Genomic DNA, 57671 nt, shown 5'->3' with positions numbered 1-57671 from the left:
AGTCGACCTCGGCAGCAGCGCTATCGTGCATCAATATTTAGCCGCTCGCCAAGCCGATCGCGACAACACACTCAACAACATCGAATTTTTAGTGCGTGGCTTTTCCAATCAATATTGGCCGTTAGTTGCCGGACGCAATATCGGTTTGCGTTTATTGTCTTGGCTACCGCCGTTAAAACGCCCCGTAGTGCAAACCGCCATGGGCTGGCGTTAACTCATTTTAAGGTAAGGATTGACCATGTTTTCAACTAAAACTTATGATGTTGCCATCGTCGGCGGTGGTATGGTTGGGCTTGCAACCGCAATCGGTTTGGCCAATGCCGACCTTAATGTGGTGGTTATCGATGCTGGCACAACCCAAGCGGTCAGTGGCGAGCCTAAATTACGCGTTAGTGCGATTAACAAAGCCAGTCAGCAATTACTTGAAAACCTCGGCGCGTGGCAATACCTCGACGACAGCCGTGTTAGCCCTTACCAAAAAATGTCGGTGTGGGACAAAGACGGCCTAGGCAAAATTGAGTTCGACGCTCACAGCATCAGCGAAGCCTATTTAGGCTCGATCATAGAAAACGATGCCATCAGTTATGCCCTTGCCAAACGTGCCAGCGAAATAAGCAACATTACCTATATTGAAAACCAACGTCTTGAGCGCGTAGCCTTTGGCGAGCGCGAAGCTTGGCTAACCCTAGCCAATGGCGACAATGTCAGTGCCGCCGTAGTGGTTGCCGCCGACGGCGCCAACTCTTGGGTGCGCCAACAATGCAGTATTCCGCTAACATTTTGGGACTACGGCCACCATGCTATTGTCGCGACTGTGCGCACCGAACTCGCTCACGACGCCACCGCCAGACAAGCCTTTTTACCCGGTGGTCCATTAGCTATGTTGCCATTGTATGACGACAATTTATGTTCCATCGTCTGGTCGGTATCGCCCGACCAAGCCGAACAATTGTTAGCATTAGACGAAATCGAATTTGGCAAAGCGTTAACTGCCGCGCTAGATGGCCGTTTAGGCATGTGCCAGGTGATCAGCGAGCGTCAATCATTTCCGCTACGGATGCGCTATGCGCGCCACTTTGCCCGCCATCGATTAGTACTGGCAGGTGATGCAGCTCACACTATTCATCCGTTAGCTGGCCAAGGGGTTAACTTAGGCTTTTTAGACGCCGCCAGTATCATCGAAACCTTTACCGAACTGCATGAGCAAGGTAAAGATTTAGGCGAATATAGCCACTTACGAGCCCTTGAACGTTGGCGTAAAGCAGAGGCTATGGAGATGATTGCCACCATGGAAGGCTTTAAAAGACTGTTTGCCGGCAGCAATCCGCTTAAAAAAGCCATGCGCGACATAGGCCTAACCCTAGTTGATAATGTCGCTGGGCTGAAAACAGTGTTCATCAAACAGGCTATGGGTAACAAAATGACATTACCTAAACTTTGTCGTGAGCCAATTTCATCATAGCTAATATAGAAACTTGTTTAATATCAGTCTACACAGTTAAGTTAGCGTTTTTATTGTAAAAGATTATGTAAAAAAATTACAACAATAGATTAGCTAAACTAATGCGACCGGACTCGGATTAGAAAAATTTTTTGTATACAAATTAGGTCTGCGGAGTATAATTTTGTTCGCATTTTATCAAATACCTACATTAGATTAAGACCTAATTAAAGGCCCAAAAAAAGGGATAATAATGGCTAGCAAGACTGTACTTTTTAACAAGCATTTAGAATCTAAAGCCAAAATGGTTGATTTCCACGGTTGGGAAATGCCGATTAACTACGGCTCTCAAATCGAAGAACATCACGCAGTACGTCAAGATGCAGGCATGTTCGACGTGTCGCACATGACCGTAGTTGACGTTACCGGCAGCGATGCTTGTGCCTTCTTACGTAAGTTACTTGCTAACGATGTCGCCAAACTTACCGTACCTGGTAAAGCCCTTTACGGCGGAATGCTAGACGAAAATGCTGGCATCATCGACGACCTTATTACCTACTACTTAACCGACACCCATTACCGCGTGGTGGTTAACTCCGCTACTCGCGACAAAGACCTCGCCTGGATCAACAAACAAGCCGCAGCATTTGATGTTGTTGTGACTGAACGTCCAGAGCTTGCGATGATTGCTGTGCAAGGTCCTAATGCTAAAGCCAAAGCGGCTACAGTATTTAGCACCGAGCAAAATGCTGCCGTTGAAGGCATGAAGCCATTCTTTGGTGTGCAATCAGACAGCTTATTTATTGCTACAACCGGTTACACCGGCGAAGCGGGCTACGAAATTATTGTTCCAGAAGCCGAAGCCGAAGCCTTATGGCAAGCACTACTAGATGCAGGCGTTAAGCCATGTGGTTTAGGTGCACGTGACACATTACGCTTAGAAGCGGGCATGAACCTATACGGTCAAGACATGGACGAGTCAATTAATCCATTAGCCGCTAATATGGGCTGGACTGTAGCGTGGGAGCCAAGCGAACGTGACTTTATTGGCCGTGATGCACTTACCGCCATTAAAGCGGCTGGCACAGACAAATTAGTCGGCTTAGTCATGGAAGAAAAGGGCGTATTACGCCACGATATGGCAGTATTTTTTACCGACGCAAACGGTGTTGAGCATCAAGGTGTGATCACTAGCGGTTCGTTTTCGCCAACATTAGGCTATTCTATTGCCATGGCCCGTGTGCCTAATGGTATTGGTGCTGTAGCTGAAGTTGAAATGCGTAAAAAGCGTGTTAACGTAAAAGTCATCGCTCCAAGTTTTGTACGTAACGGTAAGCAAGCTTTCTAACGACTCAATAAAATGAGTTGTGCTTTACCTAAAAAGAATTTATTTGTTAAGTATTAGAACATCAGATTAAGGAACAACGATAATGAGCACTATTCCAGCAGACTTGAAATATGCATCTTCACACGAATGGATCCGTAAAGAATCAGACGGTAGCTACACAGTAGGTATCACTGAGCATGCTCAAGAGCTATTAGGCGACATGGTATTCGTAGAATTGCCAGAAGTTGGCGACACAGTCACAGCCGGTGAAGACTGCGCAGTGGCTGAATCAGTTAAAGCGGCATCAGACATCTATGCACCTATTTCTGGTGAAGTGATTGCCGTAAACGAATCTTTAGAAGATTCGCCAGAGCGTGTTAACAGCGACGCATTTGGTGACGGTTGGTTCTTCCGTGTTATGCCTTCTGACGAATCAGAAGTGGATGCATTATTAGATGCAGACGGTTACCAAGAAGTGATTGACCAAGAATAAGCGCCAATGACGCAGGAAGCTCCCTCGGGAGCTTCTTTGTTATGTGCAGCTAAAAAAAATGACGAGCGCGCAACATAATAAACCCTAAACAGGTTATTCACGTATTACCCATTTTCACCCTAATCCAGTTCTGTGCCCTACCGCCATAACTGGTCGATTTGGAACAAGGTTTAACATGACCAAGCAAACCCTGACACAACTAGAACAACACGAGTTATTTTTAACACGCCACATTGGCCCAAGTGCTGAGCAGCAACAAGAAATGCTCAACTTCATTGGTGCAGAGTCGTTAGAAGACTTAACCGCGCAAACCGTTCCTGGCAAAATCCGTTTACCACAAGACCTCACCATCGGTGACTCGTGTGGCGAAGCCGAAGGTATCGCCTATATCCGCAACATAGCAGACAAAAACAAAGTCTTTAAAAGCTATATCGGTATGGGTTACTACGGCGTGCAAGTGCCAAATGTTATTTTGCGTAACGTGTTCGAAAATCCAGGTTGGTACACTGCTTATACTCCATATCAGCCAGAAATCGCCCAGGGCCGTTTAGAAGCAATCTTAAACTTCCAACAAGTGTCAATGGACCTAACCGGTCTTGACCTTGCATCAGCCTCATTGCTGGACGAAGCAACCGCAGCGGCAGAAGCCATGGCACTCGCCAAGCGCGTATCTAAAGCCAAAAAAGCCAACATCTTCTTTGTTGCCGACGACGTATTCCCACAAACACTCGACGTAGTGAAAACCCGCGCTGAATGTTTTGGTTTTGAAGTCGTTGTCGGCCCAGCAAGTGAAGCGGTAAATTACGAGTTATTTGGTGCCTTGTTCCAGTACACCAACCGTATTGGCCAAATTACCGATTACACTGAGCTATTTGCTACGCTTCGCGACAACAAAGTTATTGTTACAGTAGCAGCCGACATCATGTCGTTAATGTTACTTAAATCACCGGGCGCCATGGGCGCAGATGTGGTATTTGGTAGCGCGCAACGTTTTGGCGTACCAATGGGATACGGCGGACCACACGCAGCATTCTTTGTTGCCCGTGACGAACACAAGCGTTCAATGCCAGGCCGTATCATTGGTGTGTCAAAAGACACCCGCGGCAACAGCGCATTACGTATGGCCATGCAAACGCGCGAGCAACATATTCGCCGCGAAAAAGCCAACTCAAACATTTGTACCGCGCAAATTTTATTAGCCAACATGGCGTCGTTTTATGCAGTATTCCACGGCCCACAAGGCTTAAAAACCATCGCATCACGCATTAACCGTTTAGCCGACATTTTAGCGGCAGGCTTAACAGCAAAAGGCTTAACCTTAGCTAACACCACTTGGTTCGACACCATCAGTGTTAAAGGTGCCGACGTTGCCGCCATTAATGCCCGCGCCATAGCTGCGCAAGTTAACTTACGTATAGATGCAGACGGCGTGTTTGGTATCAGCTTAGATGAAACCACTATCCGTACAGACATCGCAGACTTATTTGACGTTATCCTAGGCGCAGGCCACGGTTTAGATGTTGCAGCACTCGATGCCGACATCGTTGCTAATGGCAGCCAGTCAATTCCAGACGCGCTAGTACGTCAAGATGCAGTATTAACCCATCCAACGTTTAATCGCTACCAAAGCGAAACCGAGATGATGCGTTACATCAAGCGTCTCGAAAACAAAGATTTAGCCTTAAACCACTCAATGATCTCGTTAGGTTCATGCACCATGAAACTCAACGCAGCAGTGGAAATGCTACCAGTAAGCTGGCCAGAATTTGCTAACATGCACCCATTCTGCCCGCTAGATCAGGCACAAGGTTACACCCAGTTAATTAACGAACTGTCTGAGTTTTTAGTTAAAATCACCGGTTACGATTCTGTGTGTATTCAGCCAAACTCTGGTGCACAAGGCGAGTACGCTGGCTTATTAGCGATTAAGAAATACCACGAGTCTCGCGGCGACGCGCACCGTAACATTTGCTTAATCCCACAATCAGCTCACGGCACCAACCCAGCATCGGCACAACTTGCTGGTATGAAGGTAGTGGTTACTGCTTGCGACAAGCAAGGTAACGTTGATTTAGAAGACTTACGCACTAAAGCAGCAGAACTTGCAGACAGCCTATCGTGCATCATGATCACGTACCCATCGACTCACGGTGTGTACGAAGAATCAATCCGCGAAGTATGCGAAATCGTCCATCAATATGGCGGTCAAGTGTACTTAGACGGCGCGAACATGAACGCACAGGTTGGCTTAACATCACCAGGCTTTATCGGCGCAGACGTATCGCACCTTAACTTACACAAAACCTTTGCTATCCCGCACGGCGGCGGTGGTCCTGGTATGGGCCCAATTGGTGTTAAAGCGCACCTTGCGCCATTTGTAGCAGGCCATACAGTGATTAAGCCAGGCCGCGAAAGCGACCATAACGGCGCCGTATCTGCCGCACCTTATGGTAGCGCCAGCATTTTGCCAATCAGCTGGATGTACATTAAGTTGTTGGGCACTAAAGGGGTTAAGCAATCAACCCAAACTGCGCTATTAAACGCTAACTACATCATGAAAAAGCTACTGCCTCATTACCCAGTATTATTTACTGGCCGTAACGACCGTGTTGCCCATGAATGTATTATCGATTTACGCCCATTAAAAGAAACCTCAGGCGTGACCGAAATGGATATCGCTAAGCGTCTAAACGACTATGGTTTCCATTCACCAACCATGAGCTTCCCGGTAGCGGGTACGTTGATGATTGAGCCTACTGAATCTGAGTCTAAGGTTGAGTTAGATCGTTTCATCGAAGCGATGATTTCTATTCGCGGTGAAATTACCAAGGTAGAAGCAGGCGAGTGGCCAGTGGATAATAACCCACTGCATAATGCACCTCACACCCTAGCGGATATTATGGACCCAGAGTTTGATTCACGTCCGTACAGTCGTGAAATTGCCGTGTTCCCAACGGCTGCGGTTAAGGCGAATAAGTTTTGGCCAACCGTAAATCGTATCGATGATGTTTATGGGGATCGCAACCTTATGTGTGCGTGCGTCCCATTATCTGACTACGAGTAAATAGCTACTTAACCTCAGTAATACTGCATCAGCCGCTACTTTTCGCTACTCATTGACAACAGTCAACTCCGTGGCGAAAAGCAGCGGCTTTTTTGTCTTACTTTCGGCAGTAACGCTATTTAGGCTTCAGCTAAGAGTTTTCGCATAGATCGAAATAAGGAGTTTGACACCAGTCAACTCCGCGGCGAAAACCTCAAACTTCATTGTCTTATCATCGCCAGCGACGCAATTATGGAATAGTTAGCTTCATTTGAAGTTTTAGAATTTAAAAGCGACCGAAAGGTCGCTTTTTTGTTTGTGTCATTCCAGTAAATTCCGAACAAACGTCTCTCCGGCAATGCTTTTAAGCCGGAATCCAGGTGTTTTCTTTTTTCTTCATCTTACATCTTAGCTATGGCAGTGGCCTGCGGCCACTAACGTCGTGGCCGCAGGCCACACCAGACCAAGAGGAAATCAACGGCTGTTCCCTCTTGACTCTTTTTAAAAGAATTAGCCCAGCCGCCCCGCAACATTTTCCTTAATGATTTAAACAACAGATGCGAAAAGGTCGCCATGGGGATTGATCCAGCTTTTAACTTCGTTTGTAGTCTGCTTCGGCCCATCTTACAATAAAGAGTGAAAATGCTAACGCTTCCGATGGGAATCTGATGTGCATGGATTTACGAATGTCGTGATGGCATGGTCAATGATGTTCCCGACATCATAATGACATTTCCCATATCCATATGGGGCAGATACCAAAGAACGACCTGTACCGCGAAAGCTAGCCTGCCATCCATGGCTCACGCATTCACTTGCAAAGAGTCTTCAACGGCCTCAAGTAAAATGGAGCCTGCAGATATAATATCTAAAGCATTAAAAAGCGGACCGGTTGGTTCGCTTTTTTATTTCCGTCATTCCAGTCATGTGTAAATACTCGTCATTCCGATTATGTTTATATTTACGTCATTCCAGTAATGCTTATATTTACGTCTTTCCGGCAATGCTTTTGAGCCGGAATCCAGGTGTTGGCCTATGTATTTAGTGTCATACAGTTTATTTAACTATAGTTAACAGCTACTACGATACTTGAGATAAACACTAAAACCTATAAATGGAAAAGCATTAAAACCTATAAATGGTATGACATTAAAACCTATAAATGATACAACAGTAAAACCTATAAACCAAAAGCGTTAAAACCTATAAAAGGCATGGCGACAAACCTTGGTTTAATAAACATCTTGTGTAGTTATTAGGAACTCAAATGAATGATGTGTCACAAAAATTAGCGGATTCTCTCGCGCAATTAAAGACGCTCCAAGAGTCTGGTTTCGTTGCGATACAATCGAATCAATTAAGCCGGGTGCATCGTGAGCGTTTAGTTAAGTATGGCTTTATTCGGGAAGTCATCCGAGGTTGGTATATTCCAGCAATGCCTGATGAAAAACCAGGTGACAGCACGTCTTGGTATACTTCTTTTTGGGACTTCTGCGGAGCCTATTTGTCAGCGCGATTCGATCAATCTTGGTGCTTATCACCTGAGCAGTCGATAAATCTACATATTGGTGACAGGACCGTTTGTCAGCAGCTACTTGTGCGTTCTCCAAAGGGAAATAATAAGCCTACCGCCTTCTTGCATAACACTTCTATTTTTGATGTCAGACTAAATTTACCTGATGTAAAACATATTGAAAGTCTTGATGGGCTTAATGTATATAGTTTACCCGCAGCGTTAGTGTATTGTTCTGCGAGCCAGTTTGTTAATGCACCTGTTCAAATGCGCACGGCCTTATCAATGGTGACTGATGCATCTGATGTGTTATCCATTTTGCTGGCGGGTAATCACAGTGTTATTGCAGGCAGGTTAGTGGGGGCTTTTAGAAACATTGGCCGCGATCTTATTGCAAGCAACATACTTAAAGGCATGCGCGCCGCCGACTTAGTCGTGCAAGAAGAAGACCCCTTTAAAGAAAAGGTGCAGATAAGCTTCGGTCGCCGTGATGTCTCGCCTTATGTTAATCGAATACGACTGATGTGGGCACAGATGCGCGATGACGTTATAGCCCATTTTCCTCAGCCAAGTCATCAGACAATGACTATCGACAATTACATGGCCGAAGTGGAAGATAAATATGTCACAGACGCCTATCACTCATTATCCATCGAAGGCTATCGTGTCACTCATGAGCTTATAGAACTTGTTCGGTTTGGCCATTGGCAGACTGAAGACTCTGTCGATAGTAAAAAACACCTAGATGCAATGGCCGCTAAAGGTTACTGGGATGCATTTCAAGAAGTGAAAAAAGCCGTTCGGGTGGTGTTAGAGGGCAATAATTCGGGTGATGTGTTAGAGCACTCACACAGTGATTGGTATTTGGCTTTATTCAGCCCAAGCGTTGCAGCAGGTATTGTTAAGCAATCGGACCTAGCGGGTTATCGAACGGGGCCAGTTTATATTCGTCAGTCTATGCATACGCCTCCTAGCCGAGATGCTGTTAGGGATATGATGCCGACATTGTTTGAATTATTGGCTGCAGAAGATAATGCGGCAGTAAGGGTTGTGTTAGGGCACTTTATCTTTGTGTATATTCATCCATATTTTGATGGTAACGGTAGAATGGGGCGGTTTGTTATGAACTTGATGATGGCCTCGGGTAGTTACCCCTGGACGGTTGTGCCGGTCGAACGACGCACTGAATATATGCAGGCATTGGAAGAAGCCAGCATCAAACAGAATGTTGTGCCTTTCACTCAGTTTCTGGCTTCACTAATGTAAAAGTGAAGGGGTAACAATGGCAGGCATTGTTAATGTCTAATCGCTAAGTACTTTAGACTCGGAATAGAAAGTTAAGTTGAATTTTTATGGAGAAGGATAAAATGATATTAGGGAATGATGTTGGTAACACGTTTATGGCAGTTTTTTTAAGGTTTAGGGACCAGTTTTTAATTAGTAAAAAAGGCTTTCATCTAGGCTTGTTGCTTTTGCTTTCTGCGCCGACTTACGCCGATGACCTTCTTGAAAGAACAAATAGTAATTTGGATTATTTAAGGCAACAGGTGATTAATCAACCCGAAAAAGGACTTATTGACATTCCTGCTTCTGAACGAGTTATTGGTGAGTTGAGCCAAGTTTTGGATGGCTATGAGCTTGAGCTACATGACCAAATATTACTTCGTACTGTCCGTGCTTTAAGTTTAAAAAACATCAATATACTGAGGTTAAATTCGCTACAAAAAGTCGATCTTGCTCAAGCTGAATTAGCGATAGCTGATATCGATTTTGTTAGCAAGAAGAGCGACTCGGCAGATTTGCTTTATGCTGCTGGTCATATTTCGATGCATTTACTTGATTATCCGGTTCAAGCATATCAGTACTGGCAGCAATGTGCAGAATCGGGACATGCCGGTTGCATGAATATTTTAGCAGCCCATCGATTTACCGGAGAAAATGGCTTAGCAGTGGATGTCGAACAGTCTATTTATTGGCATCAACAAGTGTATAAAACGGGTACAGAATATATTTGTGCTGGGGTATTTTCAGCTATTGCGCTAGGAGAACTCGCCCATTTTTATTCAGATCTAGATACTGGAGGTAATTGGACACAATGGCTTGAGAAAAGAAACTTGTTACTTGATGATCTAAATAACAAAGGCCACGATGAAAATATTTGCCAGTTAGGTGTTCACTACGCGAGAGACTTCGTATTGCAACATCGCTTATCTGAAGACAATATCGCAACACTCGATTTAGCTATTAAGTTAATGGCCGAGGATAGCGAAAAGCAAGTGTTGGAGGTTATTAAGCAGGGCAAAGAACTATCAACCGTTATTCCTTATTTATCATCGATAGAATATCCTGAAGAGCAATGCTCGTTAACTCTGAGTTTACTTTTATATGCTAAGTATGACGGTCAGCAAAAAGCTGTCCAAGATTTGACTGACTATATGACAAGTTTAAGCATGGAATACTGTGCTTGGGAGTTTGCATTAATAGAAAGGATGCAAACTTCAGGCCGTTGGCATTGATTGTTATAAGTTTTTGGGGGGGAATTACTCGGTCAGACTCAGCCCTCACTTATTACTGAAGTCTCACTGGCTAGCAGGAATTAAGACGCTAAAGTCGTTAACCAAGGAGCCGCAAGCATGCTATTAAATTCGTGGGGATCCCTCAGACTTTGCCCCCATTTATTCCGACTTGCGGCAACTAACGTCGTTTGTGGTCTGCATCGGCCAAATCCAGTGATAGAAAGAGATCCACCATTCATTGAGCTTTCAATGGCAGAGAACAGACTTTGTCGGCGAGTTTTATGCACTTTTTGCGTTAACGGTGGGGGGGCAAGTGAGAGGCATTTTGATAAAACGTGTTTTGCATTCATGGCATTTACTCGTGGTAATTTTTGTTTGGCGATAAATTTGATCACCAAATGCCATGAATGTTCCTCCGTTATTAACCTATCTCATTATTTTTATTCATTCTTTTGTGGGGATTCGTCAGTTCCTGACCCCACTTATTCTATTGTTAACCCTAGTTGAGGTTAATAAATATATCTTTCGATTATACGTAGTTGATCTTCACTTAAGTCATTTAGATTATCAATAAAAATAATACCCTGCTCATCAATGTGCTGAATATATAAGCTTATCCATTCAGTGTCTTCTGGATCAAATCCATATTTTAATAGCCAAATTTCAATTTCATTGTTTGTTCCATATCTTATAAAGTTCTTTAAAATTTTGGCTCTAAAATCTTCGGTTTCTTGATAATAAATGGTTAGGGCAGCACACAAAGGATCTGATAAAGATAAACTGATAACTTTATCTAAATAATCATACGTATCATATACTAATAGGTCATAATCAAATGTATTAACTGATGCGCCTCTTCCAAATAAGCTAATTGCTCTAGCGCCTTTATTTGGAAGACTTTCAGCTCTTGCAGAGTATTCAATTTTTATATCATCAAGCGCTTCATTATATTCATTTTGCGAAACGACTTTTTCTTTTAACTTCTTAAGTAAGGCGCGCCTTTCATCTCTTCTAGTTAAGTATGAATGCCTTAAAGATAGTGTCTCGCTAAAAGCTTTTCCTTGAATTCTCCAAAGTAATAAAGGAATAGATGCACTTAAAATCGTTTGCTCTTGTTTTGTTAAAGAGTCTCTCTTTAAATGAGTGATGTATATTTTCTTTAATTTATCTTTTAATTTTCTTCTATCTGATGACTTTATTTCATAATATTGGTGACCACCTATTGCTTTATCACCATGAATCAATTTGTCTAAAATAAATCGAATGTCTGACTTAATATTTGAGTTCTTTAGGCGCTCTACTTGTGATTCTGTTAAATGAAGATCATCGTTAAATGTATTAGTCTTAATCGCGGTTATCAAGTCAGAGTAATCTTCAGGTATATCTTTTGAATCATCATCGAGCTTTGAAGTAGGCTCTAGTTCAATAGTTGATACAATTCGAATTTTAAAAGTATTTACATTTTCTTTATTTATTATCGTATAGCCGAAATCGAATTGATTAGGCGTTTGCGTTGTTCGTCCTGCCCTCCCAATCAAATTTTTTAAGGTTAACTTATTCATATTATGAAAGTTGTCAATCCAAACGCAATCAAATGGCATATTGATACCTTGATTTAGGGTAGCAGTTGCAAAACAAATCCTCGCATAACCATCTCTTACAAATTGTTCTATCAATAACCTTGCCTTTAAAGGCATTGAACCGTGATGAACGACTATACCTCTCTCCATTAAAGACAAAAAAGATGACTGTTTACCAAACTGTCTTTCAGAGGCTCCAATATATTGTGTCAATTCTTCTACTATTTTTATCGCAGATGGTTGTTTCAAAATAGGGCATAATGAAATATATTTACCAAAACCTTCAATATGTCCACCATTTAAAATTTTGCTTTTTGAAATGTAGATTAAAACTGCTCCATCATTTTTAAGGGTACTTTCTACAATATCTATTTCACATTTCACATGGGCTGATTCATTAAATGGCGAGAAATATTCGAAAACACCGTTTTCATCTCTTGATAAGTAGACTTTACCAACGTTATTTTGTTTGAAACTATTTGAACTGGAGTTTTTGAAAAATCTATGTTTAGTTAACTGGGCCTCGGGATTAGATACAAATGGGTGAGCAAATACCTTCTTGGCATTTGGGAATGATTTTTCAGTTCTCCTAACAAATGCATCAAATGATATGCCTCTTATGGGTTCTTCTGATAATTGTGCCTCATCAAATAGGAAAAGCCCTATTTCAAATTCATCAGAATATTTAAAAAGTTCAACACCTCTCTCTGGTGTAATAATAAATACCCGTCGTGCAGTATGGTGTTGATTAATATTTTCAATGAATTGTAGAACCAATACCTCTTTGCCAACAAGTTCTACTACTAATGAATAAAATTCAGCAATCAATGCTCTTGAAGGTACAATGATAACAATGTCATGTAGTTCTTCTTTTATTAAATCTCTAAAAAGATGAGACTTACCAGTACTTGTTGGTGCTGAAAATGAATAGAATTTTTTTGTTGAAATAGATTTGTATGCACTGGCCTGCATAGGAGTAAAAGGCTTACCAAATTGATCTTCTATAGTATCTCCTAAATTTTTATACACTGATTCTATAAAGGATTTAGGTTTAGTAATTTTATAAAATAGTCCCATAACGCTAAGGGTTTTAGCCTCATACTCGCTAAAAACATCAGGATAATGAATTTTTATTAAACTTAATTTTTCTAACGTAGCCATATTTATAGGCCCTGACTCATGAAACTCTCTAATTGCATTTTCAAGAACTTCTCGAATTCCTATTCCTTGGATTATATTTTTAAGCACTAACTTTTACTCCAATTAAATATACTGCTTCATAGGTCAGTAATGTCTTCATATGAACGGAAGTCAGAGCATTATCCATTATTACAGCAACATCTTCGGTAGTGATAGAAAATGCAGCACTATATGCTTTTTTTCCTGCTGCGGCATTTTGTATTGCAGCCTCAGTAACAAATCTCCTAATATCTGGGAGTTCCTGAATATCTTTTTTATCATGAATAAACTCATTTATTTGTTTAAGTGCGCGGCCATGAGCATTTTTTACACCACTGTATTTTGCTTCACCAAAGGCAACTAAAGCTTCTGGTGATTCTGTATGAAAATCAAAACCTGGATTTCCCGATATTTTTTCCTTAATAAGTTCTGCTAAAGGTAGGCGGATATGAGACAAATGTTTTTTGAGGGCTGTTTGTGCAACATCAGAAACCATATATTCACCAAAGTCTTCTGATATATCGGTTTCAACGTTGTTAAGTATTTCATTAGTTACTTTATCAACTGTCCGTTTGGATCGAGCTTCATAACCCATACGATCAATTACATCCAATGGTTGCAACCAACTAGTATCCAATGCCACGGTTAGCATTTCCTTAACTCGCAATTCTAGGTCAGTAATATCAATGGCAATTGAAAATATTTTTCCTGTTGCAGCATGTGCATAATCAGACATGTTTGTTTCAGTATAAGAGATAAGATTCATAACCATACCTTTATAATATGCTTACAATTACCAATTAAATTACTTATGTAATTTGGATAAATATTTTTTTGATAATAAATCATTTCCCCACCTCGCTCTTACTCAAACACCTCAGCGCCACTTGATAAACTATCGCATCGACCTGCTGTTGGCTGAGTGATTGAGTTTGTTGTTTGGGTATTGTGCCAACTAAAAACTTATGGCTAATAATAGGAAACGGTGGCTTTGTTTGGTTTGTCACAAACCAGCCGGGGAATACTAATACTGGGCTGGAGAACACTTGCTGGCCGGTAGCTTTGGTGAGCCACTGGCTGACCCACGTTGCTTGTCGAGTTGCTTGTTCTATTGGCTTGGTTTCAGTCCACGATGGGAAGCATAAGCGGCCATCTTTATAAAATAGTTGGTAGTCTTTACCTTGGGTTGCGCTAGTCGATTTACTGTCGCGTTTGCGCTTGTGGCGGCCTTTGGTTTCGATGGCGAATACGCCATTTTTGCCTATGGCTAAATGGTCGATGTTAAAGCCGTCGGCTTGGATGTCGTGAAACACTTGGTAGCCCAAAGCTTGTAAGCCGATTAGCTCATTGGCAGTGGCAATTTCTGCGGTGTGGCCTAGGCGTAATTTGGTGAGTTTGGAAAAGTTTTTCCACGTTTTGTAGCCGCAATAAGATAATCCGATAATAGAGATTATGGCAAATATCCAAGGGAATTTGCCGACGGTAATGTGTGCTTGAACGCTGTTAATGGCAAATGGCAGACACACAACCAATACGCCCATTAGCATACTGGCAATCAAATTGATTTGAAGGTCCTGTATTTCTTGTTGTAAACCAAAAGCGGGAATTCGTTGAAGTTGTTCGCGATCGACGGGTAATTTAACTGTTCTGTCGCGGTGTTTGAGCAATACAAACATCACCCCAAGGGTGACAAACATACTAGAAAGAAGAATGCCTACTGATAATAAACTGGAGGATAAACTTGTCATTGTCGTCCTTGCACGTGGTGTGACCTAAGTAATTGGTCGCAATTCTAAATCCATGAATCTGCTGGATTAATATACTCCGAGTTTAATAAAAATGTAAGCACTTCTTAATGCTGTCAAATAATCTATTTTTGAGGGTACTTGTTAAAGAATAAATAGAAACACCTTCACCTATTAGGTATGGGCATCAATTTCATTTATTGCAAAGTAAAATATTGGAGTATTGTAATAAAGCGACCTTATGGGTCGCTTATAACTGACTTTTGAAAGTAATCGTCGATTTATTCAGAGGGCGAATCTACGCTTTCAAGAATGAGTGACTTTAGGCGCTTATTCATTTCAGCTAGAGCTTCTAGATGCTCGCCTCGTACTTTAGGACTAATTTCAAGTGTTTGTTCCTGAGCTGATATGCTGGCATTAAAGGACGCAATGTTGCTTTCTAACTGTTTCTGTTTGTAGAGGAGTTCTTGTGAAGATAATTTACGTTGCTCTAATGCTTTTGTTATTTCAACTAATCCGGCCATAAATGAGCATTGTGAATGATATCTTTGAATGTCCACTAAAGCATTCTCTAAAGAGTAAAATTTTTCATCATCATCCTCTTCAAGGATTTTTTGGTTAATTACCGCCCGTGATTTCGTTCTACTTACATCCATCGCTCTTACAATCGCAGTGCTCATTGCATTTGCATAGATTTCCTCATTGGCTATTGATTGAATACCTGTGACAGCGGTCGCTCCGGCGGCTAATTCAGCAGCTGTTTGGGCATGGCTTATAACGGCAGCAGTCCCAGTCAATAGCATAGATAAACTGCCCATACTCACATTCCACGCATTACCATTACTGATAATCGTTGCCTGATGTTGAGTGCATTTATTATCAGAACTGAGTATAGCTTGAGCAATAAAGGCTTTACGTTGTTCTTTGTTAGCATTGAGGTTGATTATGTCTTGAGTGGTTAATTTAATTTCTCCTTCTGGATTAAAATACGGAATAGGTTGTGCTTCCGTACCATAATCATTATCGGCGATAAGTTGATCTGGAAGGTAAGTTTTTGCGAGCGTGCCACATCCTTGTATCAGAGTAACTATTATAATAAACAGTAGCTTATTCATACTATATCCTTATATTGCAACACTGTGGTGGTTGTTTTTTGTACATTTCAATATTGAATTTAGTCTATATATGTGAATTACAGTAATCAGCGATTAGTATTAAAATTTTCTAAACGGTATTAATACTGTCACTTAAGATTGTTAACGATGCGTAGATAAGTGGGGGAAGTGGGGCCAGTAGATAAGTGTGGTCAGAGTCTGAGGTATCCCCCACGAATTTAATTTCATGCTTGCGGATCCTTGATTAACGATTTTAGCGTCTTAATTCCAGCTAGCCAGTGGGACTCCAGCACTTGACCTGAAAGAGCAAATGAAAGGGCATGATGCTATGTACTGTGGCTTTGTATAAACGATAGCGCGGTGGCTATGGTTTCATCCCTGATTTTGATTGCTTCACTATTTTGTCTTACTGGCTGCATTACTTGCGTGTTCAGACAGCAACCGATTTTGTTTACTGCTATCAATCAATATTTACTGTTTATGTGATAATCAGTGAAAAAATGTCATTGTAGAATAATGACTTGTATTAATTTGTATCCTAAATGATGGTGGCAAATGTATGGCTGAATGTGTTGTGTTAATCGGTTAGCTTTATCTGCTGGGGAAAGCTGGCGTGTGTTGTGGCAGAATAAAACCTGTTAGTGCCTGTTATTTTAGTGCCTGTCTTTTAAATGCCTGCTTACTTAATGCTCGGGAACTCGTGGAGCCTATGAATAAAGAATATCAAGTACGAATAGATCGGGTGCTTCAGTATATTGAGGCTAATTTGACCGACAGCATTTCGCTAACTGAAGTGGCGAAAGTGAGCTATTTTTCCCCTTATCATTTTCATCGTATTTTTTCTGCCATTATGGGCGAGACAGTAAATGATTACATTGGTCGGCGTAAGCTTGAAAGGGCTGCCAATATGTTGATTTTCAATACGGAATTGTCAATAACGCAGGTGGCGTTAGACTGTGGTTTTTCATCCAGTGCTAATTTTTCTAAGGCGGTAAAACTCTATTTTGGTTTTAGTCCGTCTGAAATTAGAAACCCAGACAAAATAAAAGATAGCAAGATTGGAAAAATATACCGCAAGTATGGAAAAGTGTTTTGCCCCGCAGATTTGTATCCTAGTCGCATTACCAATGAGGTGATGAATAACGCCAATATGAAGGATATAAATATGAACGTGGAAGTAAAAGACTTTGTTAGCCAACGGGTGTGTATGTTGAGTTCGGCGCGAGGTTATCAACCTGAGTCGATTTTTGCCACTTGGGACAAGCTTATAGAGTGGGCGGCTAACAATGGCATTAAACACGATGAGCAACAACGTTTTGCGTTTGCCTATGACAACCCAACAGTGACGCCAGTAGATAAGTGCCGTTACGATGCTGCGATAGTGATTGCTAATAGCTTAGACGTTAATCCACCGTTTACGACAACTCAAATCCCCGAAGGCAAGTATGCAGTGGTGTATTTTAAAGGCGCACCTGAAGAGGCTATTCAAGCTCAGCTGAGTTTGTATTCTGATTGGTTGCCAAATAGCGGTTTTGAGCCTGATAATTTTCCGATGTTAGAGCATTATCTGAATGACGCCAGAGTAGATGGTTATGTTGAGATGGAAATTAGAGTTAAAGTTAAGGCTATGTTGTTTAAGAAGTAGTGGCAAAGTGGCGCTAAGGCTAACGTTGTCAAACACAATAGCAAGAACATTGATGATTATTGCTATTGTGTATTTGAAATACTGCAGCAAAGAGCAAAAGGTCGTCACCGCTACCATTTTACCTGAGTGTGAAACATAAAAAGGCCTGCTTATTGTAAGCAGGCCTTTTGGGTTTAGTTTTCGCTGTTAGTCATGTTCACTTCAAAAACATCGCTTAAGCTAGTCACTATTTGGGTAAGTTACTTTTTACTTTCTACACAAGCAGTTTATAAAATCAGTCTTAGAACTGGTTCATTGTGTTGTCTTTACCAGACGCTTTAAGCGCTTGGTCACCAGAGAAGTACTCTTTATGTGCATCACCCATATCTGAACCAGCCATGTTTTGATGTTTAACACAGGCGATACCTTGACGGATTTCCTTACGTTGAACATTGGCAACATAACCCAACATGCCTTGGTCACCGAAGTATTCTTTAGCCAAGTTATCGGTAGATAATGCTGCTGTATGGTAAGTCGGTAGTGTAATAAGGTGATGGAAAATACCTGCTTCACGGGCCGAGTCAGATTGGAATGTACGAATTTTTTCATCAGCTTGGATAGCAAGCTCAGTGCCATCGTAATCAACACTCATTAATTGAGGGCGGTCGTAAGCTGAAACGTCTTGTCCTGCTTTTTGCATCGCATCAAATACTTGCTGACGGAAGTTAAGCGTCCAGTTAAACGATGGCGAGTTGTTATACACAAGCTTGGCATTAGGAACAACTTTACGGATTTCGTTAACCATGCCACCGATTTGAGATACATGCGGCTTTTCAGTTTCAATCCACAATAAATCAGCGCCATTTTGCAATGAGGTAATACAATCAAGTACACAACGTTCTTCACCCGTACCGGCACGGAACTTAAATAAGCCATTTGGTAGACGAGCCGGTTTCACCAGTTTGCCACCTTGCTGGAATACCACATCACCATTTTCAAGTTTTGCAGCATCAACCGCTTCAACTTCAAGGAAGCTATTGTATAGGTCGCCTAGATCGCCAGCTTCTTTAGTGACAGCAATTTTTTGAGTTAAGCCTGCACCTAATGAATCGGTACGCGCAACAATTACGCCGTCATCGATACCGAGTTCTAAAAATGCATAACGAACCGCATTAATTTTTGCTAAAAATTCAACATGTGGCACGGTGACTTTACCGTCTTGGTGGCCACACTGTTTTACATCTGACACTTGGTTTTCTAATTGAATACAACAAGCACCGGCTTCAATCATCTGTTTTGCCATTAAGTAAGTGGCTTCTTCGTTACCAAAACCGGCATCAATGTCGGCAATAATAGGTACAACGTGGGTTTCGAAGTTTTCAATTTTGTGTTGAATCGCAGCTTTATCTGACTCTTTGGCACTATCTAATTCGCGGAAAAGACCACCTAGTTCACGAGCATCAGCTTGACGTAGAAAGGTGTATAACTCTTTAATCAACGCAGCAACAGAGGTTTTTTCATGCATAGATTGGTCAGGTAATGGACCAAACTCACTACGCAGTGCAGCTACCATCCAACCTGAAAGATATAGGTAACGACGCTTGGTGGTTAAAAGGTGTTTTTTAATCGAAATCATTTTTTGTTGGGCGATAAAACCATGCCAGCAACCTAAAGACTGAGTGTACTGCGATGAGTCCTTGTCGTAGTTGTCCATGTCTTCACGCATGATCTTGGCAGTGTACTTTGCGATGTCTAACCCAGTCTTAAAACGATTTTGTAGGCGCATACGAGCGACTGACTCTGGATTGATGGCATTCCATGCACTACCTTCCGAATTAATCAAGGTGGCAGCTTCATCGATATTATTTTTGTAGTGAGTCATGTGTTTATTCCTTAACAAATAGATTAGCGGCAATTGATTACGTTGAAAATAATAGCTAGACTTGGTTAAATAAACCTAATTTATACTTACTATCTTCGGTATTCACCATATGAATGTATCTCGTATCGACTTGAACCTCCTTGTTTATTTAGATGTTTTACTACGTGAAAGAAATGTTACTAAAGCGGCAGACCAGCTTGGGATCAGCCAGCCTGCAATGAGTAACGGCCTAAAACGCTTACGAAACTTGTTTGATGATCCCCTACTTATTCGCACGAGTCAGGGCATGACACCGACCGAACGTGCAAATGAATTACAACCCATTATCAGTGAGCTGATTATTGGGCTGGAAAAAGCCGTACAACCGCGTGCCAATTTTGATCCACTGGAAAGTGATAAAGTCTTCCGTGTTATGGCAAGTGATTATGCTGAAGCGACGTTAATTCCACCGCTCATCGCTAAGCTTCGTACTCAAGCACCCAACATTATTTTAGATATCATGACCCCAAGTGATGTCAGTTTCCCTGATGTAGAACAAGGAAGAGTCGATATGGTGATCAACCGTTTTGACAGTATTCCGCAATCATTCCATCAAAAAATATTGTGGAGTGATGATTTTAGCTGCCTGATTAGTAAGGGTAATCCTGTTTTAAAGAAGTTTTCTTTAGACAGTTATTTAAAAGCTAAGCATGTGTGGGTGAGTAAAACAGGGATGGGTGTTGGGGTAGGGATGAACCCAGATGATGTTCAGCGTTTGGGCTGGGTAGATGAAGCATTAACGCGAATTGGTGTGAAACGCCAGATCACCGTTTTTACACGCCATTATCAAACCGCCTGTTTGTTGGCTGAGCAACAAGATTTGATCGCAACCATACCAAGTAAGATGGCACGTCATCACATCAATAATGAACGGGTGAGCATTGTTCCGCCGCCTTTTATTATTCAACCCATCGCCTTGACTATGGCCTGGAGCCCTTTGCTTCAGCATAATCCCGCGCATCAGTGGATGCGTCAACTTATCACTAAAACCGCAGAAGAGATAAATAGAGGGGATGTTTAACCTTACTGTTATTGTGATTTTTAGTTACGTATATGTTGCAAATTAACCAAAAAACACCATTTCACCATATCTTTGGTGAATAGTGGTGATAGTAAGTATAAATTGGATAAATAAGATAACTTTGATATAGAGTAAAGTATTACTGCGTATGAACAGTAAGCTGTTAACAGTGGAATGAGTTTGCGCGAGTTATTTATGGCTAATGCTTATGACTGGAGATTCGGGACTAATGATTTGGGACTAATGATTTAGGGCCAATGATTTAAGGCATATGATTTAGGACTGAGTTTACGGTCAACGCACAGAAATTAAGGTAGGGATATAAAATGACAGCACGTATTCAAGTAGGTGGATTACACATAGCGCAAGCATTGTGGCAATTGGTCGACAGTGACATTTGCCCAGGTACTGGCATTGATTCAGCAACCTTTTGGGCAAAATTTGAGGGCATTATTAGCGAATTTTCTCCCGTTAATGTGAAGCTGTTAGAAAAAAGACAACAACTACAACAGCAAATTGATCAATGGCATATTGACCATCCCACCAAAGATTTTGACCCTGCACAATATAAAGCTTTTCTATATGAAATAGGTTACCTGGTGCCTGAGGGTGAGGCTTTTCAAATTAGCACTGAAAATGTCGACCATGAAATTGCTGCGCAAGCTGGACCACAACTTGTCGTGCCGGTTAAAAATGCGCGCTTTGCGCTTAACGCTGCCAATGCTCGTTGGGGCAGCTTGTATGATGCGCTATATGGCACTGATGCGATATCTGAAGAAGGTGGCGCGGAGCTCACTAAACAATACAACCCGGTACGCGGCAATAAAGTTATCGCTTTTGCCAAACAACACTTAGATACCGCTTCGCCCTTAGCACAAGGCAGCCATGCCGATGTGACCCGTTATTACCTCGACGCGGGTGTGTTACGGGTGCAATTAACTGACGGCTCTAGCACAACCTTAGCCCAAACCGATAAATGTGTGGGTTACCAAGGTAGTGCCGATGCACCAAGTGCTATTTTGTTAGTTAATAATGGTCTGCATATCGAAATTCAAATAGATCCAACCAGTGTTATTGGTGGCAGTGATCGCGCTGGCGTTAAAGACTTACTGGTTGAAGCCGCTGTTACCACCATTATGGACTGTGAGGACTCTGTCGCTGCAGTGGATGCTGAAGACAAGGTTGAAGTTTATCGTAATTGGTTAGGTTTGATGCAAGGTAATTTATCTGCTTCGCTGACTAAAAATGGTAAAGAGATTGTAAGAGAGCTCAATGACGATCGCGTCTATACCGCAGCTAATGTCAATCAGAGTACCAACCAGAATGCAGATGTAAAAACAATCACTTTACCCGGCAGAAGTTTGTTATTTGTGCGTAATGTGGGTCACTTGATGACCATTGATGCTGTGCTGGATAAAAATGGCAACGAAGTACCTGAAGGGATACTGGATGGCATGATAACTGTGCTTGCTGCGATGCACGACCTTAAAGGTAACAATAATGGTCGTAGTAATAGCCGCAAAGGTTCGGTGAATATTGTAAAACCTAAAATGCATGGCCCTGAAGAAGTGCAATTTACCTGTGACCTGTTTACTAAGATAGAAGATGCGCTCAAGCTGCCGCGTAATACGATTAAGGTCGGCATTATGGATGAAGAGCGCAGAACGACACTGAATTTAAAAGAGTGCATTAGGGCTGCGAAAGAGCGCGTGGTGTTTATTAATACTGGCTTTCTTGATCGCACAGGTGATGAGCTGCATACCTCAATGCTCGCGGGCCCGTTTGTGCCTAAATCGGTGATGAAACAGCAAAAATGGATTAGTGCTTACGAAGATTGGAATGTCGATATTGGGCTTGAATGTGGCTTACAAGGTCGCGCTCAAATCGGTAAAGGCATGTGGCCAATGCCTGATGAAATGGCAGCAATGCTTGAACAAAAATCGGCTCATCCTAAAGCGGGCGCAAATACAGCATGGGTGCCGTCGCCAAATGGTGCCGTGCTGCATTCGACTCATTATCACCAAATTAATGTGGCAGACGTTCAGCAAAAAATTAAACAACGCCCACGTGCTAGCATTGACAGTTTGTTGACCATTCCTTTACTTGCTGAAGGGGTAACACTCACCAATGAGCAAATTACTTTTGAACTAGAAAATAATGCCCAGGGTATTTTAGGGTATGTTGTGCGCTGGATTGATCAAGGTGTGGGTTGTTCAAAAGTGCCTGATATTAATAATGTCGGCTTGATGGAAGACAGAGCAACCTTACGAATTTCATCGCAATATTTAGCTAATTGGCTTGAACATGACCTATGCAGTGAAGCGCAATTGATGGCGGCGTTGAAAAAAATGGCCGCTGTGGTGGATACTCAAAATGCCGGTGATCCGTTGTACACTAATATGGCGCCTAACTTTGACGGCATTGCCTTTAAAGCGGCATGCGATCTGATTTTTAAAGGCAAATCTCAGCCATCTGGTTACACAGAGCCTTTGCTACATGCTTATCGAATTCAAGCTAAAGCAGGTTAATTTTTAGCGTTAATACCGGCTCTGAGTTTATGTAGTCACTCAATAAATCAGCCCTGATCTTGCAAAGATTAGGGCTTTTTTTTGTGGCCATTTTATAAGTGGTGTCAGAGTGGTGTCAGAGTAAACTTTTAAAGTACCCGCTAGCCTGCGGGGTTTTGACCAGATTGTTGGGCCGATTTATTTCAGATGCAGAGCGTTTAATCGCTGGTCACATTTATGATTGTTTTCGCTGTCAGATTAAGCGAGTCTATATAAAACCGACTAGAAATGAGCTTTATGAAATATTCGTTACTCGCTTTGGGATTACTGTTTAGTAGCCAGACACTGTTTGCTATGGATGTTGAATATACTGCAACGCCTATCAAGATTGATGGGATTGCCGACGCAGCATGGCAGCAAGCTAAATGGCAGACTATGCCGTATTTAATGGATGGGGTGTTGCCAGATTCTGCGAGTGATTTTAGCGGTAAATATAAGCTGCTGTGGGATGAGCACTATTTGTATCTGCATGCTGAAATTACCGACGATGTGTTGCTTGATACCCATGTCGACCCAACGGTGAATTATTGGGATGATGACACCTTAGAGGTGTTTATTGATAGCGATGCCTCAGGCGGCGATCATCAGTTTAATCACAGTGCATTTGCGTACCATATTGGCCTAGACAATCAGGCGGCTGATTATGGCCCAGATAAACAAGCTCACTTGTATACGTCGCATTTAAAAAGTCGTTGGCAGCGCAGTAGCGAGGCGCCTTACAACGTGATTTGGGAGGTGGCGATTAAGCTGTATCCTAATGATTTTAAGGAAGGTCAGCAAGATAAGCCATTACTGCTCGCACCCAATAAAGTGATCGGTTTTATGCTTGCCTATTGCGATAATGATGGCAGCCCAGTAAGGGAGCATTTTATGGGTTCTCATGAGATCACCCCGGTTAACGGTGACAAAAACAGAGGCTTTATCGACGCCAGTGTGTTTGGGCGTATGACCCTTAAACGTTAGTTTACCTCTACGGCGATTAACATGATTGCTGGCTATTTATTTTTGATTTGGCTAGTCTTTAAGCATAAATCGGTAAAAGGAGTAATACCATGGAAGTGCGCGATATCATGACCCCGAATCCTTTTTGCATTAGCAATGAAGCTAGCCTTAAAGATGCTCATCAATTGATGCAAACTCGCAATGTGCGCCATTTGCCGGTGATTTCGGAAACAACAGGGCAATTCATTGGGATGCTAACCCATAAAAAGATGATCGCTGTTGTATTAACCATGCTCAATAAATATGGCCAAGGGGCGTTAGATAGAAAGGAGCGCTTTACGCCCATTGCCGAGGTTATGGATACCCAAGTGCAGAAGCTAGGTTTGGACGAGCCGCTGACGGTTGTAGTGCAATATTTTATCGACAATAAACTGGGTTGTTTACCTGTGGTTGATGAACACAATAAGGTACTAGGAATTGTGACATCGTCAGATTTTGTCAAACTGTGCCAGCGCCTACTGCTAACGCAAAAGTAACCATTTTCTTAGTCTTTATGGTATTCAGATGAAGTGGGCATTAATAACTCCAGCCAGAATATTTTCCCTCTGACGGCCTAGCAAATATAAATCAATGTAAAACAAAAAAGCGACCTGAAGGTCGCTTTTTTGTTTTTGTCTTTTATTAGGCATTCGTTAGTTGTGAAACCATTTATTTATAATGATTGTAAGTTTGTTTGCCAATTAAGTTATGAATTAATATGAAAAGATATTTAAAGTTATTAACGAGGTTGTGAATAGTTATTAATGGCTGTGGGGTTAATAAAAATAGTTATGAATAAAGGCGATGTAAGTTCATAAGTTATATTATGTTTAAATCATTCTTATTTATATATTTAACAAATTTAAAAACATGTTTTTTAGTAGGTCTTTGTGAGCTAATTCCTTTTAAATCATTAGATTGCGATTTTGTTTTTGCGATTTTCAATATTGAAAAACACATGCAATTGATGGCGCTAAATAAAGATCTTGATCCCGAATGAATCATTTTTAAATTAAAAGTCACAGATCTAATAATACCTCCAAAGTAATAGTTCGTATTTTTGTTAATTCAAATTACACTTTAAATGCAAACTAATTAACACAAACATTAACAAATCATAAAATAATTAACTGTAAGGCCAAGATGATGAACAAATGTATTATCACTACGTTACTTTGTGGGATATTCGCTTTCGCGTGCTTATCTCTCTCAGTTCAGGCGGCCCCCTGGAATCAACTCACTGGTGAACAACTAGAACAGCAACTGACGGAGAAATTTGCTCAAGGTAATTACTCTAACAAAGGTGCCGACTCTTGCCTGATGTGTCATAAGAAAAATGACAAGGTCATGGCGATATTCGATAGCGTGCACGGTAGCCCGAGCCAACAGGGTTCGCCTATGGCGGGTCTGCAATGCGAAGCCTGTCATGGCCCGTTAGGTGCGCATAACAAAGGCGGTAAGGAGCCGATGATCGCCTTTGGCAAAGAGAGCAAGCTTTCCGCTCAAAGTCAGAACAGTGTCTGCCTAGGTTGCCATAACGATCCTAAGCAGATGGCATGGCATAGCAGCAGCCACAATTTAGACGAGGTGGCCTGCAGCGATTGTCATAATATCCACACCGACAAAGATCCGGTTATGGACAAGCTTACGGTTAATGACACCTGTACCTCTTGCCACACGCAGCAAAAATCTGACATGAATAAGCGCTCATCTCACCCGATGAAGTGGGATCAAATGACCTGTATCGATTGTCATAACCCACACGGTTCTATGAGTGAAAGTGCGCTGAATCACGCCACGGTGAATGATACTTGTTATAGCTGTCATGGCGAAAAACGTGGTCCTGTTTTATGGGAGCATGCGCCAGTGACAGAAAATTGTGCCAACTGTCATAACCCCCATGGCAGCGTTAACGAAGCCATGCTCACTCAAAGAGCACCACAACTGTGTCAGCAATGTCATATGGATGATGGTCATGCAAGCCGTGTTGTACAACAAAGCGGAAGTGATGCGTTTGGCGGCGGTAAGAGTTGCCTCAATTGCCATAGCCAGATCCATGGCTCCAATCACCCAGCCGGCAGCAAGCTGCAGCGCTAATTAGGAGTAACTCAAATGAGATTCAAATTTAACCTCATCACGTTATCACTTCTCGCTATATCTGGCGCGATAACGGGCTCTGCAATGGCGGCTGACTTTGGCGTGAACAAGGCCAATACCAGTACCGTTAACCAACAAGTATTTCAGTGTAAGCGTTGCCCTCAAGTTGCTGGTTATATCGGCACCATCGGGGTCAATGCCGCGTATATTGACAGTGATGACATTCACTCCGGTAATGCGTTCGGTACCGACAATGACGGGGCTAATGGCAGTGTGGATGCCGATTTACATTATCGAAATACTGCAGGCTATAAAGCCAAGTTTCAGGCACATCAATTAGGTTTGGATAACGGCTTTGCTCATCTTGAAGCGGGAAAGTCAGGCCACTATAAACTGGTTGCCGATTATCAACAGCTAACCCGTTATCAGTCTGGCGATGCACGCAGTCAGTTATGGTACAAAGACGGCGTACTGACACCGAGTGAACATACTCAAATTCAGGATCTCTCGTTGCAGAGGAACAAAGCTGGCTTGGGTTTGAGCTATGGCCAAGACTTTTATCAGGCTTATGTGCGTTATGAGCACGAGAATAAAACCGGTTACCAGGGCAGCAGTATTGTCACTCCGCGTCCAGTTAATTTTGGCCTGCCAGTCGATGCCAACACAGATAACCTCACCGCGGGTTTGTCATTGTCTGGCGATAGTTGGACTACCAACCTGAACTATTTCGTGAGCCAGTATAAAAACGATGTTGACGCGTTAAGTCTTCCTTATCTGTATGACGTTTTTGCACCTGCTCCTGACAATCAGGCCCATCAAATTAGCTTGTCTGGCCAATATCAATTAAACCGCACCGTTATGAGTGGTCGCTTGGCATCGGGCAAGATGACCCAAGATGATAATTTGATTCAAATGTCGGGTAATCCACTGCAAAACTGGGACGGAGAAGTCGATACCTTAGACGGCAAGCTGTCTGTCACTTCGCTGCTAAGCAACACGCTCAGACTCGGCGGCAGTGTCGATTACAGCAAGCGTGACAATAAGGGATCGGTATGGGAATTCGCTCAATATGAAGTTAACGGGATCTCGGGGGCATTTAAACAGAATATCCCTTTAGACACCGAACGCCGCGGCCTCAAGCTTAATGCCAGTTACCGCCTAAGCAGTGACTATCGCTTACAGGCTGGCTATGACCGCAAAGAGATGGAGCGCAGTTATGGTGACCGTGAACAGACCAATGATGACGCCCTATGGGCCAAGCTCAATGTCCGTGCATTGGATGACATCAAGCTTAAGTTTAAGGCCAGCCTCGATAACCGTGGAGGCAGCGAATATCAAACTAGCGAACTGACGTCATCAGAAACGAATCCTTTGCTTCGCAAATATTACCTGGCTGATAGAAAGCGCACTGCCTTCAAAGCCATGTTTAATCACACCCCAACGTCGTGGCTCAGTGTGGATATGACCGCCCGCTATGCCAAAGATGATTATAACGAGACTCAACTGGGTCTGACCGAATCTGAAGACTACGGTTATGACATCAATCTTGGGCTGCAGCTGAATGCACACCTATCTGGCTATGCCTTTGCTGGTCAGCAGTGGATCGACGCTGCACAAGCTGGCAGTCAGGGGTTCTCAAGCCCTGATTGGTTCGCCGATATCGAAGATGAGTTTATTAATCTGGGGGCTGGTTTCAACTATAGCGGGCTGCTTGAAGACAGGCTCAGCCTAGGCGGCGACTACTTATTTGCTAACTCTGCCAGCAACACGCTGGTCACCTATGACGTTACCACGCCACAGGGGGATTACACCTCTTTCAACCATAGTCTCAAACTACATGCGAACTACGCATTAAGCGAAGAGATGGCGTTAAAGCTGGCTTACCAGTATGAGCGCTATTACGACACCGATTATGCGCAAATTGATGTCAATACAGTTCCAGGACTGACCACCTTAGGTAGCCTGAACCATAACTATAACGCGCACCAAGTGATGTTGTCGTTTAGCTACCAGCTGCGCTAATGCAAACAGTGCTAATCATAACTGCAATGAGGAAAAGATAATGGAACGCAGAAGTTTCTTAAAAATGAGTGCCGCACTAAGTTGCGTAGCAACGGTTTCAGGCTGTAACTCAAGCTCTAAAGATGTTGAAGTAGTGCCGCCTACGCCACCTGTTGCCGGTGAAAACCTCAACTGGTCGGCTTGTTTGGTTAACTGTGGATCTAACTGTCCGGTACAGGTTTTTTCTACCGATGGGGTGATTACCCGGGTAGAGTCTCAATTTACCACCACAGATAAGTACGGCGATCATGATGTGCGCGCTTGCCCACGAGGACGCTCTTTGCGTAAACGTGTTTATGCACCTGATCGTCTGAAATACCCGATGAAGCGTGTTGGTCCTCGTGGTAGCGGACAATTTGAGCGGATTAGCTGGGATGAAGCCCTTGATCTTGTCGCCGAAAAACTGCAAGGCACTATAGACCAGTACGGTAATGAATCGATTCACTTCACCTATAACTCGGGTGCACGTTATCACTTCTCCGGTAAACAGTGCCTGTATCGCTTAATGAACCTTAAGGGCGGTTATCTTAACGCTTATGGCGATTATAGCTGGTCACAAATTTATGAAGCCGCTGGACAAACATATGGCTCTGCAGGCCCTGGCTGGCAAGGAAGTAGTGTGTCTGAAATGCAAAACTCAGACTTAGTGCTGATGGTTGGTTACAACCCATCCGAAATCCGCATGAGTGGTTCGGGCGAAGCCTATGACTTCTTGGTGCAGAAGCAAAAGCATAACTTTAAGACTATTTTGATTGATCCACGTTACACCGACTCTGCGGTAGGTAAAGAAGATCAGTGGTTGGCAATTCGTCCGGGTACCGATGCGGCGCTGTTTGAAGCCTTAGCCTATGAGTGGATTACTACTAACACCGTTAATCAGGCCTTTCTGGATAAATACTGTGTCGGTTATGACGAGAAAACCATGCCTGAAGGCGTTGGATATGAAGAGAGCTACAAAGCATATATTCTCGATAACGTGAAAGTTGGCGACTTAACTCCGGGTGTTAATGCTAAAACGCCAGAGTGGGCTGCTGCTATTACCGGTATCGAAGCTCATCTCATTGTCGAATTGGCCCGCGAACTGGCTGCAGCTCGCGCACCTTTCATTCAAATTGCCGCCTCGCTAAACCGTCAGGCTGCTGGTGAAAACAACACCCGTGCGGGTTACATGCTACCCATCCTGTTAGGTCAATTGGGTCTGCCGGGCACTAACTGTGGTGGTTTGTGTAAGGGCTCTTCTTTACACGCGCCATCAATGCCTACTGGCTCAAACCCAGTGAAGAAAGCGATATCATTCTTTACCTTTACTCAGGCCATCGAAGATGGCAAAAACATGACCGTTCTGTCCGATGGAGTACAAGGTGTCGACCTTGATGAAGCGGGTGACGGTAAGTTGGATACTGATATTAAGGCGATTATCAACTACGGTGGTAATGCCCTAATTAACCAACACTCTGAAGTGCGTAAAACAGAGAAGCTACTCCAGGATGAAACTAAATGTGAATTTATCCTAGTGGTCGACAACTGGATGACACCCAGTGCTAAGTTTGCCGATGTTTTATTGCCAGACGTGTCATGGCTTGAATCAGAAGACTTAGTTAACCAAAGTTACGCCGCAGGTGATACCGCCTCCTTGGTACAGATGAGCAGCAGTGTCGACCCTATGTTCGAGAGCCGTCCTATCTATGAGGTCTGTGTCGACTTAGCAAGACGCATGGGAGTTGAAGCCGAGTTTACCGAAGGTAAGAGTCGCAAAGATTGGCTGGATCAATTCTATGCCGAATCTAAAGAGGCTACCCCAGAATTACCAGCAAAAGAGGTGATGCTCACACAGGGTATCTATCGCAAATATTTGCCGAACGGGGGTTATATCGTACTGGAAGATTTCCGTACCGATCCCGATGCCAATCCACTCGGCACACCCTCTGGAAAGATTGAGATCTACTCATCACGCTTAGCGGAAAAAGCGCGTACCTGGAAGCTCAAAGAGGGTGACGTAATATCTGCGCTACCTAAATACGTGCCGACCTGGGAAGGTTATGAAGATACTGAAACCAAGAAGAAGTATCCATTACAACTTACTGGTTATCACACTAAGGGCCGTGCCCACTCTAGTTTTCACAACGTCCCTTGGCTGCGTGAAGCGGTGCAGGATGCTGTGTGGATGAACCCAATCGATGCGAATCAGCGCGGACTTAGCACTGGTGATAAGGTCCACATTTTCAATGATCGCGGCACCATCGAAGTCGAAGTTAAGATAACACCTCGTATTATGGTCGGCGTAACAGCACTGGGGCAGGGCGCTTGGTTCCTACCTGGTGGCAATGTGGATAAAGGCGGTTGTTTGAACGTGCTTACCACACAACGCACTACACCGATAACGAAAGGTAATCCTCAGCACACTAACCTGGTTGAAATCCGTAAGGTCTGATAGGAGTTAACAATGAGTAATAATATCCAATACGGCTTTCATGTCGACGCAAGTAAATGTACTGGCTGTAAAACCTGTCAGATATCGTGTAAGGATCGTAAAGACCTCCCCGTTGGCATCAACTGGCGCCGGGTTTATGAATACGGTGGGGGACAATGGACAGAACATGGTGATGGCACTGTAAGCCAAAACGTATTTGCCTATTACATGTCTATCGCTTGTAACCACTGCTCGGAGCCTGTTTGTGTTAAGGCTTGTCCAACTGGCGCAATGCACAAACGCCGCGAAGATGGTTTAGTCCATGTGGCGGCAGATCTTTGTATCGGCTGTGAAAGTTGTGCAAGAGCTTGCCCATACGATGCGCCGCAGATAGATAAAGATCGTAAGGTGATGACCAAGTGTGATGGTTGTTTTGAGCGTTTGGCCGAAGGTAAACAACCTTCATGTGTGGAGTCTTGCCCTATGCGAGCTATCGATTTCGGACCGATGGAAGAGCTGATGGCTAAGTACCCGGGCGCCATCTCGCCCGCGGTTGCTCCGTTGCCACAAAGCAGTATTACTACACCTAACTTACTTATTACACCTAACCGTCATTCTCGCCCAAGTGGTGACACTGATGGAGAAGTGTTGAACTACGCAGAAGTTTAATCCCCCGATTGGTGCCACTCATGTGGAGTGGCACCTCTATTTGCTGTTTATGGCGATACATTTAGTTCAACAAACGAGGTTAGCATGGCATCTCTTAACGAAAATGAACTCCTAGAATATCAAGGCATTGCGCGCATTCTTCACAATGTACTCTTTAATGATCCGACCCCAGAGTTGATCCAAGGATTTATTGAGCATGATGTTGCTCAAAGCTGGCCACCGTTTACCGCATCGAGCAAAGAGTCGAGTGGTCGTGAGTTGCTGGCCAATTATCTCGGCCAATGGACTGAAGATAAACAACAAACCTTAAAACTGGACTATGCACAACTTTTCTATGGACCGGGCGAGCCCAATGCTGTGCCTTGGGGATCGGTTTACTTGAGCGAGAGGCAACTCCTCAATGATAAGTCGACTATGGCACTAAAAGCCTTTTATCATGAACAAGGGATCAGCTTCGAGCTGGATAGTAATCAACCAGTCGATCATATCGGTCTGTTTTTCGCGGTATTGGATCAAATGTTTACCCAATGGGATCAAACTGAAGATAACGAACCACTAGAACGAAGCTGCATGATTTTGCTGCAGCAACACCTTCTTCCTTGGTCTGGGCGCTGCCTCGAACTGATGAATGAACATGCTAGAACTGATTTTTATCGCGGCATAGCAATGCTGACTCAAGCCTATTTAGATCGACTGATCCAAAGGCTAAATCTGGTCCCTATGACCGCGCGCCTGTATCGTTAATAGGCAGTATCGTTAAGAGACAAGGTTTTATAACGGGTGGGTTGATATGACGTTCATTAAAGCGCTGGGCGCTCAGTGGAATAAAGGTAAGTTGTCGCAACAGCTTGAGCGGGTTCTGATGTTAGAGCCTGAGATCCAGTCGCTTTTTATTGGGGCAACCACAGTTACCACAGTCTCTAATTTAATCGCAGCCATCGGCTTTAAAGACTCTATGACTCAGGAACAAGAGCAGCAGCTCAGCCATGAGTTTATGCTCAACATACTGTTCAACTGCTTTCGGTTACTGATGATCAAACAGATTGAGCATGACAACCTGAGCCAAGCCGAACATCTGATCATTCAGCTTACCAAAATGTGGGCAACGAAAGAGTTGGGCGACAAGCCTGTTAATGAGTCCAGCCAGACTCAATATCAAGCGCTGCAACAACAAATCCTCAACCTTAGCGAACAGCTCGATGAGCTAAATCGGCAGAGGCTGCTTCAAAAACGAAATATGTGACGTTAACTATTAAACTTATCAGACTAAAAAAGCTAACTTTTCATCTTGCGTCGCATGGTATTCGGGTTGATGCTCAGTAATCGAAAAGCGAGCAATCGAAAAGTGGGGCAGAGTCTAACGAGTCTCCATCTACTCCAATGACGCCACAATCTCACGGAAAAATTCGATGGTTTCTTGTTTTGAATTCAGCTCATCAAGAAAGCCTAAATCGGCACTGTTTTTAACTATCACCACATTGTGTTGTTGGTTTACATAAATATATTGCCCGTAAACGCCGACACAGAAAAATTCACCTTGCTGTGCTTCTGGCGGTAACCAAATTTGATAGCCATAACCTAATTTTCCGACTTGCGGTTGTAGGTAATCTGCTTGTGGGGTGGTGGCGACTTTTATCCAAGCAGCTGACACGATTTGCTTGCCATTAAATGCGCCATTATTGAGTAATAAGCGGCCAAAGCGGGCGTAGTCACGGGTGGTAACATTTAAGCCGCCTAACGCAAATGCGCTACCTTGGGAATCAGTCAGCCAATAGGCATCGCTTTCCATGCCGATGGTGTTCCACAGATTTTGCTGTAAAAGTTCGATTAATGATTTCCCACTAACTCGCCTGAGTATCATGCTAATCACGTGGGTGTCCATGCTGACATAATGAAATGCTTTGCCTGGGGCTGATTCATTAACCAGTTCACTGGTCATTTGATCTAACGAGCCGCCAATAGCCAGTACACGACCCATTTTGTTAATGTCAGAATAAAAATCTAGATAGTCTTCGTTCCACTTAACCCCAGACGACATTTGCAATACGTGTTTTACTTTGACGTCGCCATAACCAGACTTGGCAAGCTCGGGCAGATAAAAGCCGACGGTTTTTTCAATATCAATGTTGCCAGCATCCACCTGCATGCCGAACAATATCGACACAAATGATTTGGCCATTGACCACGAGATACGTTTGTCATCACTTTTAGTGCCTAGAAAATATTGCTCGTAGGTTATTTTGTCATTTTTAAGCACCAGTAATGCGGTTGTTGCTCTGCGTTTAAGAAACGCTTCGGTATTGGTTGAGCTGTTTCGATAGTTAAACGATTCAGGCAAAGGCGTTAAGGCGACGTCGAACACATAAGGCTCGCCTTGTTTAACGATTTTTTTGTTAAAAAAGACATCCTTCATATTGGAGAAATTATTTACCACGAGGGATTCATCAAATAAGGTGACTACGCTGTATAAGCGATTAACGCTTTGCCAATTAAACGCAACAAGGATGATAAAAATAACAAAAAGGCTTAATAAACCACCTTTGATGAACTTAAACAAAGTCGACATTGACGTTCCAGGTAAATAAAATTGATGTAATGACAATAACCTATAGTCATCATCAACATAAATCAAATAGTTAACAAATCTATTGTTGTCGTCTTTAAACGTGTTTGAACCATGCAATAGGTCGTAACTTTAAATCCATAAATTTGCCGAAATAATTTACTTCCGTTGTGTAGAAATGTCAGTGGCAACTAGCTGTTTTTATTTAGACACCGCGGTTTGAATTGATACGGCTATCGAGTCGACTGGTTGCAGCCTCTAAAACCTCTGTTGTGTTCAAATTTCGTTTGATTATCCACGTGGTTATTGATGACAATATTTACTGCCTATTTTAAATAAACGTTTAGTTGACGATATTGTTACGTTTTTATCTATTGCTAAAGTAGGTAGTAGCAGTGTTCAATACATTCTGTATGATGTATTTTATTGAAAATTATCAATTATTTATAGTTTGTTGTTTATTTTAGCATTTCATTACTTTAGAGTATGCGCCGCTAGGAAAGCGCGTTAGCCCGACGGTAAGGTTAGGCTACATTTGAGTTAATGGATAAACCCCCTTTTTATGATTTATCCATTCTTTATATCTGCTTGAATCTCCTAGCGTAAAATAATCAAATAAAGGAATGATTGATGAAAAACGTTACTGCATTAGCACTAGTATTAGGTTTTGCTGCACTACCAGCTGTAGCTGCACAAGATGCACCATTTCAACACGAAGCGGGTTTGCAATACTCTGCTAATACTGAAGAGTTCGGTGATGGTCAATGGGATCTAAACTACCGTTTCTATTTCGATTCTGTGTCACAAGAAAAAGGCCCATATGCATTAAATGGCTTTTTAGCACAATCTACCAATGTTGGCGCTAGCTATTCAATGATTGATGATGCTGACATTGATGTTTTCTCTGTTGATGGCACTTATGTTTTTGATTCAAAGTGGTTTGTTGGCGCTAAAGTAGAGCGTTTTGACGCTGGTGTTTTTGATACTGATATTTACCAACTTGATGTAGGTTATTACTTCAACGACAGCTCAAAAGTAGCGGCATTCTATGTTGATGGTAGTGATATTGACTCAAGCTATGGTCTTGAAGCTCGCAGCTTTATCGATCTTAAAAGCACTACTGGTATCGATTTAGGCGCTATGTGGACTCATACTGATGCTGACGATCTCTTTAATGTAAACGCTGACTGGTATGTGACTAAAGCATGGTCTGTGGGTTTAGGTTACGCAGACATCGGTTCTGATGATTTTTTCATTGCTAAAACGGCTTACTGGTTACGCATCTCTGACGCTTTTTCTGCAACATTTGAATTGTCTAAAGATCTTGATTCAGACGTAGACGGTTTCGGTGCTGCAATTGGTGTTGTTGGCCGTTTCTAAGCTAAAAGGCTATTAATAATAGCTTATCAATAAAAGCTTATTGATATCGATCATTTACCCCAAAAAAAGGAGCCTTAACCAGGCTCCTTTTTTGTCTGTGTATCCATATTGTGTCTGTAATAGTGGCAAAATAATTCAGTTATAAATATCGTCTGAAACGTCACCGTATAAATGACTGCATGCACTTTCGTACAGCTCGACATTAACCGTTTTTAGTAGCCAACGTGTTGGCTAAAGCTTCTACTTACACACTTGGAATGAGACGTGATTATCTGATAGTCGTGTGCTTAGCGAAGGTTATTTGAGTGTTATAGATAAAAAAAAGCGAATCGATTGATTCGCTTTTGAATGTTAAAGATTCAAGTCCTGTTGTGTCTGTTGCGCTTCAGCTGTTAAGTGTTGCTGCGCTTGGTCACGAAGCTTAATCTTAACGGTCTAAGTTCATTACCTTAGTCCAGGCTGCAGCAAAGTCATTCACAAACTTTTGCTTCGATGTATCAAACGCATACACTTCAGACACTGCACGCAGCTCCGAGTTTGAACCAAAGACTAAATCGACTGAGGTGGCAGTCCATTTTTTGTGACCTGACTGACGATCAAATCCTTCATAAATACCATCGGTTGACGATTTTTTCCAAACCGTAGACATATCAAGTAAATTGACGAAAAAGTCATTGCTTAAGGTGCCCGGTGTGCTTGTGAGTACCCCATGTTTTAGCCCTTTGTAGTTAGCATCAAGTGCGCGTAATCCACCCACTAAAACGGTCATTTCTGGCACCGATAGGTCAAGTTGGTCTGCTTTATCAACTAACATGTCCACCGGCGACTTGTAGCTTTGCTCTGCGTCAAAGTAATTTCTAAAACCATCAGAAGTTAGCTCAAGTAAACTAAAGGCATTGATATCGGTCATTGCTTGTGTGGCATCACCACGACCGGCATTAAATGGCACCGACACAGTGAAACCTGCATCTTTAGCGGCCTTTTCTATTGCAGCCGTGCCCCCTAGAACGATTAAGTCGGCCAGTGATACTTTGCTTTTACTAAACAAGCTGTCGTTGTAGTCCGCTTGAATCGCTTTTAGTGTTTTAATCACTTTAGCGGTTTCAGCCGGATTATTTACTGACCAATCTTTTTGAGGTGCTAGTGCAATACGAGCACCGTTTGCACCACCGCGCATGTCTGAATGACGGTAACTTGCCGCAGATGCCCAAGCTACACGCACTAACTCTGACACGGTTAAGTCAGACTTTAGAATTTGTGCTTTAAGTGCTTGCACGCCATCGTCATCTATATTTGATTGTGTTTTATCATCTATAGGATCTTGCCAAATTAGGCTTTCTTTAGGGACTTCTTTGCCTAAGAAATTACGTGATGGGCCCATATCTCTGTGCGTCAGTTTGTACCAAGCTTTAGCGAAAGCTAAGCGGTATTCTTCTGGGTCGGCTAAAAAGCGTTCAGCAATTTTTCGATACTCAGGATCATACTTTAATGCTAAGTCTGCTGTTGTCATGACAGGAGCGTGAAACTTGCCTTTAACATGCGCATCAGGAACGGCTTTATGCAAAGACTCGTCTGTTGGGATCCATTGAATAGCGCCAGCAGGGCTACGAGTTTGTTTCCACTCAAAGGTAAGTAAATTGCTTAGATACAAAGAGGTCCATTGTGTTGGGGCTTGAGTCCAAGCTCCTTCTAAACCACTGGTGATAGTGTCTTCTGAGTGGCCTTTACCGCATTTGTTTTTCCAGCCAAGGCCTTGCTCTTCGATACCCGCTGCAGCAGGTTCAGCACCTAAACAATCTTTAGGCTTGTGTGCACCGTGCATTTTACCAAATGTGTGTCCACCCGCAATTAGGGCTAGGGTTTCTTCATCGTTCATCGCCATACGTTCAAAGGCCACACGAATATTTTTGGCTGAGCCCAATGGGTCTGGTACGCCTTTTGGGCCCTCTGGGTTTACGTATATTAAGCCCATGTGAGTGGCACCAAGCGGGCGCTGTAACTTGCCGCTACTATCTTCACGGTCGCTAGCAAGCATTTCAACTTCTGGTCCCCAGTACACCATGTCTGGTTCCCAATCATCATTACGTCCACCGGCAAAGCCGTAGGTTTTAAAGCCCATATTTTCAAGTGACACATTACCCGCTAACACTATCAAATCAGACCAAGAAATGGCTTCTCCATACTTCATTTTGATTGGCCAGAGTAAACGTCGTGCTTTGTCTAAACTCGCATTATCGGGCCAACTGTTGAGTGGTTCAAAACGTTGCTGGCCACCACCTGCGCCGCCGCGGCCATCAAGGGTGCGATAAGTACCTGCGCTGTGCCATGTCATGCGGATAAAAAAGGGACCATAGTTGCCATAGTCTGACGGCCACCAATCTTGAGATGTGGTCAGTAACGCATTAATGTCTAGTTTTACTTTATCAAGGTCAAGGCTGTTAAATGCCTTGGCGTAATCAAAGTTTTCGCCATAAGGATTAGATCGCTTATCGTGATCTCGTAGCGCAGATAGATTGAGTTGATCAGGCCACCAAAATTGATTTGTTTTAGCCTGGTTTTCTAATGCTATCCCAGTCCCAACCGCTCCTTTGGGCTTGGTCATTTCTGACTTTTCGTGATTGTTGGCGAAAGCTGAGCCGGATATAAGCAGCATGCTGACAAAACCCGCGAGTACTTTCTGATTAAATAATGGATGTTTCATTGTTAGCTTCCTTAAAGTTAACGCATCTTCGCTTCATGTGAAGATGTATGGTTACGCTAAAATACAAAACCTAATTAACCACTCAAGCTATTAACTATCTACTTGATGTACTCGAGGATTAAAATCAGGGCTTAAATGACTAAGCGAAAACAGAGTATAGGAAAGTATCTAAATGGTAGGTGCGAATAAAAACGATTGTTCTAATCTGAAAAGCTGATGCTAATGAAGAATAAAAATAAGAGGGAAGATCATAAATAAGTGGGGGGGACACACTGATTATTTGCTGACTTATATCGCATTATATTTATTGGCAAGTAGTAGCAAGCCAAAGCATTTATTATGCAATAGACCTGAATTCAAATAATATTTTTATGGTGACTTGAGCAGTATTTAACTAAGCTAGTAAAAATGACACGCTATTTTCTGGAGCGCTAATGAAGTATGTAGTGGCAATATTATGTTTAATTCAAAGCTCGTGGTTATTGGCCCAGGAGTATACGTTTGGGGTTGTGCCGCAATACGAGCCGCAAAAGTTGAATGCAATTTGGCAGCCTTTACTTGATCAGGTCAGTGAACAGACGGGGGTGACGATTAAGTTAGTCACTGTTGAGTCTATACCTGTATTTGAACAAGCCTTTGCTAATGGCGAGTATGATTTTGCTTACATGAACCCTTGGCACAGTGTCATCGCTAACGAAAAACAAGGTTATTTGCCGTTAATAAAAGATGCAGGGCGCCAACTGCAAGGTGTGTTAGTGGTGAATAAAAATAGCGGCATAGACGATGTTAGCCAGTTAGAAGGTGCCGAAATTGCTTTTCCGGCGCCTAATGCATTGGGCGCGTCATTATTAATGCGTGCTGATTTAGCGCAGTTGTATGGGCTAACAATAAAGCCGGTTTATGTGCAAACCCACTCTTCGGTTTATTTAAATGTGGCATTAAACTCTACTAAGGCTGGCGGTGGCGTGTTAGGCACGTTAAAACAGCAACCGCAAAACCTACAAGACAAGCTTAAAATTATTTATAAAACCCGTAAAATAAGCCGTCATCCTATTGTGGCTCATCCAAGAGTTGATCCTGCCATTCAGCAAAAAGTGCAACAAGCTATTTTAGATATAGGCCAAAGCGAAGAGCACAAGCACTTGCTTGCAGGTATTCCCATTATTAAACCCAGTATTGCGACTTTAGCTGAATATCAGCAATTAACTCAATGGGGGTTACGTTCATTTTATGTTGAAAATTAATGGCTGGCGTAGTTTACGGGCACAGAGTTTTATTGCCGTAATGGCGTTTGGTTTTTTACTTGCCTGTTTATTTATTTTTTATGCGCTACCAGAGCAAGCCCGTTGGGTTAATGATGGATTGTCTAAAACGGCACAGCGATCATTACAACAACTCTCAACCTCTGTCACAACGCCTTTGCTTACCCGCCAATACGCTGAGCTTTACGAGCAAATAGATAACCAATTAGACATTCAGCCTAATTGGAAGGCCATTAAAATAGTTGATACGGCAACCGGTAACCAATTGTATCCGCTTGATGTGTGGAACGGGGCAACCCAAAGCGGTGACATGCTGCTTAGCCAACAAATTATGTTTTTAGAAAAACCATTAGCAAGCATTACGCTAGTGGTTAACTTTACCAATGAAATTAATGAATCATCAAAGCTGCATTACACGCTGATATACATTCAATTTATGATTTTAGTTTTATTTTTTATGGCGCTAGCTTGGTTGGTCGATTATAGAATAACCAAACCATTGCGCTCATTGGAATTTGCATTTGCACGGCTGGCAAAAGGTGATTTTGATTGCCATGTCGATAAGCACCAAAATAACGAAGTGGGCAGTGTCATTAATGCGTTTAATCACATGGCAACCGAGGTCTCGAGTAATCATCAAAAATTAAACTCCCTGCGAATACAGGCAGAGTCGGCAAGTAAAGCAAAGTCAGATTTTATGGCCAGCATGAGCCACGAATTGCGTACGCCATTAAATGCAATTTTAGGCTTAGCACAGTTATATGAATATGATGATCTTGCTAATAAAGTCCAAAAAGACAATGCCAAGGGCATATATCGGGCTGGTGAACATTTACTGTTATTAATAAATGATGTGCTTGATTTAACGGCGATTGAGTCAGGTAACATGCAGTTCAGTTTTGATTATGTGCCAATCAAGCATGTTGTTGAGGATTCAGTTGAGTTTGTAAGTGAACTTATCAATGCACAGTCGATGACGATTCATATCGAGGGATTTAATGAACTCGAAGGGCTGTGCTTTTATGTCGATGAGCGCCGCTTTAAACAGGTAATGTTAAATTTACTCTCTAATGCCATTAAATATAATAAACCCCATGGCGATATTTTTATTAGCTGCAGCGTATCGAGCAATAACCAATGCACAATTAGCGTAGCAGATACCGGTTATGGCTTTGCTGCTGATGATGTTTCGCGGTTGTTTAAGCCATTTGATCGCTTAGGTGCCGAAACCAGCAACATTAATGGCACGGGTATTGGATTGGTTATTACCCGAGAGTTAGTTGAGCGAATGCAAGGCGAGATAAGAGTACAAAGTGAACTAAACAAGGGTTCATGTTTTAGTTTAATTTTTAATGCTTTTAAGCAAGCCGATGTATCCACTAAAACTGACATACTGGCTAAAACAGACTTTACAACTCAATCTGATATAGCTGACATCAACGAACAACTCGTTTCAGCAGAGACTTTTCCTATATTAGAAGTACTGGTTGCTGAAGATCAAGTGACTAATCAGCTAGTGTTAAAGCAACAATTAACCTTGCTTGGGGTACATTCAACGTTTGTGAGTAATGGCGAGCAAGCCTGGCAAAGTCTGCAAGATAAACGTTTTGATATACTGTTAACCGATATTCAAATGCCAATTTTAGATGGTTTAGGCCTGGCGAAAAGGATTCGAGCAGATAACCGCTTTAAAGATTTAGCCATTGTTGCGATTACAGCGAACATTATTAAAGACAATATAGATGCTTGTTACGATGCCGGTATGAATGGTTTTTTAACTAAACCGGTTGAGTTGGCTAAGCTTAAATCGCTTTTAATGGAGCACTCAACAACCATGGTTAATGCTCATATTGACGGTAATAAAGTGTCAGAGGTTGAGACTGATTCATTCGATCAATTAGATATAGCATTGTTAAATGCAATGTTAGGTGATGATCCCACGGTACATTGCATGGTGTTTAATGCCTTTTTACAAACGGCAGGTGAGCAAGTTAAGTTAATCAGTGCTTATGCGGCTAGCGCAAACTACGCCGATTTATCGTTTCAAGCCCATGGCTTAAAATCGTCATCAAAATCTGTTTCGGCATTAACGTTAGCCGATATTTGTCAGCAAGTTGAAACACTGGCTGCAAAGGGCAGCGTTACCGCTGAGCACGTGAGTGACTTAGAACAATGCTTTAACGAAGTCGTGATTCAGTTAACACGTTATTGTGAATACTATGAATAATGAACTAACGAACCCTTTGGTTGATTAGTCATTTATAAGCATTATACCGCCCACAATCGAACAGTTTACTTTAGCGATTGTGCACAAGTTATGAATGACATTTGTTTATTTAAATTCGCTTAAAATCTTTGTCTATCATGTTACTGAGTAACAATTGTCCTGCCTGGTTAACTCTAAACTCGCCATATCTTGCGTGTTCAAACTCTTCAGCTCGGCCTTCTTGAAAGAAAAAAGCGTTGCTGGCCAGTTTGACTCTGCCGTCACGAACGCGGTACTGGATCAGTCGCTGTGCTGGTGTTAGCGTGGCACCGTTGTAGATACTGTCAAATTGGGCAATACGATTTTGGTCGAGTGTGACAATAAAAAAGCCATCATGGTTATTTGACGTGTTTGATAGTTCATCGACTGACCGGCTAACTGTTCTCGCGATATCGTAATTTAACGCCATGTAATCACCTTGCATTAACGAGCGAGGGTCGACGGGAGCCAGTTCAAACAGGATGATTTCGCCATTAGCCAACAAGTGTTCTTGTTGATAAATCTTGTAGTTAATACCAGCAAGTATCAATACTGCCGCGATAATAGCCCAAAGCGACCGCTTACTGAGTTGGCGTGAGTTGAGCGCCGCCATAGTATTTAATTGCATTATGGTTGCTCCTTATTGTGTGCCGTTGTCGCGGTATTCATTGTCATTTCTGCTTCAGCTGTCTTGTTGGTATTTATGCTCATGGCAAATCTGAGCAGTAGTAGCACTATGCCGCTGGCCATTAACCACAGTGATTTATCAAACAAGTCGATGTGGAGTGAGTAATAATACATGCCGATAAAGGCGAGCAGGGCGCATACCGAAATGATGACTAATTTACGCTCGTTATAAAAATAGCCTAGCAGTAGCATTAGTAGTGCGGCGCTTAATCCGCTCATGACGATAGAAAGTAGGCCGATTAATATTGCTGCAAGAATCACCATCAACTTGTTGCGAGGACGCACTGTAACAAATTGATTGCTATTGGCATTGCTATTGGCATTGCTATCGGTATTGCTATCAGTATTAGCATCGCTATTGGCATTAGAATGGAGCTGGTTAAAAATGTGATTAATCAGCCATAGCGCAGATAATAGGCTGATTATGATAGCTAAGTAGTCACTGAGGCTAGAGCTTAATGCCATGAGTACGTTTGGCAGTTCAATGGTGTCGCTAATTTCTGACAACATTAAATTGGCGAGTAGTAAACTGATAGCAACGGCGTAACCTAGCATTCTGATACGTTGATAATGTTGTGGCCATCGGTAAAGCTGAGTCCATATAACCACTAAACTCAGCACCAATAATGGCAATAGGAGTAGCGATAAATGGTTAATCACTAAGATGGCTAATAAGCTGGGAACCATGGCTAATGCCGCGACAAATTGGTTGGTTTTGTGGGGTATGGCTATCCAGTGTATGACAAACGTGACCACATAAATGACTGCGATGAGTGTTTCGTTGCTCGATTCTAGGCTTTCGAAGGTGCCAAAAAGCAGCATTGTTTGTCCACATAAACTAAACGCAAATACCATTTGTAGAATAAATTCTTGGCGATTCTCACCCAGTCGGTAATACGCTAAGCATCCTAGACTCAGTACGCCACCAAAGCCGATAAACGATTCGGTTATATCACTCGCAGATGACAGCCCCAGCATCACAAACGCTAATAAAAATAGCGCAGCAACCCAACCACCAAGCATTTGTGCAGCAATGATATACCAAGGGCTGGCTAACAAGGATTCTGGTGCGGTATCAGTATTTACCCAGCCTTTATTTTGCAGTGACAGCCATAATGCGTTGTATGATTTAATGTTACTCATGAGCGGCTTCCTCACTGTTAAGCATTGCCGTTTGAGCAAACTCTGTTTGTAATTTTTTTAACCAATATAAACTGCCACTGGTTAAGCCTATGACCACCATCGCTATCAGAAAAAAGCCTCCAATGGTGTCGTGGCTATCAAATAGCTCCTTTGAAAGTAGCGAAACAATCGCGGTACTTATGCTGGTTAACACCAGTGTGAGCGGATACAAAGCGGGCGAACGATAACGATACCAAACAAATAAGCTAGTCAGGATGGCGAGGTAAAGCAGCGCATAATAGGTAATATGTTCGCTCGAGTCGAAGTCATAGCTGAAGTCAAAAATGATCCACACTATTAGCCAGGTAAATGCACTCAGACTAGCCAGTAAACTGGTTGCTTCTACCATGGGGCAGTTAAAGCGTAATTGTCCGCGCCACTGACAGCTTTTCGCAAGGGTAAATAGTAGGTGAATGGCTAAGTTAACTAAGCCAAAAATAGCAATTTGTTGAATGTCTTCGAGTAGAAAACTAAATACAGAAGCAAAGGATTGAAGATATAACCCTAGGCTGACGTTGAGTAATACCACTACCAGTAACCACAACAGATCAAAACCTGCGATGTAAGCAAAAGGTAAAATTAATACTGCCCAAATGGCGAATAGTTGCCATGGATCGGCGCCAGTTTGATAGGTTTGCCCAACTAACGCCAGCAATGCCCCGAGCATAATACTGGCCCCGAGTAACATTGCATTGGCTAAGCTCCAGCCATAAGTCTGTTGGTTGTGTTGAGCTTGCAAATGATATTGATCATGTTGGGATTTTTGCTGTAAATATTGCTTTTTTTGCGCGCGGTTAGTGAGATAGAATCCGCCAATAAACAACGCAAATATGGTTTCGACTATGGCAAATTTATTGAGGTGTGATAGCGCATCCCAGTTGAAGGCCATGAAAAAAATCACCCCAGCGCCAAATAACAACACTCCGAGATACAGTAAGATATTGGCGATTAATAATTGCCAATTTTTTGCGTTTGGATGGGGATAGACCTCTAACATTGCGGCTTTAAGGTTAGCGGGGGCAATCTTGCCGTCTAAAAACCAATGCCATATAGTTGATCGTTTTTGCGTCATCATCCCTTGCCCATTATCCCTTTGATTAAACCCGTGGCAGTCAATACTCTTTTGCTCACTACGCTAAATGTAAACTAACGCTACCGATATGCAATTAAAAATCATATGCAATTAAAATGCATTGAAAATATCATACGGGATTTTAAATACAGACACTTAACTTAACACTCAGCCTAACACTGATGCTTAGCGTTTATTATTAGTACTTCTTCCCTGGCTGACAGTATCTTTTCGGTGCGACTCACATTTATGACAGCCGCTATTGAGCATCAGGCCGGTATTGCCTACAATAGCGCACGTTTTATTAACTACAGCATACGACAATGAACGACACTACTGCTAAACCCGCTTTACCAGATCGCCTTAGCGTTAATCCACGTAGCCCACATCATGTGGCTGCAATTTTCGAACACGAGATTGGCATTTTGTTTAATGGCAAAGAGCGTGCTGATGTTGAAGAATATTGCATCAGTGAAGGTTGGGTAAAAGTCGCCTCGCACAAAGCATTAGATCGTCGTGGCCAACCGCTTACGATGACAGTAAAAGGCAAGGTTGAAGCGTTCTATAAGTAAGACTGATTACCTGTTATTTATTGTTAAAACGAAAGGCTAGCCGAATGGGCTGGCCTTTGTTGTTTGTAGCGGTGTTATCCATTTGCGTTACAGTCATTAACTCATTTTCCCGTCAAGTACCTAATCGTAAACAATCTCTGCCAATGCTCGCAGTGCTTAAACATGGCATGAAGGCCAACATGACTTTCATTCATGTTGAATAGCTGTAGAATCCGCGCCTTATTTTCCCGTCTTAATAGTTGTTGTTTGTGTATTTATGATGATTGATCTGGCTTTGCTTCCTTTATATTTAACCACTGTGGTCGCGTTATTATTAATTCCTGGACCTGACATGCTGTTGATCGCCAGTTCCAGCTTGAGTTATGGCCGCAAAGTGGGTGTATATGCCTGTTTTGGTAATGCCACCTCTGGACTGGTGTTAACCTTGCTTGCTGCTATGGGTGTTTCTGCACTTGTGGCAATGAATCCAATGGCGTTAGAGCTATTACGGGTATTGGGCGGGGCGTATTTATTGAAAATGGGTTGGGATTGTATGCGCAGTGGTACAAGCGACGCGCCCGAGATTACCCAACAAGGTAATGTTGCAAAATTACTCTATCGTCGTGCGGTACTGAGCAATTTACTGAATCCTAAAGCGTTGATCTTTTTTGTGTTATTTTTGCCTCAGTTTGTGTCTACTCAGTTGAGTGCTAGTTCAGGTGAACAAATGCTGGCGCTAGGTTTGTTGCTGAATGTGATGGGATTGACGTTCAATTTGCTGTTGGTAGCATTAGTGGGTAGTTTGGGTAAATCTTTGCTCAAAAACGAAAAATTCCGCACATATCAACATAAATTTATGGGTGTAATATTTTTTGCATTAGCCATTTGGTTACTCGCATCTCAAGTTCAAAGCATTGCTTAACCATTACGGTTGAGAGAGGCGGTTAACTAAAAACCACGGTCATTAGCCGTGGTTTTTTTGATCTTACTGCTGGCGCATTCACATCGATGATGTATTTGGCGAGTGACGAGTTATCGTTATGCTTCAGTTTTAGCGAGTTTAATCGCTGCTATCTCTTTTTCAACCGCCACAACCACAGCATGAGGGCTGCTCAGGTATTGTGAGTGATCGATAAAAATAGCGTTATCATTAACGGTCATGACTAAAACGGGAAAGCCGGTCGTACCAATGACTTGTTGTATCTCTTCTATGCCTTCCAGTACGTATTCTGCGTCCATACTGAGCTCATCTTTAAACACTTTATTTGATGGTGACAGCTTAAATTTTTCTACAATGTCATTAAAGTCGTGCTTGTTGCTAAGCGGGTTGCCTTCAATGAAATGGGCTCTTTGTAGCGCATTGAGCACATCTAATTGCTTGTCAGCTTGTTTGCCCTGCAACCAGGCCATAAAGTTTGCGGTTTTGATTGAGCTTTTAGGACTGTTTACGTAACGAATATGATCGCGGCCAAATTTCAGTCCACTCATTTTTGCAGCCGCTTCCATTTGCTCTTCGCCAGCACTGTCTTTGCCAATGTAATGTGCGCTATGCAGTAAATGTACATTCATTTCGGGATAGGCTTGCTGCAATGCATTCACCAACGGTGTGGTGGCATAGCTCCAAGGGCAATGTGAGTCGTAGATAAAATAAAGCTCAGTGGTCATTAAGTGAATTCTTGTTTGCGAGTCAGATGTGCTGATCCTAAATAGTTTATGAGTATTATACAATCATTGAATCTGCACCAATTGAGCTGAAGTTGCCTGAGACGTTGAATAAACGATAGCTTTCAATACTGTATAAAAAACGGCTACCGTATAAAAGCAATTGCCTATAGGATTAACACTAGCGACTAATATGCATGGCGTCGGCCAAGTCCAATAGACGATTGAGCTTTTGATTACATAACACTCAACCATGCTGATGTAGATTAAGCGCATGTGGATTAATGACAAGGAATTAGTTCAAGTGACTTTATGGACACTAGATTATTATGATTAAACCAATTTGTTTTTTTGCTGCACTACTACTTTCATTATCAAGCTATGCAAAAACGCCAAGTACGGTTAACACACTAGGTGATACGTTCACTTGGCCAGGCGGGAGCAAGTTAGCCGTTAGTCTGTCTTATGATGATGCGCTTAATAGTCAGTTAGATAATGTGATACCCGCGCTGGATAAACATAATTTCAAGGCGTCTTTTTATGTGGTAGTAAACTCTCCGGTTATGAATGTCCGGTTAGATGAATGGCGTGCAGCTGCTAACCGTGGCCATGAGCTTGGCAATCACAGTGTTTATCATCCTTGTCGAGCCTCTTTGCCGAACAAAGATTGGGTAGAGGCGCATCATGATCTTGATCATTACAGCGTGGCGCAGATGATTGAAGAGCTAAAAGTAGCCAATACTTTTTTAAAGGCCATTGATGGTCAATCGGAACGGACTTATACGGTGCCTTGTGGCGATATGGTAATTGGCGCTGATGTGTTGAGTCACCAACAATACCTGAGTCAGCTCAATGAGTTATTTACTGCGGTGAAAGGGCAAGGGAAAGATTCTCGATTTTCACTGATATTATATCCAGAAGGCCAAAGTGGCAAAGAGCTTATCGATTATATTCGCCATATTCCCGCAGATACTTTACTGGTAAACGTAATATTTCATGGGGTTGGAGGAGATTATTTATCGGTGTCATCTGAGGCACACGCTGAATTATTAACGTTTTTAGCCAATAACCGGGATGCTTATTATGTTGATTCATACATCAACTTGATGAAATATGCTGACAGTAAGCTGTAAGTGTTCAATCATTTGATGGTAGGCAAGGGAGTGTAGATGGCAGGTTGATAAGCCTCGTAGTTTTCTTATAACTCAGCGGTTATTTCAAATGGCTCAAAGCTCTATCAAGTCGTTCAGAATACTTATCAAACAGTGGTGCAGAATAATTGAGGCCAAATACTGGCCTCAATTATTAGTTCTTAGTTATTAGTAGATGTACTGAGTTGATGCATCAATCCACCAAGGTTTGTGGATTTGGTGCGCGCATTCTATCCCACCACTCTTTGTCAGCTACAATTTGGCCTTGATCATCAATGGCTGGGTAGGGGATCTGTTTGCGGCGACACGCTTTGGCATAAACCGGATGACCTTGTTCAAATAACATAGTCTGGCAGTAGCTGTGATCCAGTCTACGTGTGCCGTACATCTTGGCTACTTCGCGCTGGCGCTGAGCTTCATACATCACTAGTGCTGCGGCAACCGACACGTTAAGCGATTGCACCATGCCACGCATGGGAATAATGATATGTTGGTCTGCTGCAGCAATGGCTTCTGCGCTGACGCCGTCACGCTCATTACCCATTACAATGGCAGTGGGTTGAGTATAATCAATCTCACGAAAATCAACCGCAGAGTCCGAAAACGTAGTGGTTAATATCTGCATTTTCTGTTTTTTAAAGGCCTGGTGAGCTTCTTCAAAAGTGTAATGTTTAACGGTATCAACCCATTGCTGGCTGCCAGAAGCGGTATTACCCGATACCCGCATATCATCATCGGGCCACACTGCATGAATTTGATGTATGCCCACACAGTCAGCAGAGCGAAGAACCGCAGCAATATTATTGGTCATATGCACTTTATCAAGGCAAACCGTTAAGTCGACTTGGCGGTTATCAAGCATTTGATTTATTCGGGCAAAACGTTCTGGACTCATGAGGTATTTCTACTTAATTTTATTCAACATATTTTAACATTAGCTTTCAACAGAAAGGGCGCTAAATGCGCTGGTAAGCGGTTAATATTGATATCAGGTGATTATTTCGAGTGGCATTATAGCGTTAAAATGCGAACGCTAAAACGTCATCAATCGTGACAAGAGATTGGTTACTACATAATTCTGATTTTTATTACTATGTTGCTTTTAAAGATATGCTAGTAAGTTATAGATAACGTTGAAGTTAGTAGTTTTTACCGATAAAAGTGTTTTAGCCAGAACTCATTTCAACAAAGTAGGTTTGCCACAAAATATTATGATTGAAGATATTACCATCCCACTTCCATCGCTTATTCATCGAATTGGTGGAGAGAAAACCAAGCAAGCTAAAGTCATTGCGCTGCAATTTAACTGCGAGCTGAAGCGTGTACGTCGGTCTCGGAATTGGGGCGTTATCGGTGAGGCGGTTAATATTCAGTCGTTTATTGAACAGTTAAAAGCACAAAATGATGATAATTTTCGTTATCTTATTCAAAAGATTGAGACCGCGCTTCTTGGCCATGCAGATAAGTTAGAGCCATTAGATGCAAAACTTGTCCGCTTAATTAAACAAACTCCAGGTATCACCTTGGGGGAACTTATGCAGCTTACCCAATGTACATTAACTGAGGCGCGAGTGGCTCGTTTTAAAGTCGATTTTTGATTATTTCAACGTGTGATTCTTACTTTTTTATGCTGCAGGATCGCAATACTCCGTGGCGATAAAAATACAGCGCTTGTTGTTTTGAGCCCCAAGCTCAGTATGTAAATTTTGCATCGCAGTGAATAAACAGAGTTAAAGATAAGCAACCTAAATCATCAATTGTTTTATTGACGTAAATCGCAGACACAAGAGCGATGCTCATATAACTTGTTTTGGGTAGAAGGTTAATCGCTTTAATGCGGATCTTAGAATGATAGGTATAAAATAAAGGTGTAACACAATTTGCATTACACCCTTCTGAATTTTATTATTAAGTAGTTAATTTAAGCACTCTACTTAATCACTAGAATCACTAGAAACGATATTCAACACCGATACTAGCCTGCTTAAAGTCTGTTTCTGTGTCGGAACCGTTAGAGACATTATCTAAGTTAATTTCTGCATCATACCAAGTGTACTCCGCATTAATTAAAAAACGATCTGTTACTTTAAACGCGACACCAGCACCGGCAAATACACCTTCATCATCTTTATTGCCAGAAAACCCGACCACGTCATAATCTGTTGAGTACCATAACTGACCACCTTTGGCATACAACTCTATTCGCTCAGCAATTGGCAATGTCACTTTTAGACCAGCGGTATAACCATCTGTTTCAGCGCTAGATAAGTTGTTGCCGTAACTACCAAAATCAATATAGCTACCTTCTAGAGCTAAGTATTTGTTGAAGCGATAACCTACTAGGCCCTGGAGTACATCATTGTCGTCGTCAAAGTCATCTTCGCCATCGACTTTTAGGTAACCATAATTAGCGCCGACATAAACGCCATTTTCTGCTACGTCTTTCTTGAAGTCATCAGCGTGAGAATAAGTACTAAAAGAGGCTAACGAAATAAGTCCGGCTAAAGTAAGAATCGTATTTTTCATAAGGTACTCCTAGTTAATTACGTAAATACATCTAACTAAATACAAAACGGATGCCAACTTTATAAAAGTAACAGAGAGTTAATTATCGATATTTAAATTTAACATTTAATATCAACAGCTTATGTTTAGTATTTTTGGTGAGGGAAGGTGTAGGTGATGATATCTCAAGCGAAACGGCTTATTTTTTCACCCGCTCAATGAGCCAGTAATAATGTAAAACGGTATTTTTTTCTGATTAAATTGTAATTTTTTCATCTTTAAAACATAATGTTATCAATATGTTGTGGTTTTATTTGTTGTTGCTTATTTTCTAGAAAAGATAAAATCTTAGTCATAAACTTGCTATGTTGATTTAGCTTTTAAAGTGTAGGCTTGTCCGATAGCGTTAAAGTACAACCGTTAAAGTACAACCATTAAAGTACAACCATTAAAGAAAGATAATGACTATACAGTAATAAGCCCAATAACCGGATTATCAACACGTTAGGATCGAAAACCTAGATTGTAAATTGGGTTGGATGACTTGCCTAATTGGATTATGAAGCTAATTTCATATCTGTTTTTGGTTAACGGCTATGGCAGGCGCTATGGCTAATCTAGTGGCTAATCTAGTGGATTAAGGTTGCAGGTGGCAATGCTGCTAATCAAGTGGTTTTAGGTGTTGTTTATATTTATTCAATAAAAATATTTACAAGCTTAGATATTCGTGTATTATATGCCTTGCTCTGACATTCAGAGTTATTAATGAACATCAAGTAAAAGAAAAGCCTTAGAATCTCTTCGTTATCGTTGTTATCCTCTGTGTTTCCCTTAGCTTCATCGTGACATTCAATAATTCAAGCTTGAGCGCATCGCATTTTCGCGACAGATTGATTAATTTTAATATATAAGGGACACATCATGTCTAACAAAACAACTGGTTTAGTAAAATGGTTTAACGAAGATAAAGGTTTTGGTTTTATCACTCCTGATAACGGCGGCGCTGACGTGTTCGTTCATTTCCGTTCAATCACTTCAGAGGGTTTCAAGACTCTTGCTGAAGGCCAGAAAGTTTCTTTTGATGTTGAGCAAGGCCAAAAAGGCCCACAAGCTGCTAACGTAGTAGCTGTGTAACTCGACGTTATAAGAATAACGCAAACGGTTTAACGACTGTTTGCGTTTTTTTATGTCTGCGATTTAACAACTTGTATTCGTAACGGGTATAAACGGTTTATTTTTGTAGTGTCATCATTTCAAATTATTATTTTAACTATGTCTCCTCTGCTTGTTCATCACCATCCTCAACATGAGCAGAATCTAACTGTGATCTAATTTTCTTATTTCTCCATAATCCTATTTCTACTTTGATCTGAATCAAGGCTATTGATCGCAAATAGTTTCATTATATTAGCTGTACATCATGTTGATGATAGCGAGGCCATAATGCCGGATAACAAACTCATATTGATCTTAAAAATCTGTATCTCGATTGGGTTCAGCCTAATTTTGTTAGGCATTTATTGTCATAATTTCAGTGATACGATTGAGATGATGGGAGTTAATGGAATTATTATTAGTGCGATGTGCGTGGCCTTTGGCATGGCATTGTCGCTACCGACAAAAATGTACCTGACTTTTATGCTGGTTAAGCGTGAAGCAGATAAAGCGTCATAATCTCATCGTGGTCGGTTCGTTACAAGATGAGCGTTAATGTTTACACTAACGATATTTCATTTCACATAGAATGTTATTCCCTCCTAGAACACTACAGCAAGTCGCTTTTTAATGACTAAAACAGTCTAATTCTCTTCATTTTCTATTAGAAAATCGGTTGTCATAATACATAAATTAACGGGCATAAAAAGAAATTTTCCGCGGTTGCAATAACAATTTAATACTTAATGATGACGTTTTTTAGTGGTTGATTATTAAAGATTATATATAAATTCAGAGCCGAATGATGGTTAGTTTATTGTGGCTATAACGCTGTTGGTTAATTTTATATTGAGTGATAGCATATTTGAGGTTAAAAATACTTATTACATTGATTTTAGAGCTATTAAGTATATTGAAATAAATTATTTAATCGCTAAAAAATGATTTAATTTGAGGGTATATGTGTGACTTTTATTATCTTTTAGCCTTTTTCGTGGTGACATTAGTAGTTGGATCAGTTATTACTATTTATACAAACAGGAAAATAACATTTAAGGAAAAATAATGCCTTCATGGTTTGATAATGTTCAGCTTGGTTTTGATATGGCGACAAGTCTGACAATTGTTGGTGCCGCAGTGACTTGGGTTATTCGTGAAAAGAAGCAGGCTGAAGCTGAAAAAGTGCGCGGAATTAATCAACAAGTTCGATCTACAAGTCTAAAAAAAGTACAAGATGTACTTTTTGAGATGGAAGATAAATTTTCAGTGTTGATCAATGAGACACAGACCTATGAAAATATGATCGATAATCGTGTTCGCAAAGTAAATGATCAACTCGATTTTTCTCGGTTGAATTTAGCGATAAAACGAGATGATCAATTTCTGATTAAAGCGATTGATCGTCTCCAAGCGATTCGCGAAGAATTAGGCCAATTTTATGAATTGATTCAGGTTAGACGTTATAGCTTGATACCTTTACTTGATGCTATTGAAGAAGGTGATAAGTATATTGGTGTATTCCAACAAAACATCGACGAAGTCGGTGATGCTTATAACCAAGTGACATCAGGAAATGTATCTCTGTTAAAAGAACTAGAAGCAGTTATTTCAATGCTCAACAAACAGTTTGGTGATGAGCTTATTGACGTATCTGATGAAGTCAAAAAAGAGCTTTTTCAAAAGATATCGACAGATGAAACGTTTATGAAACCAATACAATCTATCATTTACGATGAAGATTATTTCTATTGGGTACAACGTTTTGTTCCTGCAGGAAGAGAAGAAGATTATTTAGAAAAGGTTGTCAGACCAAGTAAAATTGAAGATAAAGAGCTTTGCTCTGAAGTAATGGTTCATTTTATTTTAGCCTTAATTGGTAAAAATCATGAGCTAATTTCTCAAGTCTTGAGAACCGCTTCGGGATCGGTGATGAAAGCCAGAATTGAGTGTAAAGATATTTTGATTTCACTTAGTGCAATTTCGCATAAATTGGTGATGGATAATCACGGCGATACACTTGAAAAAGTAATCGCAAAGTATGAGTCTGAAGAATATTTTGGCCGAAACGTAACTATTCGCTAGTCGATCTATTTAACATTGAACTTGCTGTTTATATTTTACAGATGATTAGGGTCTGTTGATCTTTGTTGGTTGAATTTTGTTCGAGTTAAAAACGTTTTAATCGAGGCGAATGAATTGCTGCCTAGTCATCTAAGCAAAATGCATTCAACAAAGAGTAAAACGTTTTTAGCCGAACCTTTCGGGCAGCGTTTGTAGGTCATTTTTACTATGTTATCGACTTTTTATATAGAATAACTACACCACAAAGTCTCTGTCTTGTAGCTCATGTTTAAGTAATGGCCAACAATTCTCTGCAAAAAAAACCTTGAAAGATCAACAGGACCTAGTGTTTCTAGGTCTTACCGGACTTAGTGGCAGATGAATGAGGGGGATACCCTTTCATCATTTATACATTGGGTTTTGCCTTTACCAAGACAGGCTTTAACCTTTGCCGTTAATACATTCATAATACGATCTGTGACGATTGGCTCTACAGTGATATCTGTTTATTTTTATTGAAATGAGCGTGTTCATCAATTTAGTCATTTTTATAAACACTATTGATTAGCTAGCACTGTTCTGCTGCTAGCTAATCAATAGTGTTTATCCTGCAAAATCACCTTAAAGCTATCATTTTGGCAATTAACCCAAGACTATTGGGTCAAAAACACCGATAATTCACCCTAATTTAGACAAGCTGGCCGTTTGGTTGCGCAAGACTGTGGATATATTCAATGGAAATCAAAGTAAATTTTCTCGATAATTTGAGACTCGAAGCTAAGTTTGACGACTTTACCGTCACCGCCGATCAGCCGATCCGTTACAAAGGTGATGGTTCTGCTCCTAGTCCTTTTGATTATTTCTTAGCATCTTCAGCACTTTGCGCCGCTTACTTCATTAAGGTGTATTGTAAAGCTCGTGATATTTCGACTGAAAATATCAAATTGTCGCAAAACAATATCGTTGACCCGGAAGATCGTTATAACCAAATTTTCCAAATTCAAGTTGAGTTACCGGATGATATTTCGGATAAAGATCGTCAAGGTATTTTACGTTCAATCGATCGTTGTACCGTTAAAAAAGTGGTTCAGACTGGGCCAGAGTTTAAAATCGAAACCGTTGAAAACTTAGACGCCGACGCCAATGCGATGTTGATGGGCCAAACTGAAGCAGATGCGAGTACTTTTATCTTAGGTAAAGACTTACCGCTTGAGCAAACTATTAAAAACATGACGGGGTTGTTAGCCGACCTTGGGATGAAGATTGAGATTTCGTCATGGCGTAACATTGTGCCTAATGTGTGGTCTTTACATATTCGTGATGCAGCATCACCTATGTGTTTCACCAACGGAAAAGGTGCCACTAAAGAGAGCGCGTTATGTTCTGCTTTAGGCGAGTTTATCGAGCGTCTTAATAATAACTTTTTCTATAACGATCAATTCTTTGGTACTGAAATCGCTAATAGCGAATTTGTGCATTACCCCAATGAGAAATGGTTTGCGCTAGAGGATGATGACGCTCTGCCTACTGGCATTTTAGATGAATACTGTTTAGATATTTATAATCCCGATGAAGAGTTATGTGGCTCGCATTTAATTGATACTAACTCAGGCAATAAAGATCGTGGCATTTGTGCTATTCCATACACGCGTCAGTCAGATGGGGAAACGGTCTATTTCCCGTCTAACCTTATTGAAAACTTATTTTTAAGCAATGGCATGAGTGCGGGTAATAACCTGCAAGAAGCCCATGTGCAGTGTTTATCTGAAATTTTTGAACGTGCAGTTAAACGTCAAATTATCGAACAAGAAATTGTACTACCCGATGTACCAATGGCAGTACTTGAGAAATACCCAAGTATTTTAGCGGGCATTAAAGGGCTTGAAGAGCAAGGCTTTCCTATTGTGGTGAAAGATGCTTCCTTAGGCGGCCAATTTCCGGTTATGTGCGTGACCTTAATGAACCCACGTACTGGTGGTGTATTTGCCTCGTTTGGTGCACACCCTAGCTTTGAAGTGGCATTAGAGCGCAGCTTAACCGAGTTATTACAAGGTCGCAGCTTTGAAGGCTTAAACGATGTGCCAAAGCCTACTTTTAATAGCATGGCAGTGACTGAGCCAGAAAACTTTGTTGAACACTTTATTGATTCAACAGGGGTTATCTCTTGGCGTTTCTTTAGCAGTAAGTTTGATTACGAATTCTGTGAATGGGACTTTAGCGGTACTAGTGAAGAAGAAGCCAGCGGTTTATTCGGTATTTTAGAGGCCATGGGCAAAGAAGTGTATATTGCCGAGTTTACAGATTTAGGCGCATCTGCGTGTCGTATTTTAGTGCCGGAATATTCAGAAGTGTATCCAGTAGATGACTTGATTTGGGACAACACCAATAAGTCTTTAAACTACCGTGAAGATATCTTAAATCTGCATTCATTAAGCACTAAAGCGTTAGGTAAGTTAGTTAATCGCTTAGAAGAAAGCCAGCTAGATAACCATACCGATATTCGTACGTTAATTGGTATTGTGTTTGATGAAAATACGGTTTGGGGCCAGTTAACCATTATCGAACTGAAGATTTTGATTTATCTTGCATTAGGCTCGCACGAAGATGCGATTGAATTGGTAGGTGAGTTCTTACAGTTTAACGACAATACCGTCCAACGAGGTCTGTTTTATCAAGCTGTGAATGCAGTATTGGAAGTGACCTTAGATGAAGACTTAGAACTTGAGCACTTTATCGGTAACTTTAACCGCATGTTCGGTAAAGAAGTGATGGACAATGTTGTCGGTTCGGTTAATGGCACAGTACGCTTTTATGGCCTGAGCAAAACCAGCATGAATCTCGAAGGCATTGAACCGCATTTACGTTTGATCGAAAGCTACAAAAAACTACATCAAGCGCGTAAAGCAAACCTTAGTATCTAGTTTATTGGTTCTGTTTTGCATAGCAAAAAGCCCGCCATTTATGTGGCGGGCTTTTTGTTGCGCTATATTGTGAAGGAGTGGTGTGCTTACTGTTTGTCTAAATAACTTTCTACAGCAGTGGCTCTATCTTCTGCATGCTCTATTAGCTCATCGATAGCACGGTAAAAATCGCTGCTACTTTCTAAAAAACTATACCCAGATACTTCAGTGGTCGCATAAGGGGCAACAAGTGCAGAGTAAGCATTGTAGCTTGCTTGCATTTTATTGGTTTCGAATGCATCGCTGATAACCTCCAGTAAAAACTGGTTGTAGCGGTCACGGTATACATCATCTGCGTACAGTTTTGATATGAGTGGCCAGCTGCTTGAGTTGAGGTCAGAGAAGTCTAACGACAATGCGCCACCTTGTTTCCCGTCTTGCAATGCTTCGTTGTTGTCCCAAGGTATCCAGGTCAGTTTTGAATTGTCTGGATTGCTATATAAATAGTAGTTGTGTGGCATTAAGCCGTAAGTGTCCCAGTTTTGAATGATGCCATTAACGGCTAAGTATTTTAAAAATACATCAACATCAAATACCGTTTCTAAATTGGCTCGCCATGTTTCAGGGTCTGTGGTGCGAGTGTCGTCGTGTAAGGCGGTAAACAGGGCTTGTATATCTGACCAATCTTCGTCGTCTTCGTTAGTTTTTTTCTCAAAATCTTCTTGATTAAATGACCCATCAACAAACATTGCGCCATCATCTTCGGGTTTGTACAAGTTACCTTTGTCGCTAGAAAATTGCGTGTCGATTACCGTGTCATCAATTTCTTCTACAAGAGTATATAAACCAAAATATTCAGGGCCGTCGCCATGGTCAACGTATAAGGTATAAAACCCAGTGTGAGATACCGCAAGCCCTGCATCTTTAAACACATCCGCAGCCACTTTTTCACGTAACATTGACTCGTCATCAAAGTTATTTTTTAAACTAAACTTTTTAAAGCCATAAAAACGTTGGTTTTTAATTTGTGGGTAATCGTCTTTATACTCGTCGAAATCAAGTTTAAGTGCCAGTTTCAGAATGCCTTGTTGCCAGCTAGTTTGCAGTGATGAATTACCTTTAAAGCGGATGCCGACGCGATACCATTGCGTGCCGTTATAAAATACTTCAGCTGGAACAAAAATAGGATCTTCATCGGTATCACTTAAGCTATTTGATGAGCTTCTACCAAATTCGCCATAGAGTGCTGTCATGTCATCTAACATGCTCTGCCAGCGATCTTCTGTTACAA

44 protein-coding genes and 1 pseudogene (2 of these 45 cut by a window edge) are annotated in these 57671 nt (G+C 41.8%); 30 read left to right on the top strand and 15 right to left on the bottom strand.

Going from position 1 to position 57671, the window contains the following annotated elements; genetic code table 11:
* The 7 genes from ubiH to CXF88_RS06170 all read left to right on the top strand — a co-directional run.
* Nucleotides 1-214 carry the 3' end of a 2-octaprenyl-6-methoxyphenyl hydroxylase gene (ubiH, locus tag CXF88_RS06200; protein ID WP_101086038.1) on the top strand. Its footprint begins 1061 nt before the window's first position, so only the last 214 of its 1275 coding nucleotides appear in the window; its start codon lies off the left edge, out of view; the stop codon is at nucleotides 212-214.
* Between the two features lie 24 nt (nucleotides 215-238).
* The gene (locus tag CXF88_RS06195; RefSeq protein WP_101086037.1) at nucleotides 239-1462 is read left to right on the top strand and encodes an FAD-dependent oxidoreductase; all 1224 of its coding nucleotides are present in this window, start codon (nucleotides 239-241) and stop codon (nucleotides 1460-1462) included.
* Nucleotides 1463-1694: 232 nt separating this feature from the next.
* On the top strand, nucleotides 1695-2789 hold the full coding sequence (gcvT, locus tag CXF88_RS06190; protein WP_101086036.1) for a glycine cleavage system aminomethyltransferase GcvT: 1095 nt from the start codon (nucleotides 1695-1697) through the stop codon (nucleotides 2787-2789).
* A gap of 82 nt (nucleotides 2790-2871) precedes the next feature.
* Nucleotides 2872-3261: a glycine cleavage system protein GcvH gene (gene gcvH / locus CXF88_RS06185; protein WP_101086035.1), complete on the top strand. Its 390-nt coding sequence runs from the start codon at nucleotides 2872-2874 to the stop codon at nucleotides 3259-3261.
* Nucleotides 3262-3436: 175 nt separating this feature from the next.
* On the top strand, nucleotides 3437-6325 hold the full coding sequence (gcvP, locus tag CXF88_RS06180) for an aminomethyl-transferring glycine dehydrogenase (RefSeq protein ID WP_101086034.1): 2889 nt from the start codon (nucleotides 3437-3439) through the stop codon (nucleotides 6323-6325).
* A gap of 1246 nt (nucleotides 6326-7571) precedes the next feature.
* On the top strand, nucleotides 7572-9083 hold the full coding sequence (locus CXF88_RS06175) for a Fic family protein (protein WP_101086033.1): 1512 nt from the start codon (nucleotides 7572-7574) through the stop codon (nucleotides 9081-9083).
* 101 nt (nucleotides 9084-9184) lie between these two features.
* The gene (locus CXF88_RS06170) at nucleotides 9185-10333 is read left to right on the top strand and encodes a hypothetical protein (protein ID WP_101086032.1); all 1149 of its coding nucleotides are present in this window, start codon (nucleotides 9185-9187) and stop codon (nucleotides 10331-10333) included.
* Nucleotides 10334-10533: 200 nt separating this feature from the next.
* Here CXF88_RS06170 and CXF88_RS06165 read toward each other — a convergent pair.
* The 5 genes and pseudogenes from CXF88_RS06165 to CXF88_RS06145 all read right to left on the bottom strand — a co-directional run.
* Nucleotides 10534-10683 (bottom strand): annotated as a pseudogene (locus CXF88_RS06165) (IS4 family transposase); the annotation flags it as partial.
* Between the two features lie 159 nt (nucleotides 10684-10842).
* Entirely contained in the window at nucleotides 10843-13161 is a 2319-nt protein-coding gene (locus CXF88_RS06160) for a DEAD/DEAH box helicase (RefSeq protein ID WP_101086031.1), read from the bottom strand.
* A complete protein-coding gene (locus CXF88_RS06155) occupies nucleotides 13154-13858 on the bottom strand; it encodes a hypothetical protein (RefSeq protein WP_226413426.1) in 705 nt (234 codons plus the stop codon). The genes CXF88_RS06160 and CXF88_RS06155 overlap by 8 nt, the downstream gene beginning before the upstream one ends.
* A 79-nt stretch (nucleotides 13859-13937) precedes the next feature.
* On the bottom strand, nucleotides 13938-14840 hold the full coding sequence (locus CXF88_RS06150; protein ID WP_101086030.1) for a nuclease-related domain-containing protein: 903 nt from the start codon (nucleotides 14838-14840) through the stop codon (nucleotides 13938-13940).
* Nucleotides 14841-15118: 278 nt separating this feature from the next.
* Complete coding sequence (locus CXF88_RS06145; RefSeq protein ID WP_101086029.1) at nucleotides 15119-15952, bottom strand: hypothetical protein; 834 nt, start codon at nucleotides 15950-15952, stop codon at nucleotides 15119-15121.
* Between the two features lie 709 nt (nucleotides 15953-16661).
* On the opposite strand from CXF88_RS06145, the gene CXF88_RS06140 reads away from it, so the two are divergent.
* On the top strand, nucleotides 16662-17597 hold the full coding sequence (locus CXF88_RS06140; protein WP_101086028.1) for a GyrI-like domain-containing protein: 936 nt from the start codon (nucleotides 16662-16664) through the stop codon (nucleotides 17595-17597).
* 280 nt (nucleotides 17598-17877) lie between these two features.
* Here the strand turns inward: CXF88_RS06140 and CXF88_RS06135 are convergent, their stop codons facing one another.
* Nucleotides 17878-19458, bottom strand: a complete 1581-nt coding sequence (locus CXF88_RS06135) for an isocitrate lyase (RefSeq protein WP_101086027.1) — start codon at nucleotides 19456-19458, stop codon at nucleotides 17878-17880.
* Between the two features lie 109 nt (nucleotides 19459-19567).
* Between CXF88_RS06135 and CXF88_RS06130 the strand changes: the two genes are divergently transcribed.
* The 10 genes from CXF88_RS06130 to CXF88_RS06085 all read left to right on the top strand — a co-directional run bounded on the left by CXF88_RS06130 (nucleotide 19568) and on the right by CXF88_RS06085 (nucleotide 32546).
* Nucleotides 19568-20518 (top strand): LysR family transcriptional regulator, encoded by a 951-nt coding sequence (locus CXF88_RS06130; RefSeq protein ID WP_101086026.1) that lies wholly within the window; start codon nucleotides 19568-19570, stop codon nucleotides 20516-20518.
* 326 nt (nucleotides 20519-20844) lie between these two features.
* Nucleotides 20845-23046 (top strand): malate synthase G, encoded by a 2202-nt coding sequence (locus CXF88_RS06125; RefSeq protein WP_101086025.1) that lies wholly within the window; start codon nucleotides 20845-20847, stop codon nucleotides 23044-23046.
* Between the two features lie 276 nt (nucleotides 23047-23322).
* On the top strand, nucleotides 23323-24048 hold the full coding sequence (locus tag CXF88_RS06120) for a CBM9 family sugar-binding protein (RefSeq protein ID WP_101086024.1): 726 nt from the start codon (nucleotides 23323-23325) through the stop codon (nucleotides 24046-24048).
* A gap of 89 nt (nucleotides 24049-24137) precedes the next feature.
* The gene (locus CXF88_RS06115) at nucleotides 24138-24563 is read left to right on the top strand and encodes a CBS domain-containing protein (protein ID WP_011638578.1); all 426 of its coding nucleotides are present in this window, start codon (nucleotides 24138-24140) and stop codon (nucleotides 24561-24563) included.
* Nucleotides 24564-25209: 646 nt separating this feature from the next.
* Complete coding sequence (locus CXF88_RS06110; protein WP_101086023.1) at nucleotides 25210-26163, top strand: DmsE family decaheme c-type cytochrome; 954 nt, start codon at nucleotides 25210-25212, stop codon at nucleotides 26161-26163.
* Between the two features lie 15 nt (nucleotides 26164-26178).
* Nucleotides 26179-28185, top strand: coding sequence for an MtrB/PioB family decaheme-associated outer membrane protein (locus CXF88_RS06105; protein WP_101086022.1), 2007 nt, complete (start codon nucleotides 26179-26181; stop codon nucleotides 28183-28185).
* Between the two features lie 40 nt (nucleotides 28186-28225).
* Nucleotides 28226-30655 carry a DMSO/selenate family reductase complex A subunit gene (locus CXF88_RS06100; RefSeq protein WP_101086021.1) on the top strand — a complete coding sequence of 810 codons (2430 nt, stop codon included), beginning with the start codon at nucleotides 28226-28228 and terminating at the stop codon, nucleotides 30653-30655.
* Nucleotides 30656-30667: 12 nt separating this feature from the next.
* Entirely contained in the window at nucleotides 30668-31303 is a 636-nt protein-coding gene (locus CXF88_RS06095) for a DMSO/selenate family reductase complex B subunit (RefSeq protein ID WP_011638570.1), read from the top strand.
* Nucleotides 31304-31387: 84 nt separating this feature from the next.
* Nucleotides 31388-32047: a molecular chaperone TorD family protein gene (locus CXF88_RS06090; RefSeq protein WP_101086020.1), complete on the top strand. Its 660-nt coding sequence runs from the start codon at nucleotides 31388-31390 to the stop codon at nucleotides 32045-32047.
* 46 nt (nucleotides 32048-32093) lie between these two features.
* On the top strand, nucleotides 32094-32546 hold the full coding sequence (locus CXF88_RS06085; RefSeq protein ID WP_101086019.1) for a hypothetical protein: 453 nt from the start codon (nucleotides 32094-32096) through the stop codon (nucleotides 32544-32546).
* Between the two features lie 129 nt (nucleotides 32547-32675).
* Here the strand turns inward: CXF88_RS06085 and CXF88_RS06080 are convergent, their stop codons facing one another.
* A complete protein-coding gene (locus CXF88_RS06080; RefSeq protein ID WP_101086312.1) occupies nucleotides 32676-33869 on the bottom strand; it encodes a serine hydrolase in 1194 nt (397 codons plus the stop codon).
* A 627-nt stretch (nucleotides 33870-34496) separates the two neighbouring features.
* Here CXF88_RS06080 and CXF88_RS06075 point away from each other — a divergent pair.
* Nucleotides 34497-35246 carry a putative porin gene (locus CXF88_RS06075; protein ID WP_101086018.1) on the top strand — a complete coding sequence of 250 codons (750 nt, stop codon included), beginning with the start codon at nucleotides 34497-34499 and terminating at the stop codon, nucleotides 35244-35246.
* Between the two features lie 427 nt (nucleotides 35247-35673).
* Here CXF88_RS06075 and katG read toward each other — a convergent pair whose 3' ends face one another.
* Nucleotides 35674-37947: a catalase/peroxidase HPI gene (gene katG / locus CXF88_RS06070; protein WP_101086017.1), complete on the bottom strand. Its 2274-nt coding sequence runs from the start codon at nucleotides 37945-37947 to the stop codon at nucleotides 35674-35676.
* 434 nt (nucleotides 37948-38381) lie between these two features.
* On the opposite strand from katG, the gene CXF88_RS06065 reads away from it, so the two are divergent.
* Together CXF88_RS06065 and CXF88_RS06060 are read left to right on the top strand one after the other, a co-directional pair.
* Nucleotides 38382-39191 carry a phosphate/phosphite/phosphonate ABC transporter substrate-binding protein gene (locus tag CXF88_RS06065; protein WP_101086016.1) on the top strand — a complete coding sequence of 270 codons (810 nt, stop codon included), beginning with the start codon at nucleotides 38382-38384 and terminating at the stop codon, nucleotides 39189-39191.
* The gene (locus CXF88_RS06060) at nucleotides 39178-41436 is read left to right on the top strand and encodes an ATP-binding protein (protein ID WP_101086015.1); all 2259 of its coding nucleotides are present in this window, start codon (nucleotides 39178-39180) and stop codon (nucleotides 41434-41436) included. Before CXF88_RS06065 ends, CXF88_RS06060 begins: the two co-directional genes overlap by 14 nt.
* Nucleotides 41437-41545: 109 nt before the next feature.
* Here the strand turns inward: CXF88_RS06060 and CXF88_RS06055 are convergent, their stop codons facing one another.
* Genes CXF88_RS06055 through CXF88_RS06045 form a run of 3 tightly spaced genes read right to left on the bottom strand, consistent with a single transcriptional unit; the run spans nucleotide 41546 to nucleotide 44398 of the window.
* Entirely contained in the window at nucleotides 41546-42082 is a 537-nt protein-coding gene (locus tag CXF88_RS06055; RefSeq protein WP_242445103.1) for a GDYXXLXY domain-containing protein, read from the bottom strand.
* Entirely contained in the window at nucleotides 42082-43284 is a 1203-nt protein-coding gene (locus CXF88_RS06050) for a DUF4401 domain-containing protein (protein ID WP_101086014.1), read from the bottom strand. Before CXF88_RS06050 ends, CXF88_RS06055 begins: the two co-directional genes overlap by 1 nt.
* Nucleotides 43277-44398, bottom strand: a complete 1122-nt coding sequence (locus CXF88_RS06045; protein WP_101086013.1) for a DUF2157 domain-containing protein — start codon at nucleotides 44396-44398, stop codon at nucleotides 43277-43279. Before CXF88_RS06045 ends, CXF88_RS06050 begins: the two co-directional genes overlap by 8 nt.
* A gap of 320 nt (nucleotides 44399-44718) precedes the next feature.
* Between CXF88_RS06045 and CXF88_RS06040 the strand changes: the two genes are divergently transcribed.
* Genes CXF88_RS06040 through CXF88_RS06035 form a run of 3 tightly spaced genes read left to right on the top strand, consistent with a single transcriptional unit; the run spans nucleotide 44719 to nucleotide 45868 of the window.
* Nucleotides 44719-44967: a DUF3297 family protein gene (locus CXF88_RS06040; RefSeq protein ID WP_011638562.1), complete on the top strand. Its 249-nt coding sequence runs from the start codon at nucleotides 44719-44721 to the stop codon at nucleotides 44965-44967.
* A 44-nt stretch (nucleotides 44968-45011) separates the two neighbouring features.
* Nucleotides 45012-45170, top strand: a complete 159-nt coding sequence (locus CXF88_RS21900) for a hypothetical protein (protein ID WP_157822777.1) — start codon at nucleotides 45012-45014, stop codon at nucleotides 45168-45170.
* Between the two features lie 53 nt (nucleotides 45171-45223).
* Nucleotides 45224-45868 carry a LysE family translocator gene (locus CXF88_RS06035; protein WP_101086012.1) on the top strand — a complete coding sequence of 215 codons (645 nt, stop codon included), beginning with the start codon at nucleotides 45224-45226 and terminating at the stop codon, nucleotides 45866-45868.
* Between the two features lie 116 nt (nucleotides 45869-45984).
* Here CXF88_RS06035 and CXF88_RS06030 read toward each other — a convergent pair whose 3' ends face one another.
* Entirely contained in the window at nucleotides 45985-46611 is a 627-nt protein-coding gene (locus CXF88_RS06030; RefSeq protein WP_101086011.1) for a protein-disulfide isomerase, read from the bottom strand.
* Nucleotides 46612-46937: 326 nt separating this feature from the next.
* Here CXF88_RS06030 and CXF88_RS06025 point away from each other — a divergent pair, with 326 nt between their 5' ends.
* Nucleotides 46938-47741 (top strand): polysaccharide deacetylase family protein, encoded by an 804-nt coding sequence (locus CXF88_RS06025; protein ID WP_101086010.1) that lies wholly within the window; start codon nucleotides 46938-46940, stop codon nucleotides 47739-47741.
* Nucleotides 47742-47952: 211 nt separating this feature from the next.
* Here the strand turns inward: CXF88_RS06025 and trmH are convergent, their stop codons facing one another.
* Nucleotides 47953-48654, bottom strand: coding sequence for a tRNA (guanosine(18)-2'-O)-methyltransferase TrmH (trmH, locus tag CXF88_RS06020; RefSeq protein WP_101086009.1), 702 nt, complete (start codon nucleotides 48652-48654; stop codon nucleotides 47953-47955).
* A 316-nt stretch (nucleotides 48655-48970) separates the two neighbouring features.
* Here trmH and CXF88_RS06015 point away from each other — a divergent pair, with 316 nt between their 5' ends.
* On the top strand, nucleotides 48971-49357 hold the full coding sequence (locus CXF88_RS06015; protein ID WP_101086310.1) for a ribosome recycling factor family protein: 387 nt from the start codon (nucleotides 48971-48973) through the stop codon (nucleotides 49355-49357).
* 352 nt (nucleotides 49358-49709) lie between these two features.
* Here the strand turns inward: CXF88_RS06015 and CXF88_RS06010 are convergent, their stop codons facing one another.
* Nucleotides 49710-50285, bottom strand: coding sequence for a porin family protein (locus CXF88_RS06010; RefSeq protein ID WP_011636217.1), 576 nt, complete (start codon nucleotides 50283-50285; stop codon nucleotides 49710-49712).
* A 900-nt stretch (nucleotides 50286-51185) separates the two neighbouring features.
* On the opposite strand from CXF88_RS06010, the gene CXF88_RS06005 reads away from it, so the two are divergent.
* The 4 genes from CXF88_RS06005 to CXF88_RS05990 all read left to right on the top strand — a co-directional run bounded on the left by CXF88_RS06005 (nucleotide 51186) and on the right by CXF88_RS05990 (nucleotide 56401).
* Complete coding sequence (locus CXF88_RS06005; protein ID WP_011636218.1) at nucleotides 51186-51398, top strand: cold-shock protein; 213 nt, start codon at nucleotides 51186-51188, stop codon at nucleotides 51396-51398.
* 309 nt (nucleotides 51399-51707) lie between these two features.
* Nucleotides 51708-51938 carry a hypothetical protein gene (locus CXF88_RS06000; RefSeq protein ID WP_101086008.1) on the top strand — a complete coding sequence of 77 codons (231 nt, stop codon included), beginning with the start codon at nucleotides 51708-51710 and terminating at the stop codon, nucleotides 51936-51938.
* Between the two features lie 546 nt (nucleotides 51939-52484).
* Nucleotides 52485-53501, top strand: a complete 1017-nt coding sequence (locus CXF88_RS05995) for a hypothetical protein (protein WP_101086007.1) — start codon at nucleotides 52485-52487, stop codon at nucleotides 53499-53501.
* 713 nt (nucleotides 53502-54214) lie between these two features.
* Entirely contained in the window at nucleotides 54215-56401 is a 2187-nt protein-coding gene (locus tag CXF88_RS05990) for an OsmC domain/YcaO domain-containing protein (RefSeq protein ID WP_101086006.1), read from the top strand.
* Nucleotides 56402-56487: 86 nt separating this feature from the next.
* On the opposite strand, the gene CXF88_RS05985 is transcribed toward CXF88_RS05990, so the two are convergent.
* On the bottom strand, nucleotides 56488-57671 hold the 3' portion of the coding sequence (locus CXF88_RS05985; RefSeq protein WP_101086005.1) for a CotH kinase family protein. It continues 304 nt past the right edge of the window; the window shows 1184 of its 1488 coding nt (coding positions 305-1488); its start codon lies off the right edge, out of view; the stop codon is at nucleotides 56488-56490.

The organism is Shewanella sp. ALD9, assembly GCF_002836315.1.
In the GTDB taxonomy this organism is placed as follows: domain Bacteria; phylum Pseudomonadota; class Gammaproteobacteria; order Enterobacterales; family Shewanellaceae; genus Shewanella.
The sequence above is the reverse complement of the archived record's forward strand: the minus strand, read 5'-3'. Positions and strand labels throughout refer to the sequence as shown.

Excerpts from the sequence above, each read along its gene's own strand:
- CXF88_RS06170 (WP_101086032.1), top strand. The coding sequence starts at position 9,185 with ATGATATTAGGGAATGATGTTGGTAACACGTTTATGGCAGTTTTTTTA.
- CXF88_RS06045 (WP_101086013.1), bottom strand. The coding sequence starts at position 44,398 with ATGATGACGCAAAAACGATCAACTATATGGCATTGGTTTTTAGACGGC.
- CXF88_RS06060 (WP_101086015.1), top strand. The coding sequence starts at position 39,178 with ATGTTGAAAATTAATGGCTGGCGTAGTTTACGGGCACAGAGTTTTATT.
- CXF88_RS06090 (WP_101086020.1), top strand. The coding sequence starts at position 31,388 with ATGGCATCTCTTAACGAAAATGAACTCCTAGAATATCAAGGCATTGCG.
- CXF88_RS06115 (WP_011638578.1), top strand. The coding sequence starts at position 24,138 with ATGGAAGTGCGCGATATCATGACCCCGAATCCTTTTTGCATTAGCAAT.
- CXF88_RS06140 (WP_101086028.1), top strand. The coding sequence starts at position 16,662 with ATGAATAAAGAATATCAAGTACGAATAGATCGGGTGCTTCAGTATATT.
- gcvT (WP_101086036.1), top strand. The coding sequence starts at position 1,695 with ATGGCTAGCAAGACTGTACTTTTTAACAAGCATTTAGAATCTAAAGCC.
- katG (WP_101086017.1), bottom strand. The coding sequence starts at position 37,947 with ATGAAACATCCATTATTTAATCAGAAAGTACTCGCGGGTTTTGTCAGC.
- CXF88_RS06095 (WP_011638570.1), top strand. The coding sequence starts at position 30,668 with ATGAGTAATAATATCCAATACGGCTTTCATGTCGACGCAAGTAAATGT.
- gcvH (WP_101086035.1), top strand. The coding sequence starts at position 2,872 with ATGAGCACTATTCCAGCAGACTTGAAATATGCATCTTCACACGAATGG.
- CXF88_RS06025 (WP_101086010.1), top strand. The coding sequence starts at position 46,938 with ATGATTAAACCAATTTGTTTTTTTGCTGCACTACTACTTTCATTATCA.
- CXF88_RS06120 (WP_101086024.1), top strand. The coding sequence starts at position 23,323 with ATGAAATATTCGTTACTCGCTTTGGGATTACTGTTTAGTAGCCAGACA.
- CXF88_RS06135 (WP_101086027.1), bottom strand. The coding sequence starts at position 19,458 with ATGACTCACTACAAAAATAATATCGATGAAGCTGCCACCTTGATTAAT.
- CXF88_RS06195 (WP_101086037.1), top strand. The coding sequence starts at position 239 with ATGTTTTCAACTAAAACTTATGATGTTGCCATCGTCGGCGGTGGTATG.
- CXF88_RS06050 (WP_101086014.1), bottom strand. The coding sequence starts at position 43,284 with ATGAGTAACATTAAATCATACAACGCATTATGGCTGTCACTGCAAAAT.
- gcvP (WP_101086034.1), top strand. The coding sequence starts at position 3,437 with ATGACCAAGCAAACCCTGACACAACTAGAACAACACGAGTTATTTTTA.
- CXF88_RS06005 (WP_011636218.1), top strand. The coding sequence starts at position 51,186 with ATGTCTAACAAAACAACTGGTTTAGTAAAATGGTTTAACGAAGATAAA.
- CXF88_RS06065 (WP_101086016.1), top strand. The coding sequence starts at position 38,382 with ATGAAGTATGTAGTGGCAATATTATGTTTAATTCAAAGCTCGTGGTTA.
- CXF88_RS05995 (WP_101086007.1), top strand. The coding sequence starts at position 52,485 with ATGCCTTCATGGTTTGATAATGTTCAGCTTGGTTTTGATATGGCGACA.
- CXF88_RS06080 (WP_101086312.1), bottom strand. The coding sequence starts at position 33,869 with ATGTCGACTTTGTTTAAGTTCATCAAAGGTGGTTTATTAAGCCTTTTT.
- CXF88_RS05990 (WP_101086006.1), top strand. The coding sequence starts at position 54,215 with ATGGAAATCAAAGTAAATTTTCTCGATAATTTGAGACTCGAAGCTAAG.
- CXF88_RS06030 (WP_101086011.1), bottom strand. The coding sequence starts at position 46,611 with ATGACCACTGAGCTTTATTTTATCTACGACTCACATTGCCCTTGGAGC.
- CXF88_RS06145 (WP_101086029.1), bottom strand. The coding sequence starts at position 15,952 with ATGAATAAGCTACTGTTTATTATAATAGTTACTCTGATACAAGGATGT.
- CXF88_RS06055 (WP_242445103.1), bottom strand. The coding sequence starts at position 42,082 with ATGCAATTAAATACTATGGCGGCGCTCAACTCACGCCAACTCAGTAAG.
- CXF88_RS06105 (WP_101086022.1), top strand. The coding sequence starts at position 26,179 with ATGAGATTCAAATTTAACCTCATCACGTTATCACTTCTCGCTATATCT.
- trmH (WP_101086009.1), bottom strand. The coding sequence starts at position 48,654 with ATGAGTCCAGAACGTTTTGCCCGAATAAATCAAATGCTTGATAACCGC.
- CXF88_RS06125 (WP_101086025.1), top strand. The coding sequence starts at position 20,845 with ATGACAGCACGTATTCAAGTAGGTGGATTACACATAGCGCAAGCATTG.
- CXF88_RS06075 (WP_101086018.1), top strand. The coding sequence starts at position 34,497 with ATGAAAAACGTTACTGCATTAGCACTAGTATTAGGTTTTGCTGCACTA.
- CXF88_RS06015 (WP_101086310.1), top strand. The coding sequence starts at position 48,971 with ATGATTGAAGATATTACCATCCCACTTCCATCGCTTATTCATCGAATT.
- CXF88_RS06100 (WP_101086021.1), top strand. The coding sequence starts at position 28,226 with ATGGAACGCAGAAGTTTCTTAAAAATGAGTGCCGCACTAAGTTGCGTA.
- CXF88_RS06010 (WP_011636217.1), bottom strand. The coding sequence starts at position 50,285 with ATGAAAAATACGATTCTTACTTTAGCCGGACTTATTTCGTTAGCCTCT.
- CXF88_RS06110 (WP_101086023.1), top strand. The coding sequence starts at position 25,210 with ATGATGAACAAATGTATTATCACTACGTTACTTTGTGGGATATTCGCT.
- CXF88_RS06150 (WP_101086030.1), bottom strand. The coding sequence starts at position 14,840 with ATGACAAGTTTATCCTCCAGTTTATTATCAGTAGGCATTCTTCTTTCT.
- CXF88_RS06040 (WP_011638562.1), top strand. The coding sequence starts at position 44,719 with ATGAACGACACTACTGCTAAACCCGCTTTACCAGATCGCCTTAGCGTT.
- CXF88_RS21900 (WP_157822777.1), top strand. The coding sequence starts at position 45,012 with ATGGGCTGGCCTTTGTTGTTTGTAGCGGTGTTATCCATTTGCGTTACA.
- CXF88_RS06155 (WP_226413426.1), bottom strand. The coding sequence starts at position 13,858 with ATGAATCTTATCTCTTATACTGAAACAAACATGTCTGATTATGCACAT.
- CXF88_RS06000 (WP_101086008.1), top strand. The coding sequence starts at position 51,708 with ATGCCGGATAACAAACTCATATTGATCTTAAAAATCTGTATCTCGATT.
- CXF88_RS06035 (WP_101086012.1), top strand. The coding sequence starts at position 45,224 with ATGATGATTGATCTGGCTTTGCTTCCTTTATATTTAACCACTGTGGTC.
- CXF88_RS06085 (WP_101086019.1), top strand. The coding sequence starts at position 32,094 with ATGACGTTCATTAAAGCGCTGGGCGCTCAGTGGAATAAAGGTAAGTTG.
- CXF88_RS06130 (WP_101086026.1), top strand. The coding sequence starts at position 19,568 with ATGAATGTATCTCGTATCGACTTGAACCTCCTTGTTTATTTAGATGTT.
- CXF88_RS06175 (WP_101086033.1), top strand. The coding sequence starts at position 7,572 with ATGAATGATGTGTCACAAAAATTAGCGGATTCTCTCGCGCAATTAAAG.